The sequence below is a fragment of the Micromonospora sp. NPDC127501 genome, assembly GCF_040302185.1.
In the GTDB taxonomy this organism is placed as follows: domain Bacteria; phylum Actinomycetota; class Actinomycetes; order Mycobacteriales; family Micromonosporaceae; genus Micromonospora.
On record NZ_JBEORJ010000006.1, the window covers coordinates 1 to 56433 of the forward strand.

The 56433-nt window shown below is 69.3% G+C and carries 56 protein-coding genes; 29 read left to right on the forward strand and 27 right to left on the reverse strand.

The features are described from left to right. Both ABTW72_RS15185 and ABTW72_RS15190 read right to left on the reverse strand, forming a co-directional pair. The coding region (locus tag ABTW72_RS15185) for an endo-1,4-beta-xylanase (RefSeq protein ID WP_502892209.1) at nt 1-536 on the reverse strand (536 nt) is incomplete at its 3' end. A gap of 445 nt (nt 537-981) precedes the next feature. After that, a complete protein-coding gene (locus tag ABTW72_RS15190; RefSeq protein WP_350858976.1) occupies nt 982-1989 on the reverse strand; it encodes a PaaX family transcriptional regulator in 1008 nt (335 codons plus the stop codon). 252 nt (nt 1990-2241) lie between these two features. Here ABTW72_RS15190 and ABTW72_RS15195 point away from each other — a divergent pair, with 252 nt between their 5' ends. Beyond that, nucleotides 2242-3576: an extracellular catalytic domain type 1 short-chain-length polyhydroxyalkanoate depolymerase gene (locus tag ABTW72_RS15195; RefSeq protein WP_350858978.1), complete on the forward strand. Its 1335-nt coding sequence runs from the start codon at nt 2242-2244 to the stop codon at nt 3574-3576. A gap of 83 nt (nt 3577-3659) precedes the next feature. Here ABTW72_RS15195 and ABTW72_RS15200 read toward each other — a convergent pair whose 3' ends face one another. Further along, nucleotides 3660-5159, reverse strand: a complete 1500-nt coding sequence (locus ABTW72_RS15200) for an arabinofuranosidase catalytic domain-containing protein (RefSeq protein WP_350858981.1) — start codon at nt 5157-5159, stop codon at nt 3660-3662. 259 nt (nt 5160-5418) lie between these two features. Further along, nucleotides 5419-7254 (reverse strand): RICIN domain-containing protein, encoded by a 1836-nt coding sequence (locus ABTW72_RS15205; RefSeq protein WP_350858983.1) that lies wholly within the window; start codon nt 7252-7254, stop codon nt 5419-5421. Nucleotides 7255-7554: 300 nt separating this feature from the next. Between ABTW72_RS15205 and ABTW72_RS15210 the strand changes: the two genes are divergently transcribed. From ABTW72_RS15210 to ABTW72_RS15225, 4 genes are all read left to right on the forward strand, one after another. After that, the gene (locus tag ABTW72_RS15210) at nt 7555-8793 is read left to right on the forward strand and encodes a sugar ABC transporter substrate-binding protein (protein WP_350858985.1); all 1239 of its coding nucleotides are present in this window, start codon (nt 7555-7557) and stop codon (nt 8791-8793) included. Nucleotides 8794-8943: 150 nt separating this feature from the next. Then, on the forward strand, nt 8944-9783 hold the full coding sequence (locus ABTW72_RS15215; protein WP_350858988.1) for a carbohydrate ABC transporter permease: 840 nt from the start codon (nt 8944-8946) through the stop codon (nt 9781-9783). Next, nucleotides 9780-10604, forward strand: a complete 825-nt coding sequence (locus tag ABTW72_RS15220; protein ID WP_350858991.1) for a carbohydrate ABC transporter permease — start codon at nt 9780-9782, stop codon at nt 10602-10604. Before ABTW72_RS15215 ends, ABTW72_RS15220 begins: the two co-directional genes overlap by 4 nt. A 56-nt stretch (nt 10605-10660) precedes the next feature. Next, nucleotides 10661-12373, forward strand: a complete 1713-nt coding sequence (locus tag ABTW72_RS15225; RefSeq protein WP_350858994.1) for an amylo-alpha-1,6-glucosidase — start codon at nt 10661-10663, stop codon at nt 12371-12373. Between the two features lie 10 nt (nt 12374-12383). On the opposite strand, the gene ABTW72_RS15230 is transcribed toward ABTW72_RS15225, so the two are convergent. Further along, complete coding sequence (locus tag ABTW72_RS15230; RefSeq protein ID WP_350858997.1) at nt 12384-13397, reverse strand: LacI family DNA-binding transcriptional regulator; 1014 nt, start codon at nt 13395-13397, stop codon at nt 12384-12386. Nucleotides 13398-13602: 205 nt separating this feature from the next. On the opposite strand from ABTW72_RS15230, the gene ABTW72_RS15235 reads away from it, so the two are divergent. Next, nucleotides 13603-15078 carry an arabinofuranosidase catalytic domain-containing protein gene (locus tag ABTW72_RS15235; protein WP_350859000.1) on the forward strand — a complete coding sequence of 492 codons (1476 nt, stop codon included), beginning with the start codon at nt 13603-13605 and terminating at the stop codon, nt 15076-15078. 274 nt (nt 15079-15352) lie between these two features. After that, nucleotides 15353-15949 (forward strand): VanZ family protein, encoded by a 597-nt coding sequence (locus ABTW72_RS15240; RefSeq protein WP_350859002.1) that lies wholly within the window; start codon nt 15353-15355, stop codon nt 15947-15949. A 36-nt stretch (nt 15950-15985) separates the two neighbouring features. Here ABTW72_RS15240 and ABTW72_RS15245 read toward each other — a convergent pair whose 3' ends face one another. The 3 genes from ABTW72_RS15245 to ABTW72_RS15255 are packed head-to-tail and all read right to left on the reverse strand — an operon-like array spanning nt 15986 to nt 18367. Continuing rightward, nucleotides 15986-16765 carry a MerR family transcriptional regulator gene (locus tag ABTW72_RS15245; RefSeq protein ID WP_350859005.1) on the reverse strand — a complete coding sequence of 260 codons (780 nt, stop codon included), beginning with the start codon at nt 16763-16765 and terminating at the stop codon, nt 15986-15988. Between the two features lie 46 nt (nt 16766-16811). Further along, nucleotides 16812-17573, reverse strand: a complete 762-nt coding sequence (locus tag ABTW72_RS15250) for an ABC transporter permease (RefSeq protein WP_350859007.1) — start codon at nt 17571-17573, stop codon at nt 16812-16814. Further along, nucleotides 17570-18367, reverse strand: coding sequence for an ABC transporter ATP-binding protein (locus tag ABTW72_RS15255; RefSeq protein WP_350859010.1), 798 nt, complete (start codon nt 18365-18367; stop codon nt 17570-17572). The genes ABTW72_RS15250 and ABTW72_RS15255 overlap by 4 nt, the downstream gene beginning before the upstream one ends. Before the next feature lie 257 nt (nt 18368-18624). On the opposite strand from ABTW72_RS15255, the gene ABTW72_RS15260 reads away from it, so the two are divergent. Further along, nucleotides 18625-20079, forward strand: a complete 1455-nt coding sequence (locus ABTW72_RS15260) for an alkaline phosphatase PhoX (protein ID WP_350859013.1) — start codon at nt 18625-18627, stop codon at nt 20077-20079. A 59-nt stretch (nt 20080-20138) separates the two neighbouring features. Here the strand turns inward: ABTW72_RS15260 and ABTW72_RS15265 are convergent, their stop codons facing one another. From ABTW72_RS15265 to ABTW72_RS15280, 4 genes are all read right to left on the reverse strand, one after another. Further along, nucleotides 20139-20276, reverse strand: a complete 138-nt coding sequence (locus tag ABTW72_RS15265; protein ID WP_350859016.1) for a hypothetical protein — start codon at nt 20274-20276, stop codon at nt 20139-20141. 29 nt (nt 20277-20305) lie between these two features. Next, the gene (locus tag ABTW72_RS15270; RefSeq protein ID WP_350859019.1) at nt 20306-20722 is read right to left on the reverse strand and encodes a VOC family protein; all 417 of its coding nucleotides are present in this window, start codon (nt 20720-20722) and stop codon (nt 20306-20308) included. Nucleotides 20723-20782: 60 nt separating this feature from the next. Beyond that, a complete protein-coding gene (locus ABTW72_RS15275) occupies nt 20783-20995 on the reverse strand; it encodes a hypothetical protein (protein WP_350859021.1) in 213 nt (70 codons plus the stop codon). A gap of 86 nt (nt 20996-21081) precedes the next feature. Continuing rightward, on the reverse strand, nt 21082-21456 hold the full coding sequence (locus ABTW72_RS15280; RefSeq protein WP_203119234.1) for a cupin domain-containing protein: 375 nt from the start codon (nt 21454-21456) through the stop codon (nt 21082-21084). A 187-nt stretch (nt 21457-21643) separates the two neighbouring features. On the opposite strand from ABTW72_RS15280, the gene ABTW72_RS15285 reads away from it, so the two are divergent. Next, nucleotides 21644-22159 (forward strand): GNAT family N-acetyltransferase, encoded by a 516-nt coding sequence (locus tag ABTW72_RS15285; RefSeq protein WP_350859024.1) that lies wholly within the window; start codon nt 21644-21646, stop codon nt 22157-22159. A 32-nt stretch (nt 22160-22191) separates the two neighbouring features. On the opposite strand, the gene ABTW72_RS15290 is transcribed toward ABTW72_RS15285, so the two are convergent. After that, nucleotides 22192-22689 carry a YcxB family protein gene (locus tag ABTW72_RS15290; RefSeq protein WP_350859027.1) on the reverse strand — a complete coding sequence of 166 codons (498 nt, stop codon included), beginning with the start codon at nt 22687-22689 and terminating at the stop codon, nt 22192-22194. A gap of 93 nt (nt 22690-22782) precedes the next feature. On the opposite strand from ABTW72_RS15290, the gene ABTW72_RS15295 reads away from it, so the two are divergent. The 4 genes from ABTW72_RS15295 (at nt 22783) to ABTW72_RS15310 (ending at nt 26776) form a co-directional block, all read left to right on the forward strand. Then, a complete protein-coding gene (locus tag ABTW72_RS15295; RefSeq protein ID WP_350859029.1) occupies nt 22783-23742 on the forward strand; it encodes a PaaX family transcriptional regulator in 960 nt (319 codons plus the stop codon). Nucleotides 23743-24023: 281 nt separating this feature from the next. Beyond that, nucleotides 24024-25229: a cellulose binding domain-containing protein gene (locus ABTW72_RS15300; protein ID WP_350859032.1), complete on the forward strand. Its 1206-nt coding sequence runs from the start codon at nt 24024-24026 to the stop codon at nt 25227-25229. A gap of 87 nt (nt 25230-25316) precedes the next feature. Further along, a complete protein-coding gene (locus ABTW72_RS15305; RefSeq protein WP_350859035.1) occupies nt 25317-25907 on the forward strand; it encodes a DinB family protein in 591 nt (196 codons plus the stop codon). A 17-nt stretch (nt 25908-25924) separates the two neighbouring features. After that, a complete protein-coding gene (locus tag ABTW72_RS15310) occupies nt 25925-26776 on the forward strand; it encodes a DUF4253 domain-containing protein (RefSeq protein ID WP_350859037.1) in 852 nt (283 codons plus the stop codon). Nucleotides 26777-26801: 25 nt separating this feature from the next. Here the strand turns inward: ABTW72_RS15310 and ABTW72_RS15315 are convergent, their stop codons facing one another. Together ABTW72_RS15315 and ABTW72_RS15320 are read right to left on the reverse strand one after the other, a co-directional pair. Beyond that, nucleotides 26802-28163 (reverse strand): serine hydrolase domain-containing protein, encoded by a 1362-nt coding sequence (locus ABTW72_RS15315; RefSeq protein ID WP_350859040.1) that lies wholly within the window; start codon nt 28161-28163, stop codon nt 26802-26804. 42 nt (nt 28164-28205) lie between these two features. Further along, the gene (locus ABTW72_RS15320) at nt 28206-29243 is read right to left on the reverse strand and encodes a serine hydrolase domain-containing protein (protein ID WP_350859043.1); all 1038 of its coding nucleotides are present in this window, start codon (nt 29241-29243) and stop codon (nt 28206-28208) included. 97 nt (nt 29244-29340) lie between these two features. On the opposite strand from ABTW72_RS15320, the gene ABTW72_RS15325 reads away from it, so the two are divergent. Continuing rightward, entirely contained in the window at nt 29341-30210 is an 870-nt protein-coding gene (locus tag ABTW72_RS15325; RefSeq protein WP_350859046.1) for a fructosamine kinase family protein, read from the forward strand. 128 nt (nt 30211-30338) lie between these two features. After that, nucleotides 30339-31589, forward strand: coding sequence for an MFS transporter (locus tag ABTW72_RS15330; protein ID WP_350859048.1), 1251 nt, complete (start codon nt 30339-30341; stop codon nt 31587-31589). On the opposite strand, the gene ABTW72_RS15335 is transcribed toward ABTW72_RS15330, so the two are convergent. Continuing rightward, complete coding sequence (locus ABTW72_RS15335) at nt 31531-32508, reverse strand: GlxA family transcriptional regulator (RefSeq protein WP_350859051.1); 978 nt, start codon at nt 32506-32508, stop codon at nt 31531-31533. The genes ABTW72_RS15330 and ABTW72_RS15335 overlap by 59 nt on opposite strands. A 104-nt stretch (nt 32509-32612) precedes the next feature. Here ABTW72_RS15335 and ABTW72_RS15340 point away from each other — a divergent pair, with 104 nt between their 5' ends. After that, nucleotides 32613-33290 (forward strand): DJ-1/PfpI family protein, encoded by a 678-nt coding sequence (locus ABTW72_RS15340; RefSeq protein WP_350859053.1) that lies wholly within the window; start codon nt 32613-32615, stop codon nt 33288-33290. A 22-nt stretch (nt 33291-33312) separates the two neighbouring features. Here the strand turns inward: ABTW72_RS15340 and ABTW72_RS15345 are convergent, their stop codons facing one another. After that, the gene (locus ABTW72_RS15345; protein ID WP_350859056.1) at nt 33313-34506 is read right to left on the reverse strand and encodes an MFS transporter; all 1194 of its coding nucleotides are present in this window, start codon (nt 34504-34506) and stop codon (nt 33313-33315) included. A gap of 72 nt (nt 34507-34578) precedes the next feature. Between ABTW72_RS15345 and ABTW72_RS15350 the strand changes: the two genes are divergently transcribed. Next, nucleotides 34579-35421: a LysR family transcriptional regulator gene (locus tag ABTW72_RS15350; RefSeq protein ID WP_350859059.1), complete on the forward strand. Its 843-nt coding sequence runs from the start codon at nt 34579-34581 to the stop codon at nt 35419-35421. Nucleotides 35422-35449: 28 nt separating this feature from the next. Here the strand turns inward: ABTW72_RS15350 and ABTW72_RS15355 are convergent, their stop codons facing one another. Beyond that, nucleotides 35450-35905, reverse strand: a complete 456-nt coding sequence (locus ABTW72_RS15355) for a hypothetical protein (RefSeq protein ID WP_350859062.1) — start codon at nt 35903-35905, stop codon at nt 35450-35452. Further along, complete coding sequence (locus tag ABTW72_RS15360; protein WP_350859064.1) at nt 35902-36303, reverse strand: DUF6069 family protein; 402 nt, start codon at nt 36301-36303, stop codon at nt 35902-35904. Before ABTW72_RS15360 ends, ABTW72_RS15355 begins: the two co-directional genes overlap by 4 nt. Before the next feature lie 131 nt (nt 36304-36434). On the opposite strand from ABTW72_RS15360, the gene ABTW72_RS15365 reads away from it, so the two are divergent. After that, on the forward strand, nt 36435-37595 hold the full coding sequence (locus ABTW72_RS15365) for a sensor histidine kinase (RefSeq protein WP_350859067.1): 1161 nt from the start codon (nt 36435-36437) through the stop codon (nt 37593-37595). Then, on the forward strand, nt 37583-38245 hold the full coding sequence (locus ABTW72_RS15370) for a response regulator (RefSeq protein ID WP_350859069.1): 663 nt from the start codon (nt 37583-37585) through the stop codon (nt 38243-38245). The genes ABTW72_RS15365 and ABTW72_RS15370 overlap by 13 nt, the downstream gene beginning before the upstream one ends. Before the next feature lie 10 nt (nt 38246-38255). Here ABTW72_RS15370 and ABTW72_RS15375 read toward each other — a convergent pair whose 3' ends face one another. Beyond that, nucleotides 38256-38729 (reverse strand): VTT domain-containing protein, encoded by a 474-nt coding sequence (locus tag ABTW72_RS15375; RefSeq protein WP_350859072.1) that lies wholly within the window; start codon nt 38727-38729, stop codon nt 38256-38258. Next, nucleotides 38726-39319, reverse strand: coding sequence for a CDP-alcohol phosphatidyltransferase family protein (locus ABTW72_RS15380; RefSeq protein ID WP_350859075.1), 594 nt, complete (start codon nt 39317-39319; stop codon nt 38726-38728). The genes ABTW72_RS15375 and ABTW72_RS15380 overlap by 4 nt, the downstream gene beginning before the upstream one ends. Nucleotides 39320-39457: 138 nt before the next feature. On the opposite strand from ABTW72_RS15380, the gene ABTW72_RS15385 reads away from it, so the two are divergent. From ABTW72_RS15385 to ABTW72_RS15420, 8 genes are all read left to right on the forward strand, one after another. Next, the gene (locus ABTW72_RS15385; protein ID WP_350859078.1) at nt 39458-40564 is read left to right on the forward strand and encodes a sensor histidine kinase; all 1107 of its coding nucleotides are present in this window, start codon (nt 39458-39460) and stop codon (nt 40562-40564) included. Beyond that, a complete protein-coding gene (locus ABTW72_RS15390) occupies nt 40561-41208 on the forward strand; it encodes a response regulator (RefSeq protein WP_350859081.1) in 648 nt (215 codons plus the stop codon). Before ABTW72_RS15385 ends, ABTW72_RS15390 begins: the two co-directional genes overlap by 4 nt. Before the next feature lie 70 nt (nt 41209-41278). After that, on the forward strand, nt 41279-41857 hold the full coding sequence (locus ABTW72_RS15395; RefSeq protein WP_350859083.1) for a DUF6000 family protein: 579 nt from the start codon (nt 41279-41281) through the stop codon (nt 41855-41857). Then, complete coding sequence (locus tag ABTW72_RS15400) at nt 41854-42192, forward strand: DUF2568 domain-containing protein (protein WP_350859085.1); 339 nt, start codon at nt 41854-41856, stop codon at nt 42190-42192. The genes ABTW72_RS15395 and ABTW72_RS15400 overlap by 4 nt, the downstream gene beginning before the upstream one ends. Before the next feature lie 24 nt (nt 42193-42216). Beyond that, nucleotides 42217-43080, forward strand: coding sequence for an LLM class F420-dependent oxidoreductase (locus ABTW72_RS15405; RefSeq protein WP_350859087.1), 864 nt, complete (start codon nt 42217-42219; stop codon nt 43078-43080). A 1252-nt stretch (nt 43081-44332) separates the two neighbouring features. Beyond that, nucleotides 44333-44932 carry a hypothetical protein gene (locus tag ABTW72_RS15410; RefSeq protein ID WP_350859090.1) on the forward strand — a complete coding sequence of 200 codons (600 nt, stop codon included), beginning with the start codon at nt 44333-44335 and terminating at the stop codon, nt 44930-44932. A 445-nt stretch (nt 44933-45377) separates the two neighbouring features. Then, nucleotides 45378-46712 (forward strand): hypothetical protein, encoded by a 1335-nt coding sequence (locus tag ABTW72_RS15415; RefSeq protein ID WP_350859093.1) that lies wholly within the window; start codon nt 45378-45380, stop codon nt 46710-46712. Between the two features lie 471 nt (nt 46713-47183). Then, on the forward strand, nt 47184-48479 hold the full coding sequence (locus ABTW72_RS15420) for a GAF domain-containing protein (protein ID WP_350859095.1): 1296 nt from the start codon (nt 47184-47186) through the stop codon (nt 48477-48479). 176 nt (nt 48480-48655) lie between these two features. On the opposite strand, the gene ABTW72_RS15425 is transcribed toward ABTW72_RS15420, so the two are convergent. The 5 genes from ABTW72_RS15425 to ABTW72_RS15445 form a co-directional block, all read right to left on the reverse strand. Beyond that, nucleotides 48656-49498, reverse strand: coding sequence for a helix-turn-helix domain-containing protein (locus ABTW72_RS15425; RefSeq protein ID WP_350859098.1), 843 nt, complete (start codon nt 49496-49498; stop codon nt 48656-48658). A 73-nt stretch (nt 49499-49571) separates the two neighbouring features. Further along, nucleotides 49572-50573, reverse strand: coding sequence for an aldo/keto reductase (locus tag ABTW72_RS15430; protein ID WP_350859100.1), 1002 nt, complete (start codon nt 50571-50573; stop codon nt 49572-49574). Nucleotides 50574-50973: 400 nt separating this feature from the next. Continuing rightward, a complete protein-coding gene (locus ABTW72_RS15435; RefSeq protein WP_350859103.1) occupies nt 50974-51576 on the reverse strand; it encodes a hypothetical protein in 603 nt (200 codons plus the stop codon). Nucleotides 51577-51647: 71 nt separating this feature from the next. Next, on the reverse strand, nt 51648-52790 hold the full coding sequence (locus ABTW72_RS15440) for a glycoside hydrolase family 53 protein (protein WP_350859106.1): 1143 nt from the start codon (nt 52788-52790) through the stop codon (nt 51648-51650). 9 nt (nt 52791-52799) lie between these two features. After that, entirely contained in the window at nt 52800-53984 is a 1185-nt protein-coding gene (locus ABTW72_RS15445) for a cellulose binding domain-containing protein (RefSeq protein ID WP_350859109.1), read from the reverse strand. A 243-nt stretch (nt 53985-54227) separates the two neighbouring features. Here ABTW72_RS15445 and ABTW72_RS15450 point away from each other — a divergent pair, with 243 nt between their 5' ends. Then, nucleotides 54228-55055: an SAM-dependent methyltransferase gene (locus tag ABTW72_RS15450; RefSeq protein WP_350859112.1), complete on the forward strand. Its 828-nt coding sequence runs from the start codon at nt 54228-54230 to the stop codon at nt 55053-55055. Between the two features lie 144 nt (nt 55056-55199). Then, nucleotides 55200-55577: a hypothetical protein gene (locus tag ABTW72_RS15455; RefSeq protein WP_350859115.1), complete on the forward strand. Its 378-nt coding sequence runs from the start codon at nt 55200-55202 to the stop codon at nt 55575-55577. Nucleotides 55578-55621: 44 nt separating this feature from the next. Here the strand turns inward: ABTW72_RS15455 and ABTW72_RS15460 are convergent, their stop codons facing one another. Then, nucleotides 55622-56029 (reverse strand): nitroreductase family deazaflavin-dependent oxidoreductase, encoded by a 408-nt coding sequence (locus ABTW72_RS15460; protein ID WP_350859118.1) that lies wholly within the window; start codon nt 56027-56029, stop codon nt 55622-55624. Between the last annotated feature and the right edge of the window lie 404 nt (nt 56030-56433).

Below are 56433 nucleotides of genomic sequence, written 5' to 3' on the forward strand. Positions count from 1 at the left end.
TCGTTGCCGGTGCGCTGCAGGTTCGAGTCACGACGCCCACCGCTACCACCGTCGGCGAACGCCTCGTTCACCACGTCCCACGAGTGGATCTTCCCTCGGTAATGCGTCGCCACCTGGGTGACGTGGTTGATCGCCGCGTTGCGCAACGCGCTGCCCGACATGCCCTGCGCCCAGCCCGGCTGCTGTGCGTGCCACAACAACGTGTGGCCCCGCACGCTCATGCCGTTGGCCTGCGCGTGACTGACCAGGCGATCACCACCGGAGTAGGTGAACACTCCCTGTTGCGGCTCGGTGGAGCTCCACTTCATCTCGTTCTCGGCCACGACACTGTTGAACTCGCGGTTCAGGATGGTCGTGTAGGCGCTGGTGGAGAGCTTGCCGGTGGCGACGGCGGCGCCGAAGTAGCGGCCCTTCTCGGCGGCGGCCGCCTTCAGGGTCGTGCCGGCACCGGATGCGGGAGTCAGCGCCACCGTCATACCGGTGGTGAGGGCGACGGCGATGGTCGCCGCCGCCAGCATCGTTCTCATGGGTTTCATGGCGTTCCTTTTCAGTGGTTGCATCGGTGGTGGTGATGTGCCACTTCGCTCGGGGCGACCGATCGGGACGGTCTTCCTGGCCGCCCGGCATCAGCACGCACGGTCCGAGAAGGCTGCCGCCGGCAACTGCCGGGTCCCGAGGTGACGGCCGCATGCCCTTGCGGACGTCGTGATCGGAGGTACGACCCGTGCGGCTCGCCCGGTGAGCCACGGGAACGATCGTCCTCTATATCGAGAGTGAGCGATAACATGCCGTTCGTCAAGACGTAACGGGCCGTTCACGCCGATCTCCCGGAACACCGCGTTTCGCCCGGTGCCAAGCGTCCAGAGCAACAGTGCTCAGCCGCCGCGCGACCGGCGGACGAGTCGTAGCACCGCACCGACCAGGCCACGCCGGACGGCAACCCTGTTATCGCTCACAGTCGTGGCCACGACTGCTGGCCGTTCACGAGCGCGCGGCAGCCGAGCCACTCGCAGACGGCTGCGCCGGGTCCACGTCGGCACGGACTCCGGCGACCAGGTCGGCGGTGGTGTGCGCCGCGATGCCGGGCTGCGCGGCGTCGGCGAACCGCTCGACGACCGCCCGGACGTGTCGCTCGGCGGGTGCGGCGAGGCCGTCGTAGACGGCCGCGAACAACTCCCGCGCCGGGCCCCTGAGCCAGTCCCGTGGAAGCAGCTCCACGGGCAACTGCGGGTCGAGGACGGGAAAACGCCGGAAGGTGTCCATCACCTCGGTACGGGCCCGCACCGCAGCCGCACCGTCGATCTGCCCGGACCGCACCCCGGGCAGCAGCGGCGTCCACCGCCGGAGGAACGCGTCGTAGCTCCGACCGATCGCCTCGATGTCCCAGGCCTCGATCGGCGCGCGGTGAATGGTCGAGGCGAGCGCGCTCTGCCGCCCACGAAACACCGTCACGGCACCGAGGGTGAGCCGGTCGAGCTCGGCCCGAGCCGCGGAAGTCAACTCCTGCGGCGAGATCCACAAGCCGTCGTACAGCGGCGCGTAACCGAGCCACCGGAGTTGCGCCCGCAGGGCCCGGCGCTGCGTACTGCGATCCTGCGGCAGCGAGAAGGCGACGATCGTCCAACACCCGTCCCACCGCGCCGTCGAGGTGGTGGAGGCGAGAATCCACTGCCCGCCGGCGGAGAGGTTGGCGGCGGCGGCGCGGCTGAGCCGGTAGGAGCTGCGCCGCCCCAGTCGACTGCCCTCCAACACGCCACGGCGGGCCAACCGACTGATCGCGGTCCGCGCTCCGGCCGTCGTCACGCCGGTCTCCCCGAGCAGCGCGACGATGGCCGCCGACGGGAGGGCGACCCGGGTCCGCAGTGTGTAGTCCGCCAACAGGGTCACCGCGACACCCTGGGGCGAGTTGCCGACCTGCCGACGGGGCAGCCGGAGTGGCTGGTCTCCGTCGTCCGGATAGATCTCGTCGATGTCGAAGAGGCTTGCCACAGACGCTCCGTGCTCCTCGGGGGGACGGTAAGACGACTCTAGACGGACCTCCGCGACTCGTCATAAATAGAGAAGCCTCGATTGACACTTGTTGGCCCGAGGGGAACACTAATTGCCACGCGATGCCATCCGAAGCCGGGCTGGGCGAGCCACAGGTAGCGGGCAGCGTGCGATCACCGCGGGAGTCGGGCAGACCCGCGACCGGATCGCACGGCCAATCCAGCCTGCACAGGCAATCGAAGGAGTCGTCCGTTGAGAATCAGAAGGAAACTGCTACTCGCCCTGGCCGCGTCACTGGTGGCAGCCGGCCTGGTGGCCCCCACGGTCGGGCCCGCGTACGCGGCGTCACTGACCGAGGTGACCAGCTTCGGTGACAACCCGGGCCGGATGCGCATGCACGTCTACGTGCCGGACAACCGCCCGACTCGGCCGGCGGTCGTGGTGGCGATGCACGGCTGCGGCGGGTCCGGCCCCGGCTTCTACTCCGGGAGCGAGTTCGCCAGCCTCGCCGACCGCTACGGGTACATCGTGATCTACCCGTCCGCCACCCAGCAGGCCGGGTTCGGCAACTGCTTCGACGTCTGGTCGGACGCCGCGAAGCGACGTGGCGGCGGCAGCGACCCGGTGTCGATCGTCTCGATGATCCGGTACGTGCAGCAGCAGTACGCGGCCGATCCCGAGCGGGTCTACGCCACCGGCAGCTCGTCCGGCGGCATGATGACCAACCACATGCTCGCCCTCTATCCCGACCTGTTCAAGGCCGGCGCCGCGTTCATGGGCGTGCCGTTCAACTGCTTTGCCAACGCGGCGGACTTCCCGCCCACCAGCAGCCAGTGCACCGGCGGAAACATGAACCGGACCCCGCAGCAGTGGGGCGACGCGGTCCGCCAGGCGTACCCCGGCTACTCCGGGCCCCGCCCGCGCGTGCAGCTGTGGCACGGCACCAACGACACGCTCGTGCCGTACTCGCTGTTGCAGGAGACGATCGAGCAGTGGACCAACGTGTTCGGGCTGAGCCAGACACCCACCTCCACCGACACACCCCAGGCCAACTGGAACCGGCGCCGGTACGCCGACAGCGGCGGCACCGTCCAGGTCGAGGCCTACAGCATCCAGGGGGCCGGACACAGCCTGCCCTCCGGCGGCATGGCCGCGTCCGCCATCGCGTTCTTCGGACTGACCGACCCCACGACGCCACCCCCGACCACGCCACCCCCCACCACACCGCCCCCCACCACACCGCCGCCGACCACCCCGCCGCCGGCGTCCGGCGCCTGCCGGGTGACGGTCGACGTCAACGCCTGGAACACCGGGCTGACCGAGAACATCACCGTCACGAACACCGGCACCAGCGCCGTCAACGGCTGGTCCCTGGTCTTCACCCTGCCGGGTGGGCAGACCATCACCTCGGGCTGGAACGCCACCTACTCGCCCAACTCGGGGCAGGTGACGGCCCGCAACGTCGCCTACAACGGCGGCATCCCCGCCAACGGCTCGGTGAGCTTCGGCTTCCAGGCCACCCACACGGGTAACAACACCCGACCGTCCTCGTTCACCCTCAACGGCGCGTCCTGCACCGTCGCCTGAACCCCGGCTCGACGCCGCCCGCGAGCGTGCGCCGGTCACCACTTCGGGGTGACCGGCGCACGACTCGTTCGGCGTCGCCAGGATCAGCGGTAACCGGCGGTCACCACGCTGGCCTGCACGGCGTTCTCGGTCGCGTCGGACGGATAGCCCGCGACCATCGCCCCCTCGTAGAAGGTGCCGGCGCTCAGGTTCGCGCCGCCGTCGGGCTTGCAGCAGTCGCCGCCACTGCCCAGGATGATCGCGCCCTGCTTCTTCATCGGGCTGTATCCCGGCGGGAGCGAGCCGTCGTACAGCGTGTAGAGGCTGCCGGCCTGCGCGTCGCTGCCCTTGATGGCGAACCGGGTCGTGCCGTTGTTCTTCAGCGTCGCGGTGACGAACTTGCTGGGGAACGCGCGCTGGTTCGGGTTCCAGGAGCTGCTGCCGCCCGGGAAGAGACCCCACTCGAGGTCGGCCTGCACCCAGGGCCCACTGCCGGAGCAGCCGCCGAACCAGCACTGCCTGCTGAAGTTGATGGCGTCCATCGCCCCGGCGGCGTCGGCCTTCCTGGTCGTCTCGCTGTTGCCGTAGTCGAAGCAGCAACCGCTGTTGACGTGGGTCCCGCTGGTCACCATGTACATGCCCTCGGGTGCCGCGCCGGTCGGCACGCCGGTGAGGTGCCCGTCGCGCCAGTAGCTGTTACCGGGGTTGATGTAGAGCGAGTACGCCTTCGCGCCGCCCACGGTTAGCGTCTCCGAGGTCGCGATCGCCGGCTTGCTCTGCGGGGAGCCCGGAACGACGCTCGACCCCTGGTACCAGAGGTCGTTGCCGCGCCCGGACTGGTCGAAGACGACAGTGATCACGCAGGTCGTGCCGGAGCAGAACGAGTCCTGCGTCGCCGCGTTGGCGGTGCCGCCGGTTCCCGTCAGCCCGATGTTGCGGGTCGTGTTGTCCGACGAGCGTCGGACCTGGTAGAGGTTGCCGGCGTACGCCTCGTAGAGCGCTCGTGTGGTGCTGTGCGCCGCGATGCACGGGGTGCCGCCGGAGGCGTAGATGTCGCACGGACGCGCGCCGGTCGGCGGGTTGGTCGGCGGCGGGGTGGTGGTCGGCGAGGCCCACTGCTGGTTGGCGCCACCGTTGCAGGCCCAGAGGATGATCTTGGTGCCGTTCGCGGTGGCGGCGGCGTTGGCGTCGAGGCACAGCCCGGACTGGACGCCGGTGATGGTGCCGTTGCTGTTGACGTTCCACTGTTGGTTGTTCTGGCCGTTGCAGTCCCAGATGATCACCTGGGTGCCGTTGGCGGTGCCACGGCCGGAGGCGTCCAGGCACTTGTTGCCGTACGCCTGGAGTTGCCTGGCCGACGTCCACGTCCAGGTCTGGCCGGCGCTGCCGTTGCAGTCCCAGAGTTGCGTCTGGGTGCCGTTGGTGGTGCTGGAGTTGGGCACTTCGAGGCAGCGGCCGGACGGCGTACCGACGATCGGGGTGCTCTGCCCCGGCTGGATGGCGGCCGCCAACGGGGCGGCGGCCTCGGCGATCGGCGACGGGGCACCGGGGGTGGCGCCGATGCCGACGAGAACGCCGACCAGCGCACCCGCCAGGGCGGTCATCCGTCGGGCACGACGACGTCTCGGGATGAGTTCACGGGCTTTTCCTGGCCCGGTGGGGGACGGGGTTCGCACGAGGTGGCTCCTCGGAGTCGTGGAAGCGCGGTGGGGGTGTCGACGCGCACGGGGGTGGTGGCGGCGATGCGAATCGATTCGCAGCGAATCGTATGACCTTTGTTGAATTCATGTCAATGAATGTGATGGCGGGGTGGCGCGCTGACCCGTGGGGCGGACGGCCAGCGCACCACCTCCCCCGGGGCGCCTACCGCCCCAGGAGCCGCCACGTCTGGTTCAACGGGCTGCCCTGGTTGACCGCCCTACAGGTCCACTGGTGCACCAGCGCGCCGGCCGCCGTGGAGACCGCGTTGACATCGACGCACTTGCCACTGTGCCGGGCGACGAGTTGGTAGTCGTGCGAGTCGTTGCCCGAGTAGGTCACCTTGCGCAGCGTGAACTGCTGGTTGAGGCTGTTCAGGCAGGTCCACTGGTGCACGGCCGCGCCATCGGCGGTGGAGACGCCGCTGACGTCGAGGCACTTGCCGCTCTGCTGGTTGACCACCGTGTAGGCGTTGGCCACACCGGCGACCGGGCGGAAGTTCCAGAGCTGCTGGTCACCGCCGTCGCAGTAGTTCTGCTGTTGGACGTTGCCGTCGGCGGGGCTCAGGCCGGCATTGTTCAGGCACTGCTGGGAATGTTGGGCCACCGCCACCGACTGGAAGCCACCGTCCGAGGGGGGCAGCAGCGTGACGGTGTACGTGTCGTTCTGGTTGGTGTACGGCAGGGTCACGGTGGCGTTGTTGTTGGACACCCCGACCACGCTGTTCGAGACCGTGACCGGCCCCGCCACCGCACCGCCACCGTTGTGCGGGATGCGTTGGGTGAGGACCCGGACCTGGTTGTTCTGCACGATGCCGCTGGTGGTGTCCAGGCGTTGCAGGTTGACTGTCAGGTTCCCGGTGGTACGACCACCGCCGACCAGCACCTTCGCCACCCCGGCGGCCTTCGTGGCGTACGCGTCGTACGACTGGCTGGGGGTCACCGCGACGATCTCCCCGACCTGGGAGGCGTAGTAGCGGTAGTTCCACCACTCCCCCTTGGGCTGGTGCTGGCCGGCCGAGTTACGGATCAACAGGTTGCCGAGGTCGTTGTGCAGGCTGCCGCCGCTGGCCCAGTTCGCCCGCAGGCCGTCGGCCCGGGCCCGCTCCAGCCGCGCGATGTACCAGGCGCCGTCGGCCGGGTTCTGCTCGTCGGGCGCGCCGTACTCGTTGATCTGGTACGGACGCGGGTGGGCGATGCCGCGCGGGTCGAGGGTGGCGTTGGCGGCGGCGACGTTCGCGACCGGGTCACCGGGCAACGAGTGCCAGCTGATGATGTCCGGAACCGTGTTGGTCGAGCGGACGAAGTCCAGGTACTGGTTCCAGAAGGTGTGCGTGGTCGACGGTACGCAGGCGCAGCTCGGCCCGACGATGAGCTGGCTGGGGAACTCCGCCCGGATGCGCTGGTAGGTCCGCCGCCACAGTTCGAGGTACTGGGAGATCGGCCGGTTCCAGAAGATGGTGATGTTGGGTTCGTTCCAGATGTCCCACTGCACCGACAGGCCGGACGCCCGGACGTCGTTGATCAGGCGCGTCAGGAAGTTGTCGTAGTCGGTCCAGTTGCCGTTGTCACCGGGGAAGCGGGAGATTCCGGCGCCGTCGGCACCCCAGAGGTCGTGCGGCAGGATGATGAACTTCCCGCCGAGGGCGGTGGTCCGACGCGCCTGGGCGACTGTGGAGTTCCAGCGACGGTCGTAGGTGCCGCCGACCCAGCCACTGCCGGGGAGCTGCGCGCCGCCGCCGCGCATGTACTGGAACTTGACGTCCCGGTAGAAGTGGTCGGCCGGACCGCTGGCGTTCTCGGTCATGCCGTAGATCCAGCCGGAGGCGCGGTAGGTCGGCGCCCCGTTGGTGGTGGCGAAGTTGACGCTGAACGACTCGTCGGCGGCCTGGGCGGCGGCCGGTACGACGGTGACGGCGGCAGCGGCGGCGAGCAGGCCGACGACGAGTCGGGCCACGAACGTGCGGGCTCGTCCTGACCTGCTGCGGGACGGGGTTGTCACGGGCGGCTCCTTGGTGGGGCGCGGGGGACGCTCTCCGGAGGGCAGCACTTGCGAATCGATTCGCACGGATCGTAGGACCGGGAACTGAACCATGTCAATGAAGTGACGACGCGGTAACGCCCATGTTGCCCAGCGATCCCCTCGACTCGACCAACCAACCCTTGACCCCCGGCTACAGCCAGACCTATCTTCGGGCGAACCGATTCGTCGAATCGGTTCGCCTCATGGTTGGACTGGTCCAACCCGCGACGATCAACCCGACACACCCCACCTGACGAACGATTTGAAGTGAGGCACCACATGACCGGACTCAGTCGTCGGCGGCGCCTGGCCGCCGTCGCCGTGATAGCTCTCGCCGCAGTGACGGGCAGCGCCTGCTCGTCGTCCGCCGACGGCCCCGCCGACGGTGGTGCCTACCTCGTCTGGGACCCGTATCCGCAGTTCGCCGACGACTCCGAGTGGGTCGCGCTGCTCAAGAAGTGCGGCAGCGCCGCCGGGGTGACGGTCGAGCGGACCGGCTACGACACCACCGACCTGACCAACAAGGCGCTGCTCGCCGCCCAGCAGGGAAACTCACCGGACGTGCTGATCGTGGACAACCCGGTCATCTCAACTCTGGCCGAGGCCGGGGCGCTCACCACCACCGACGACAACAAGCTGGACGTCTCGGCCATGGAGAAGAACCTGCTCGGCGCCGGCCAGAGCGACGGCAAGACCTACGGGGTGCCGATCGGGGCGAACACCCTCGCCCTCTACTACAACAAGGATCTGCTCACCGCCGCCGGCGTCGATCCCGCCGCCGTCAAGGACTGGACCTCACTGACTGCGGCACTGACCAAGGTCAAGGCCAAGGGGAAGAAGGGCATCACCTTCTCCGCGATCGGCACCGAGGAGGGCAGCTTCCAGTTCCTACCCTGGTTCTGGGGATCGGGTGCCCAACTGACCAGTCTGGACTCGCCGCAGGCAGTGTCCGCGCTGACGCTCTGGACCGACTGGCTCAAGCAGGGCCACGCGCCGAACTCCGTCATCAACAACACCCAGACCACGAGCTGGCAGGAGTTCGCCACCGGCGACTACGCGTTCGCCGAGAACGGCACCTGGCAACTGGCCAACGCGGAGAAGCTCGGCTTCTCGTACGGCACGATCGCGATCCCGGCCAGCGCGGGAGGCCCGGCCCCGGCGCCCACCGGCGGCGAGTTCGTCTCCATTCCGGTGCAGAAGAAGACCGGCCGGTACGAGACGTCGCAGAAGCTCGTCACCTGCCTGACCAACGCCGACAACCTCCTCACCACGGACACCACGCTCTCCTACGTCGCGCCCGTCGCCGCCGTACAGGAGCGGCAGGCCACCGCGGACCCCAAGCTCAAGGTCTGGGTGGAGGCGGTGCGGGCAGCCAAGGGCCGCACCGGTGACGACCTCGGCACGAAGTACCCGAAGATCTCCGAGGCGCTGTGGACCGCGGTGCAGTCGGCCCTCAGCGGCGGAAAGTCGCCACAGGAGGCACTGGCCGCCGCGCAGACCGCCGCCGCGACCAGGTAAGCGATCCGAACCGACACCATGCCCTCCACGTCAGAGACCTCCACCGCCGTACGGGACCAGGGTGGGGCGGCGACCGCCGCCCCACCCGGGCCTCCCCCGTCCCGTGCCCGCCGGCCCAGCCGATGGTGGGCGTGGGGCTTCCTGGCACCCGTGACCATCTACCTGGCTGCCTTCTACGCCTACCCGCTCTACCGCAACGTCGAGTTGAGCCTGCGCGAGTACACAGTCCGCTCGTTCGTGCAGGGCGGGGCGCCCTTCGCCGGCCTCGACAACTACCGAACGGTCCTGACCGACCCGGCATTCGGGCCGACGCTGACGCACACACTGGTCTTCACAGCGGCCTCGCTCGCTTTCCAGTTCACCATCGGCATGGCCCTGGCCCTCTTCTTCCACCAGCACTTCCCGCTGTCGCGCACGCTACGGGCGCTGATCCTCGTACCGTGGCTGCTGCCGCTGATCGTCTCGGCGTCGACCTGGTCGTGGCTGCTCAACAGCGACTCGGGGCTGGTCAACGCGGCGCTCGGCGTCGTCGGGATCGACCCGGTCAACTGGCTCACCTCGCCGGGCTGGTCACTCACCTCGGTGATCATCGCGAACGTCTGGATCGGCATCCCGTTCAACCTGGTGGTGCTCTACAGCGGCCTACAGGCGATCCCGACCGAGATGTACGAGGCGTCCGCGCTCGACGGCGCGACGGGGTGGCAGCGGTTCTGGGGGATCACCTTCCCGTTGCTGCGCCCCGTCTCCCTGATCACGCTGCTGCTGGGGCTGATCTACACGCTGAAGGTCTTCGACATTATCTGGATCATGACGAAGGGGGGCCCGACCGGCTCCTCGGCAACGCTCGCCACCTGGTCGTACCGGCTCGGCTTCGGCAACCTGCTGCCCGAGTTCGGCCCGGGCGCGGCCATCGGGAACCTGCTCATCGTGCTGGCTCTGATCGCCGGCCTCGTCTACATCCGGTTCGAGCGGAGGCAGCAGCTGCGATGACCACCTCGACCCCTCGGGCCTGGTGGAAGACCGGCGTCGGCCTGGTGCTGACCGGGCTGATGCTCTTCCCCGTCTACTGGATGATCAATGTGTCCTTCACCCGGGACCAGGACATGCGGGCCAGTCCCCCACACCTGTTCCCCACCGACGGCACCCTGGACGGCTACCGGGCGGTGCTCGACCAGCAACTGCCGTACCTCGGCACCAGCTTCCTGGTCGGTCTCGGCACGGTGGCGCTGACCGTGGCGCTGGCCGCGCCCGCCGGTTACGCGCTGGCGAAGCTCCGGCCACCGGGCGGCCCGGCGCTGAGCTTCCTGCTGCTGATCGCGCAGATGATCCCGGGGATCATCATGGCGATGGGCTTCTACGCCATCTATCTCACCCTCGGCGTCCTCAACACGCTGCCCGGCCTGATCCTGGCCGACACGACGCTCGCGGTGCCGTTCGCTGTCCTGATCTTCACGGCCTTCATGTCCGGCATCCCCGACGAGCTGCTCCAGGCCGCCGTGGTCGACGGCGCCGGTCGGCTGCGGACCTTCTGGTCCGTCGTGCTGCCGGTCAGCCGCAACTCGATCGTCACGGTGTCGCTCTTCGCGTTCCTGTGGTCCTGGTCGGACTTCATCTTCGCCTCGACCCTGGCCGGCGGCGGCGACCACCAGCCGATCACCCTCGGCATCTACCACTACATCGGCAACAACAACCAGCAGTGGAACGCCATCATGGCCACCGCCGTCGTCGCCTCGATCCCCGCCGCCGTGCTGCTGATCCTGGCGCAGCGGTACGTCTCAATGGGCGTCACCGCCGGCGCCGTCAAGGACTGACCATCCGCGGCGGTCGAGGACTGACCACCCGCACCACAGAAAGGCACCCGCCACCCATGACCGCCGCCCCGTCCGGTCCGGAGTTCGGAATTCAGGACATCCCCTTCAGCTACCGCGGATCCTGGTTCAACATCTCCCCGGTGGTAGCCGAGAAGACGTTCGCCGACGATCTGCACCTGGTCTCCCACCAGACCGGGCTGCACCCCGTACTGCGGCTCACCCCCACGATCGCCGGCACCACCGTCGTCGCCACACCCGCGCTGCTGACCTGGTGCAACGGGGCCGACCGGATCGAGGCCGTCTACGACGGGCCGGACACCCTGCGGATCCGGGGCCACCGGCTCGGCCTGCGGGTGGCCGCGGCCGCGCACACCCTCACCCCGTTCAGCGGGACCTACCTGTACGCCGATCCGGTCGACGGATCACATGTGTTCACCTCGTACGAGACCGGTCGCCGCTACCGGATCACGGTGCTCTCCGGCGCACTGCTGCGGACCGACGGCGCGCAGGCGCTCGGCACCGCCGACCGCTCCCTGGACCTTCCCGGCGACCAGCCCTGGGAGATCGCGATCGAGGAGTACGCCACCGCCCGCCGCCCGTACGCCGCCGCAGTCACCTTCGAGCGGTTGTGCCGCGACCGGTTCGCGGAGTTCACCGCGTTCGTCGACGCGATCGCGCCCTGGCGCGGCCCGGAGACCCCGGCCGCCGAGCTGGCCGCGTACGTCCTGTGGTCGGCCACTGTCGCCCCGGCGGGCTTCGTCACCCGGCCGGCCGTCCTGATGTCCAAGCACTGGATGGACAAGGTGTGGAGCTGGGACCACTGCTTCAACGCGATCGCCCTGGCGGCCGGAGAGCCGGAGCTGGCCTGGCACCAGTTCCAGTTGCCCTTCGACCACCAGGACGAGGCCGGCGCCCTCCCCGACTCGGTCACCCACTCCGAGGTCCTGCACAACTACGTCAAACCGCCCATCCACGGCTGGGCCCTCCGGCACCTGCGCCGACGCCTTCCCCAGCAGCCGGACCGGGCGGCGCTGGCGCAGACGTACGACCGGCTCGCCCGCTGGACCGGGTTCTGGCTCGACGCGCGGCGCGCCCCCGGCCACGACCTGCCGCACTACCAGCACGGCAACGACAGCGGCTGGGACAACGCCACCACCTTCGACGAGAACCGGGTCCTCGAGACGGCTGACCTCGCCGCGTTCCTAGTCTCGCAGCTTCGCTGCCTCGTCGACCTCGCCAGCGAGCTGGGTGAGTCCACCACCCGCTGGTCCCGGGAGGCCGACCGGATCCATCGGGCCATGCTGCGCGACCTGTGGGACGGCGAACGGTTCTGCGCCCGGAACCCCCACACCGGGCAGCGGCGGCCCAGCCGCAGCCTGCTCGACCTGATGCCCGTCGCACTCGGGGCCGACCTGCCGGCCCCGGTCGCCGCCGCGCTGGCGCGCGGCGTCGAAACCCACCTGACCACCCACGGGCTGGCCACCGAGCCGACGGACTCGGCCCACTACCTCGCCGACGGATACTGGCGTGGCCCGATCTGGGCGCCCTCCACCGTCCTGGTCGAGGACGGCCTGCGCCGGGCCGGGCAGACCAGGATCGCCGACGACATCAGTCGGCGGTTCCTCGCGCTGTGCGAGAAGTCGGGCTTCGCGGAGAACTTCGACGCCGAGACCGGCACCGGGCTGCGGGACCGCGCCTACACCTGGACCGCCAGCAGCTATCTCATCCTCGCCGCCGCCCAGGAGGAACGGCGGGTCAGAGGCGGGTAGCCGGATCGGATCAGCGGCCCCGGACCGGCCCGGTGCTGGAACGCAACGAAATGGGCGGGCTGTACAGGCGGTGTCGTGGCACGGCGCCGGGAGCCGCGATGATCTCCAGAAGCAGCGACACCGCCTCGGCGCCCATCTCGACCATCGGCACGTCGGCGGCGGTCAGCGGCGGGCGGAAATCCTCCGCCCAGTGCTGGGCGGCGACTCCGGTGACGGAGAAGTCGCGTGGCACGGACAGCCCGGCGCCGGTCAACGCGCGCTGAATTCCGGGCAGTGCGGCCTCGTTGATGGTGGCCACCGCGGTGACCTCCGGGTGCGTCGCGAGCAGTTGCTCCATACACGCCTCGCCGGAGGCGGTGTCGTCGCCGCTGCACACCTCCACGCCGGTCAACCCCCGCTCCACCGCCGCCGCACGAAAGCCGGTCAGCGCGCGATGGCTGGGGCCGTAGCCGGCGGCCACCAACTCGGCGGACCGGTTCACGAGTGCCACGTGCCGGTGCCCCAGGTCGGCCAGGTGCTGCACGCACCGGGCGATCAGCCCGGCGTAGTCGATGTCGATCCAGCTCATCCCGTGCGGCTCGGCGGTCCGGCCGATGGTGACGAACGGCAGACCGGCCTTGGTCAGCCGGGTCACCCGGTCGTCCGCCAACCGGATCTCCATGAGGACCACGCCGTCCACCCGACGCCCGGTGACGATCCGCTCGAACGACCGGTCATGGTCGCCACCGGAGGGGGACAGCAGCACGTCGAGGTCGTGGCGGGCGGCGGCCTCGACGACGCTGGCGACGAAGCCCAGCTGCATGTCGGTCAACCGCTGGCTCGCGGGCGGGATGACCAGCCCGAGGGTGCGGGTGCGCCCCTCCTTGAGAGCACGGGCGCTGGCGTTCGGCCGGTAGTCCAGCTCGTCGATGACCGACTGGATCCGTTGCCGGGTCGCCTCCGACACGCTGCGTTTTCCGCTGAGCACGTAGGAGACGGTGCTGCGGGACACCCCCGCCCGGCGAGCGATCTCCCCGATGTTCATCAATCGCCCTCGAATCGATTTTTGCCCCGACACGGGGACGCACCTTGCTCCGCCGACCAGCATATCCGTCCTCAGGCTCATCGATCGATGACCAACGCGTGCCAACTAGCGCTAACAGATGGACGACCATTAATGTCACAGGTATGACGTGTTACGTCAATTCCACCGCCGCACCCCACCCTCACCGCGCACCCGGAAGGATCCGATGAAAGTGAACAGAAAACTGGGTCGCCTGATGGCCGCCGCCGGGACCCTGTTCGTCCTCGTCGTCGGCGCCGGCGCCTATGTGGTCTCGGACGCGCCGGGCGTCGCCCACGCCGCCGGCACGGGTCCGTGTGACATCTACGCCTCCGGCGGCACGCCGTGCGTGGCCGCCCACAGCACCACCCGCGCGCTGTACGGCGCGTACAACGGCCCGCTCTACCAGGTCCGACGGTCGTCGGACAACACCACCCGCGACGTCGGTGTGCTCAGCGAGGGTGGTTACGCCAACGCCGCCACCCAGGACACGTTCTGCGCCAACAGCAACTGCGTCATCACGATTATCTACGACCAGTCCGGCCGCAACAACCGCCTCACCCAGGCGCCCCCCGGCTACTTCGTCGGCCCCGCTCCCGGCGGATTCGACAACCTCGCCGACGCGAAGGCGGCACCGGTCACCGTCGGCGGCCAGAAGGCGTACGGCGTCTACATCGCCCCCGGCACCGGCTACCGCAACAACAACACCAACGGTGTCGCGACCGGCGACCAGCCCGAGGGCATCTACGCGGTCGTCGACGGCACGCACTACAACCAGTGGTGCTGCTTCGACTACGGCAACGCGCAGACCAACAACCTCGCCGACGAGCGCGCCATCATGGAGACCGTCTACTTCGGCGCCAACAAGCAGTGGGGCTACGGGGCGGGAGCCGGCCCCTGGATCATGGCCGACCTGGAGTGGGGGCTGTTCTCCGGCGTCAACGCGGGCTACAACAACATCGCGTCGATCAACCACCGCTTCGTCACCGCCATGGTCAAGGGCGAGCCGAACCACTGGGCGATCCGGGGCGGCAACGCCCAGTCGGGCAGCCTGACGACCTACTTCGACGGGCCACGCCCCAACGGCTACCACCCGATGAAGAAGGAAGGTGCGATCCTGCTCGGCATCGGCGGCGACAACAGCATCACCGGTCGCGGCACGTTCTTCGAGGGTGTGTTGACCTCCGGCTACCCGACGGCGGCCACCGAGAACGCCGTCCAGGCCAACATCAACGCCGCCGCCTACGCGCCGGCCGGCGGCGGCAACCCGCAACAGAACGTCCAGGTCGTGGGCGCCCAGTCCAGCCGCTGCATCGACGTACCGAACGGCAGCACCACCAACGGCACCCAGGTGCAACTCTGGGACTGCACCGGCAACACCGCGCAGCGCTGGACCTACACCGCCGGCAGACAACTCCAGGTGTACGGCAACAAGTGCCTCGACGCCTTCGGCCAGGGCACCACCAACGGCACCCAGGCCATCATCTGGGACTGCCACGGCGGCACCAACCAGCAGTGGAACCTCAACTCCAACGGCACCATCACCGGCGTCCAGTCGGGGCTGTGCCTCGACGCCAACGGCGCTGCCACCGCCAACGGCACCAAGCTCATCCTCTGGGCCTGCAACGGCGGTACCAACCAGCGGTGGTCCACCCGCAGCTGACCCCACCGCACGATCGGTCGGTCGTGCCGCCCCCACGAGCTTCACGAGGGCGGCACGGCCGTCGACCTCCCGCAACGACGACAGCCCTGGCACTCCATCGCGCGACGCCCTTGCTTCGTATATGACGCACCGAACAACCAGCTCTGGTCAGACGAGCGGCGACCGCAGCAGAGCATTCGCTGCGGTCGCCAGGCCGCGCGGGTGTCACGAACGGGCGTCCGCCCGCCACCCGGGCCGGGTAGGTTTCGGGGCTGGGCGAGCAGCGGGGGGTCGCATGGTCAGGGGTTGGCACGGCTGGTTCGGTACGTTCAACGGCGTCGTCCTCGTCACGGTGGTCGTTCTGCCGTTGGCCGCGCTGGCGGTGTGGGCCCTGGCAAGCCGCCGACGTGCCGCCGGCGCCACGTCGGCGTGGCGGACGTCGCTGGCCGACGTCGGCATCGTCTACGGCACCGTGCCGTGGGTCTGGATGATCATGTTGCCGGGTGAGCAGGCAGGCGCCATCTCCGGCCGGGTGACAGTGGTGCCGCTGCGCGACCTGCTCACGATCTTCTCCGACGGAGGGCCGCTGACGGCGACGGTCCAGGTCGTCGGCAACCTGCTGGTCTTCGCGGCCCTGGGGTTCTTAGCCCCGCTGCGGTTCCCGGCGCTGGCATCGGTGCCGCGGATCCTGGTCCTCGCGGCCGGCTGCTCGGTCCTGGTGGAGACCGCCCAGTACGTCCTGCGGCTGGACCGGGTGTCGTCGGTGGACGACGTCCTGCTCAACGCCACCGGCGCCGGGCTGGCGGCACTGGCGTCCCGCCGCTGGTGGCGCGACTCACCCGACACGTCCACGGATCGCCGACCTCAGCCGGCCCCGGCAGCGGGAGGCTGAGCGCCGCGGTCAACCACCACCAGAGCTGACAGTCGATCAGGTGGGCGGCTCTGCCAGCCGCTCCAGCCGCGCCAGACCATCCCAGCCACGCTCGCGCATCAGATCCAGCAGTCGCTGCACCCGCGGGTCGGCCTCGACGGCCAGGGCGTCCAGCAGGTCGAACGGTAGATCGTCCTGCGCCACCGCACCGAGGTCGATCTCGCCGGAGCTGTATGCCTGCTCGGCGAGGCTGGCCAAGATGTCGGCAGCCTCCACCAGACGCGCGTCGTCGCCGGTGTCGCTCTCGAAGATCTCCGACAGGATCCGGTAGAGCCGTATGAGTTGCGGGTCGTCGAGCTGCGCGATCTTGCTGGGCATCCATTCGCGGACGCGGTCGGGCCAGCGAGCCGACATCAGGATCCAGCTGTCCCGCTCACCCGCCACCACCCGCTCGGAGACGCCGATGTCCCGGAGCCGGTCGAGGTAGGCGATCACCTCTGGTGCGAGCGCCAGCCGATCCCCGGCGGCGAGTTGCGCGATCTGCTTCCGGCTGGCCTCCAGCCGTGCGATCTCGTCAACCAGCTGCCTGTCGATCTCCTCGATCGCGGCCGCGAAGGTCGACGCGTCGGCCTCCAGCATCTGGCCGATCTGGGACAGCGGCACGCCGGCGTTGGCGAGAATCCGGATCCTGATGAGCGACACCACCGCCGCCGGGCTGTACCGCCGGTATCCCGAGGCGTCCCGCTCGGGCTCCGGCAGCAGGCCGATCTGGTGGTAGTGCCGTACCGCCCGCACCGTGACGCCGGCGTACGCCGCGAGTTGACTGATCGTCAGCATGCCCTGATCCTGCCCCCCACGTCGCGCGGCCCCACTCGAATCCAGCTCAGGAGATCTTGCGGCGGTAGGTCAGGTTGGCGAAGAGGTAGGCCACCACGAGGATGCCGACGCACCAGGCAAGGGCGGTCCAGATGGCCGATCCGACCGGCTCCTGCGCGAAGAGGTCCCGGATCGCGTTGACGATGGCGGTGACCGGCTGGTGTTCGGCGAAGGCGCGCACTGGACCGGGCATCGACGCGGTGGGCACGAAGGCCGAGCTGACGAACGGCAGGAAGACCAGGGGGTACGAGAAGGCGCTCGCGCCGTCCACGGACTGAGCGGTGAGGCCGGGGATGATGGCGATCCAGGTCAGCGCCAGGGTGAACAGCACCAGGATGCCAGCGACGGCGAGCCACCCCAGCACGCTCGTGCCGGTGCGGAAGCCCATGAGCAGGGCGACGAGGACGACGACGACCAACGAGACCAGGTTGGCGACCAGCGAGGTCAGCACGTGCGCCCAGAGCACCGAGGATCGTGCGATCGGCATGGACTGGAACCGTTCGAAGATGCCGCCCTGCATGTCCAGGAAGAGCCGGAAGGCGGTGTACGAGATGCCCGAGGCGATCGTGATGAGCAGGATGCCGGGGAGCAGATAGTTCACGTACGAGTCGGAGCCGGTCTCGATCGCGCCGCCGAAGACGTAGACGAACAGCAGCATGAAGGCGATCGGCATGACGGCGGTCGTGATGATGGTGTCCGGGCTGCGGGCGATGTGGCGAAGTGAACGTCCCAGCAGAACTGTGGTGTCGCCGACAAAGTGCTTGTTCATCGCTGTTCCTTCTCGGTCTTGGCGCCAACGAGGGTGAGGAAGACGTCCTCGAGGGTCGGCCGCTTCTCGACGTACTCGATCTCGGCGGGTGGCAGGAGCTGCTTGAGCTCGTCGAGGGTGCCGTTCACGATGATTCGCCCCTCGTGGAGGATCGCGATCCGGTCGGCGAGTTGTTCGGCCTCGTCGAGGTACTGGGTGGTGAGCAGCACCGTCGTGCCGCCATGGGCGAGTTCCCTGATCGCGTGCCACACCTCGATGCGCGCCTCCGGGTCCAGCCCGGTCGTCGGCTCGTCGAGGAAGATGACCGGCGGGTCCCCGATCAGGCTCATCGCGATGTCGAGACGGCGACGCATGCCGCCGGAGTACGTCCGCACCCTCCGGGTGCCCGCCTCGGTCAGCGAGAAGCGCCTCAGCAGGTCGTCCGCGATCGCACCGGGCTCCCTGAGGTGCCGCAGCCGGGCGACCAGGACGAGGTTCTCCCGCCCGGTGAGGATCTCGTCGACCGCCGCGAACTGCCCGGTGAGACTGATCGACCGCCGTACGTCGGCGGCCTGGGTCGCCACGTCGAAGCCGGCGACCCGGGCCGTCCCGCCGTCGGCCCTGAGGAGCGTGGCCAGGATCCTCACCACTGTGGTCTTGCCGGCACCGTTGGAGCCGAGCAGGGCGAAGATGCTGCCCCGCGCGACGTCGATGTCGACGCCGCGCAGCACCTTCAGCTGCTTGAACGACTTCTCCAGGCCGTGCACGTGGATCGCGGGTTGCTCGGCCTGAGCTGTTGTGTGCGAATTGCTCATGGCGGCAGCATGGAGGGTTGACGCAGCGTCAAGGTCAAGCGCCGATGCCGCCGGCCTCAGTCGGGCTTTGGTGGGGACCGCAGGTGACGCATCTGGGCGTGGCTGAGGTCGTCCCAGAGCGCGGCCCGGCGACGCGTGCGCGACCCTGACTCTTAACTCCGATGTCACCGTCCGATCCCACGGGTGACGTGTCGCTGTCCGCCCGGAGGAGTTGGCTGCCAGTCGTCGCACTACGTCTTGACCAGGAGTTGATCCACGTGCCTTCCTCTCGTCGTACCTTCCTCGCCAGTGGCGCCGCCGCCGGCGTCGGCCTTGCCGTCACCGGCGGCCTGCCGTCCCTGGCCCAGGCCAGCCCGGCCCGGCCGCACCCGCCGGTGAAGCCCGGTAACGTGCCCTTCCCGCCGCTCGTGGACGACCCCAAGGGGATCCTGGCCCTGCCCAAGGGCTTCAGCTACACCGTGATCACCCGGACCGGTGTCACCCGGCTCGACCGCGGCCAGGGCACCACCCCGTCGGACCACGACGGCATGGCCGTCTACGACGCCGGCCACGGCCGGTACACCCTGATCCAGAACCACGAGATCGACCCGGGCGCCGAGTTCGGCGTGCCGCACGTCAAGGGGACGGTCTACGACGCGGGCGCCGTCGACGCCGGCGGTTGCACCGTGATCAAGACCGACCTCGCGGGCCGCAACCTGGGTGAGTTCGTGGCGCTCTCCGGCACCATCTCCAACTGCGCCGGCGGACCGACCCCCTGGGGCACCTGGCTCACCTGCGAGGAGACCGAGGACCGGGCCGGCGACAAGTGGGAAGAGGGCGGCCGGTCCGGCGTCTACCAGAAGGACCACGGCTACGTCTTCGAGGTGTGGGCCGACGGCAGCGCCGACCCGAAGCCGATCAAGTGCCTGGGTCGCTACTCCCACGAGGCCCTGGCCGTCGACAAGGACCGCACCCGGATCTACCTCTCCGAGGACGCCGACGAGCCCAACGGCCTCTTCTACCGCTGGACGGCGCCGCACGGCGTCAAGCTGGGCCCTGGCGTGCTCACCCGCCTCGCACCGAACGCCGGCGTCCTCGCCGCGATGCAGATCATCATGGATGACGGTTCGGTGCTGCCGGACGTCGCCTACCTGACCTCCGCCCAGCTGGGCCGCCCCTTCCCGGTCCGCTGGATCGAGGTGCCGGACCGCGACGCGCGCACCAAGTCGGTACGCGAGCAGTTCGCCGACGGGCAGGTCACCCGAGGCCGAAAGTTCGAGGGCGTGTGGGCCACCGACGAGGGCGTGTACGTGGTCAACTCCTACGCCTGGGACGAGGGTGACCTGCCGGCGGACGCGGCGCCGCACGACGGGATGGTCTGGTTCTACAACTACAAGAACCAGACCATCCAGCTGGTGACGTACTTCCCGCACCAGACCGCCTCCGAGGAGGGCGCGCCGGTCAAGTACACCGACCTCACCTTCGACGGTCCGGACAACGTGACCGTCACCCCGTGGGGAAGCCTCGTGCTCGCCGAGGACGGCACGGGCGCCTCGCACGTGCTCAGCACGATCCCCGGCGGGCCCACCTACGCGATCGCCCGCAACCAGCTCAACGACTCGGAGTTCTGCGGGCCGACCTTCAGCGCGGACGGCAAGGTGCTCTTCGTCAACATGCAGGACCCGGGCCTCACCCTGGCCATCACCGGCCCGTGGGAGAAGTACCTGGGCTGAGCGAGCCCGAATGTGGGTGCCGGGCGACCTCGCCCGGCCCCCATCCGGCTCGGCCGCACTCAGGGGACGCGCGGCAACGCCAGCCAGTCCCGCCAGGTGATGTCGCGGCCCAGACAGCGGGGCTGGCGGAACGGCCGGTCCGCGGCGATCCGCTGCGGCACCAGCGCGTCGACCGCGGCCTCCACCTCGCTGCCCACCCGGTCGTCCAGCGGCCGGAGCCGGCCGTTCAGGCGAGGCAGAACTCGTTGCCCTCGACGTCCTGCATGTTGAGGCACGACTCGTTCTCTTCGTCGGCGAGCAGCAACTGCCCGCGTACCGCGCCGAGCGGGATCAGCCGCGCGCATTCGGCCTCAAGGGCGGCCAGGCGCTCTTCACCCACGAGCCCGGTGCCGACCCGCACGTCGAGGTGCACCCGATTCTTGACGACCTTGCCCTCGGGCACCCGCTGGAAGTACAGCCGCGGACCAACCCCCGAAGGGTCACTGCACGCGAACCACGAACCCTGCTCGGAATTCACATCGTCCCAGGTGGCGCACCCGTCCGGGGGCGGCGGCGGGACGTACCCCAACACCTCACACCAGAAACGACCGACGCGCACAGGATCGGCGCAGTCGAAAGCCACTTGGACCTGCTTGACTGACATCCGTTCACTTTAGGGTTCGTGCCTCCGCCGCTGTTCCCCGTACCCCAGACCCCGCGGACGTCAGTGCGTGCTTCGCGGCCTCGGTGTCGCCGCTGCGCCCGAGCGCTTGAGCAGGAACGCCCCGCCCACGATGAAGACGACGCCGAGGATCACCCCGACGAGGTTGCCCTGAGACAGGCTGGAGACGATCCCCAGCACGCCGACGACGACCGCCAGCACGCCGAGAATCCGTATGGTGAAGCCACCGACAGACCTGACCCGTTCATTCGTCATGGTGTGCCTTCTGCCCGAGACGCCAATCGCGTAAACAGTGCGGCGTGGCCCCGGCCGGCGGTGATCAACGGCTGGCCGTGAAGATCTCACTCCACCTTGGTGAGAAGTGGTTTCCCCTTCTCGACGACGTACGTGGCCAGTTCGACAGCGATGCCCTCGCCGACGTTGCGGGCCTGGTGGTGCACACCGTAGGGGACGGTGAGCGCGTCGCCGGGATTGCAGACCATGGGTGGCTGGCCCTCCAGCCGATATTCGAGCGTTCCCTGCAGAACGCAGATGATCTCCTCGCCGGGGTGAAAATGCTTGAACGGTGGCGAATCCGGAGTGAACTCCACCCGAGTCTGAATGACCTCTCGCCCGGGGATGCTGAGGTCGTGCCGTTGCAGATCGATCCGCCACAGCCCTGGTGCTGACTCCACCGCTGTGGGGCTGATCCCCTCAGGTCGATCCTTGGTGCTCATGACGGCCTCCTGTGAGCCGTCGGGCCGACGGCCATTACTCAAATTGGTGCATCCCCGTCGAGGATAGGTAGCCGCGGACGATTAGGGGCGGGGACGCCGACACGGAGGTTCGATTCGGCGAAGCCGGCCTGTGCCGGGCACGGAAATCCGCTTGTGCTGTTTCCTGAGTGCTGCTTCGCTCTTGCCCGTGACCGAGCTTCGTACGCCGCGACTGCGCCTGCACCCCATCGACACCGCAGAGGGTGAGCGCATCGTCGGGCGGCGCGCCGGAGCCGGCGACAACTGGGCCGAGGACTTCCCTTTCGACGGCGACATCCTCGGCGTGCGGGGTTTCCTCGCCGCCACCGCCGCCTACGGCGACCGACGTCCATTCGGGCACTACCGGATCACCCGCGCCGCCGACGGAAAGGCCATCGGAGGAATCGGTTTCAAGGGTCAGTCGGAGAACGGACGCATCGAGGTCGGTTACGGCCTCGCCCCATCAGCCCGGGGAAACGGCTACGCGGCGGAGGCGCTCGCCGCCCTGCTCGACCTCGCGACCGCACACGGACTGTCCCGCGTCGTCGCCGAGACCACCCGCGACAACGTCGCCTCCCGGCGGACCCTCGAACGTGCCGGCTTCCAGCACACCGGCACCAACGATGCTCTCTACCAGTACGAGGTACTCCTCAGCACCCCCTCGCGACCGGCTGGGACGCGGTAGTCCGATCCCCCGGCGGCCTGCGACAGCCGAGTTCAGCGACGGGGCAGCAGCCCTCGTTCGGTCATGTAGGCGCGCAACGTCTCGGCATCCTCGGGGGACATCAGCCAGCGGGGGATCACGGTCGCCGGCATTCGGCCGACGTACACGACCCAGAAATCGCCGGCGTCCCGCACCTGGGCAACCCCGTCCCAGGCGATGCCGCCGGACTCCGAGCCGCTGCGCATCATGATGTTGTCTTCGGTGATGTCGTAGGCGCCCTCGACGGCGTAGCTACCGGAACGGCGTCGGGCGCGCGCCAGCACCCACGGCCGGTACAGCATCGACAGCACGCCGGCCACGACCAGCGCGGTCCACAGCGGCGAACTCCGCTCGCCCCACCCGAACCCCCGCGAGACGACGAGACCGATGACCCCGACCGCCGTCAGGACCGCTCCGATGTAGCCGAATCTGCGTAGCCGGACATTGCCGAGCGCTGCGGCCACCCGGCTCGGGTAGGCGGGATCGGCGGGGACGTCGAAACGGATGTGCACGCCAGAACGATAGTGCCTTCAGCCGCCCCTGACGTCGCCTTGCCCCGCCCCACCGGACAAGCTGCGGGCATCCGGGTGCGGCAGTCTGATGAGGTGAACGCCGACGACGTCCGAGTGCCCCGGGCCCAGGCGGGGTCGAGCCCGCAGCATCTGCTGACGACCCTGCTCGGCGAGTACCTCGAATCCTCCGACGCCGACCTGCCGTCGGCAGCGGTCATCGCGATTCTGCGGGAGTTCGCTGTCAGCGAGTCCAGCGCCCGTGCCGCGCTGTCCCGGCTGGTCAAGCGTGGTCTCATCGCGACGCGGAGGAAGGGCGGGTCGCCGGTCTACCACCTCACGCCGCAGGCGATCGCCAAGCACCGCTCCCGGATGCGGCACTTCCTGAACTTCGGCTCCCACCCGGCGCCCTGGACGGGCGAATGGGTGCTGGCCTCCTTCTCCGTGCCGAACGCCGGCCAGGCGTCCCGTCATGCGCTCCGCAGGTCGTTGACCGCGCTGGGGTTTGTTGGCCTGTACGACAGCGTGTGGATCCGGCCGGGATCCGACGCCGCGCCGGCGCGGGAGGCGCTGGGCGCGCTGCTGCGCCACGTCGAGGGTGCCCGGTGGTCGGTTCTGCACGCCCGGTTCGACGAGGAGGCAGGGCCACACGGGCCGGCCTCCGCGTACGACCTGACCAGTCTCGCGTCCGCGTACTCGAGCTTCATCGAGCAGTACGCGGAGCTGCGGGCAGCCGCGCGCAGCGGGGCGGTGGACCCGGCTCGGGCGTTGGTGGCTCGGACCTCCGCGATGGATTCCTGGCGGAAGTTCGCCGACGTCGACCCGGACCTGCCCCCGCACCTGCTGCCCGAGCCCTGGCCTCGCCGGGAGGCCAGGGAGACCTTCCTGGACATCCACACCGCGCTCGGCTCGCTCGCTCAGGCGCGTCTGGTCGAGGTGGCAACTCCGCACTGGCCGGATGCCGCCTCGTGGATCACCCACTTCCAGGCGTCGAGGGATCCCTCGCGGCCGGAGCCGACCGGCGGAAAGCACGGCAGCGGCCCCCTCGCCGGCTGACGACGTCGCGGCCGGCCAGGGCCAACCGGACATTGACACTTTTCGTTGCGACAGTGATAGTAACTGCATACAGCTCCCATCGGAGCGCCTGTAGGGACCGCGGCCGGGCGGTCGCCGGCGCTGAATGAGCGGGCAGTGGCGACCGAGGGCACGGCCGCCACCAGGCCGCGACGCGCCCACGTCGACCAGATCCGTGGCCAGCGCTGACCACTCTCGTCGGGGCGCGAGTGACACAACCGCCACCGCAGGGAGCGCCACCGTGACTGTTCCTGGAGGATCCAATGAGAAGGCGAGCACAGATCTACGCGGGGCTGGCGGCCGCCATTGTCCCGATCACCTCCGTGATCATGGCGCTCGGCGGGACACCGGCGTCCGCCGCCATCGGCGGTTCCGGCCCCTATCCCGCCGACTACGAGACCTCGGCCACCCTGGCCAACCACACCATCTTCCGGCCGCAGACCCTCCCGTCCGAACGCCTGCCGATCGTCGTGTGGGGCAACGGCGGCTGTTCGGCCAACGGCCTCTCCCAGGGCAACTTCCTCCGCGAGATCGCCTCCCACGGCTTCCTCGCCATCGCCAACGGCGCCCCGAACGGATCCGGTTCCACCACCTCCCAGATGCTCACCCAGTCCATCGACTGGGCGGTCGCGGAGAACTCCCGGCAGGGCAGCAAGTACTACAACAAGATCGACACGAGCAAGGTCGCCGTCGCGGGTTTCTCCTGCGGAGGCCTGGAGGCGTACGCCGTCTCGAACGACCCGCGCGTCACCACGACCGGCATCTTCAGCAGCGGTCTGCTCAACGACGCCGACGACTACCAGCTCAGGAGACTGACCAAGCCGATCGCCTACTTCGTCGGCGGGCCCAGTGACATCGCCTACCCGAACGCCATGGACGACTGGGGCAAGCTGCCCGCAGGCCTGCCCGCCTTCATGGGCAACCTGAACGTCGGGCATGGCGGCACCTACGACCAGGCCAACGGCGGCGAGTTCGGCCGGGTGGCGACTCTCTACTTCAAGTGGCGCCTGAAGGGCGACACCACCGCCGGGCGCACCTTCGTCGGCGCCGACTGCGGTCTGTGCCGCAGCCAGTGGAGCGTCCAGCAGAAGAACCTGACGCTCGACGACGGCACGCCGCCCACCACGCCGCCTCCCACCACGCCGCCTCCCACCACGCCGCCTCCGACCGGTACCCCCGGCTGCACCGCGGTCTACTCCGTCCAGGACCAGTGGAACGGCGGATTCGTCGCAAACGTCAGCGTCACCGCGGGAACGACCGCGCTGACCGGCTGGCGGGTCACCCTCACCCTGCCGAGCGGCGCGTCGGTCAGCTCGCTCTGGAACGGGGTCAGCAGCGGCACCAGCGGGACCATCACGGTCGCCAACCAGAGCTACAACGGGCGACTGGCCGCAGGTCAGGCCACCAGTTTCGGCTTCCAGGGCACCGGCAGCGGCAGCGGCGCCACAGCGAGTTGCACCGGAAGCTGACGCCCCGGGCAGATCGAGTCGTTCGGCGGGGCCGGTGCCCCGGCACCGGCCCCGCCGAGACACAACGGATAGGGGAGACTGGCGCGCATGGCTGATCTGAGCGATGCGAAGGCCGCGCTGCACGACTACCTCCGGGGGAACCGCGAAGACCTCATCTGGAAGCTCGACGGGCTCAGCGAACGGGAGGTCAGGCTGCCCCGCACGGCGACCGGCAACAACCTGCTGGGTGTGGTCAAGCATTGCCTCAACGTCGAAGCCGGCTACTTCGGGCCCACCTTCGGTCGCGAATTCCCGACGCCCGACGAGCTGGTCCCCCTGACAGCGTTCGACGAGGACCCGCAGGCAGACTGGTACGCCCGTGCGGACGAGACGAAGGACGGGCTGATCGACCTGTATCGCCGGGTCGGCGCGTTCGCCGACCAGACGATCGACCAGCTACCGCTCGACGCGCCGGGGCAGGTGCCGTGGTGGCGGCCAGGTCGGCAGGACGTGACGCTACAGCGGATCATCATCCACGTGACCTGCGATCTCGCCCGGCACGCCGGGCACGCCGACATCATGCGCGAACAGCACGACACGGCGATCGGCCTCCGGCGGAACAACAGCGTCATCCCCGACGACTACGACTGGCCGGCGTACGTCAGCAAGCTGACGAAGCTGGCCGACCACTTCGGGTGACCGGGAAAGCTGCGGACGTGCGAGACGACCTCAACGAGATCGAAGCGGCTTTCCTGGGCACACCACTGGCCGGCCTGCCGATCGGGCACGGCCCGTCGGGCACCATCTTCGTCGCCGACGTCGACCCCGACCGTCTGCACGAGGTCTGGCAGGCCGCCGAGGCGCTGGTGCCGGTCATCGGACGCCGGCCCGTCATGGTCACCGACGACTTCGACGAACTGACGATCCGGTCCGAGCCCGAGCAGGGTCCGTCGGAGTCGGAGCTGCGCGCGTTCGTCGAGGCGGCGGCATCCTCCGAACCCTGGCTTGCCTACCGCCACTACAGCGAGGACCAACAGGTCGACGAGGACGAGATCGGGTTCTACGCGCGTGGCACGACCGGCGCCGATCTGACCGACCTGGTGCCGGATGTGGTGCTGCCGACACCGCTCCCGGTGCTGGAGCGGGCGCTGTACGACCGGCTGCTCGCCGACGCCGACCTGCACGCCCAGGTGCTTGGCAACGTGCGGCTCGTGACGCAGACCGACTACTGGTACACGCCGGACAGCGTCCTGCTCATGCTGCTGCCCACCAGCGACGTCCGCGGCTCGGCGTACTGGGTGGACTTCTACGGTGCGCTCACCGAGGAGGATCGGCAGCAGCTCGCCGAGGTGCTGGCGCAGTGGCGGCACCGGTGGGACGCCCGCCTGGTCGCATCGTGGGGCACCATGCTCCAGTTCGAGGTGGGTCGTCGCCCGATGCCGGGCGACGAGGCGTGGGCCGCCGCCGGTCAGCTCAAGGCGCTCGCTCCGAACCTCGAACTGAGCCGATGGGAGGTCGCCGTCGCCCTACCGGCCGGTGACGCGTGGTTCGTCCACAACCGGCCCTGACCACCCGACGACGTGGCCCATCTGGCTACTCCGGTTGCTGGGTTGCTGGCCTCGCGGTCTGCGTGACCCCTTCCTGGCGCAGTTCGAGGACGTAGGGCTGGTCGTCGGTCCGGACGAAGCGGACCTCCAGATCGAGGTCCGGGTGTCGGTAGCGACCGTCCGGGTCCGCCAGGAGCACGACCGGTTGTCCGTTCACGGCGGCGAAGGTCAGCTGGTCGTCGGTGAGTGCGATGTCGATCGGGTAGTCGTCGCGCAGCACGTAGCGGCCCGTGACGTCGGCAGGCGGCGCGGCGGTGATCCTGGTGGCGGCATAGCGACGGTCCGCAGCGGCGCGGATGCTGACCAGCAGCTCCCAGCCATCCTCGGAATTGGTCATCGCCGCCACCGCCGTGCCACTGTCGGGCCACACGTAGGAGAAGCAGGTGTAGCCGACGTTCAACCCGGTGTGTCCGAACCGCCGACGCTCGGTGCGGTCGTCGAGTTCGGTACCGAGGCCGTAGGTGCCGCCAGGAATCTGCGGCGTCCACATCTGGGTGGCCAGGTCGCTGTCGAGCAGCTCCGAACCTCCCGAGAGGGCTCGGGCGATTTCGAGGTCGAGCCGGAGCAGGTCCGTCGGGGTGCTCCACAGTCCGGCCGCGGCCAGCTCCGGTTGCGTTCGCCAGCCGCCCGGAATCCTGGTGCCGCCTCCGTGGTGACCATGCGCCACCTGGTCCGGTCGCTGGTGCGGAAACTGCTGGTCGAAGCTGCTGTCGGCCATGGCCAGCGGTTCCAGCACCAGAGTTCGCAGGAGGTCCTCGAACGGGGTTCCGGTCGCGTCCACCATCAGCTGCTGGAGCACCGAGTAGTGGCTGCCCGAATACCGGAAGCGGCTACCCGGCAGAAGGGTCGGCCGAACCGGTGCGGTAGTCGTCGCGCCGCCGCCTTCCAGGACCTGCAACAGCGACGGGGTGCGATCTGCGGCGTAGCCGCGGTACCAGGTGTCGGACAGCCCGGCAGTGTGCGCCAGCAGCTGTCGTACCGTGATTCCCTGCTGGTCTTCGCGGCCCGGTAGGTGCCACGTGGTGAGGTACTCGCCGATGTCGGCGTCGAGGTCCAGGACACCGGCCTGGGCCAGTCGCAGCGCTCCGAACGCCGCGACATGCTTACTGATCGAACAGGCCGCGAAGGGGGTGCTCCCGGTCACCGGGGTCGACGTCCCGACCGCCAGGACGCCAAACCCTGCCGCCCACACCTGCCCGCTCACGTGGCCGACGGCGATGCTGACGCCCGGCACGTCATAGCTGCTCATCAGCTCGGGCAACGCCGCCGTGTCCGGTGAGAGCAGCCCGGACGACACCTGCCGGTCAAGCTCGCCCAGCAGCGAGACCCAGTCCTGAGGCAAATCCACGACGTCGATTCTCGACCGCGCCCACCGGTGGATCAACTCCCGTCAACCGGCGGGGCTCACGACGGTACGAGAGACCTCCCGGATCAGATCGAGCGGTTCTTCGGTCCAGTGGGAGGCGAGGACGAGTTCCCGGGCCGGGTCGACCCACAGCAGGTGTCGTCCGCCGTTGCCCCGGGCGCTGCGGCCGGTCGCCGGTGCTCCGGGCCACGGCACCTGCTCATCGTTGAGCCACCACAGATAGCCGTACTCCCGTTTGACCGGGCACGGGGCCCAGGACTGGTCGATCCACTCGGCGCTGAGCAGCCGGGTTCCGGCATGGGTCCCCCGGTCCAGGAAGAGCTGCCCGATCAGGGCCAGGTCCCGGGCCGGGACGATCAGTCCTCCGCCCCAGTGCGCGCCGCCGGAGACCACCTCGACCCGGCGTCCGTCGACGTCGACGACGCTCGTCCGGTACCCGTGCCACGACCACCGGTCGGAGGCACCCAGCGGGTCCATGACCCGCTCCCGCAGCACATCCGGCAGCGACCGGCGAAAGAGCAGCGTCAGCGCGTACGCGAGCAGGTTCATCCGTACGTCGTTGTACGCCCACCCCTGGCCCGGCGGTGTGCCGTGCACCTCGGTCCCCTCGCGGAAGCTCTGCGCGTCGACGCTCGTCGGCTTGCCCCACAGCTCGCCCTCCCACTGGCTCGACTGCTGCAGCAGATGACGCCAGGTGATCTGCTCGTTGTGCGGCCCCCGGAACTCGGGGACGTCGACGACCTGGTGCACCGGTTGGTCCGGTGTCAACAGCCCGTCGTCGAAGGCCAGGCCGGCCACCACCGACACGACCGACTTGGTGACGCTGAACGCCATCTCCGGGACGTCCGGGTCGCCCCAGGCCGCGGCCTCCCGACCGCCCACCCGGACGACACCACTGGCTCCACTGGCGGCACGCAGCGGGCCGACGACCTCACGATGGCTGGCGTCGGAGACCTGTGCGGCCAGGTAGGTCTCGATGTCGGCGGCGTCTCTGGTCCACCGAGCGCCGAACTCCTGGACGGTCCGCTCCAGCCGCTGCTGATCCACCGACACGTGACCCATGCCCCGCAGTGTCCAACACCCCCGCTACCGCCACCGCGCATCGTGACCAGCCACATAGGATCGGGCGACCTCGTACGCCGGACCTGAGGAGCGTCCCGTGACCCTGCTGGAGCGTCTGCACCTGGCCGGTATGCGCGAGGTCGTCGCGGTGCAGCCGGTGACCGGCGGGCTCGCGGCTCTCGCGGGCATCGCCACCCGCCGGGATGCCCCGCCGGTGTTCGTCAAGGCATTCGCCGACCCGCCGGCCGACGACGTCTTCGCTGCCGAGGCCGAAGGTCTGGCCGCCCTGCGCGAGCTGGGCGGTGTGGCGACACCCGACGTGATCCTGGCGGATCGGGACGTCCTGGTGTTGTCGGTGTTGAGCGAGAGGCCGCGTAGCGAGGCCTTCTGGGAGCAGTTCGCCCACCTGCTCGCCCACCTGCACCTGAGTACGACCCATCCCCGTTTCGGCTGGCACCACGACAACTGGCTGGGCCGTCGCCGTCAGGTCAACACGTGGAACGACGACGGCTTCGCCTTCTTCGCCGAGCACCGGCTGCTACGTTGGCTCGACGAGCCCCGCGTCGAGGCGGCGCTCGACGCGGAGGACCGTTCCGCGCTGGAACGGCTCTGCGACCGGCTGCCCGACCTGCTGCCGGAGCGTCCCGCGTGTCTGACGCACGGCGACCTGTGGGCTCAGAACGTCCTGGCCACCGCGGACGGAGAGCCGGCGCTGATCGATCCGGCCGTGTCGTACCTGTGGGCCGAGGTCGACCTCGCGCACGTGTGGTCCACCTCGCCCCCGCCCGAGGCGCGACGGATGTTCGAGGTCTACGCGGAGCTGACCTCGCTCGACGCCGACTGGGAGGCCCGGATGCCGGTCATCCAGCTGCGACAGCACCTCGCCGTGCTGGCGCAGTTCGACGACGACTGGGGTGCGGCCGATCAGATCCGCGCCGTCCTGGCCCCGTTCCGGACGCGATCCTGACCGGAGGGCCGGACGCCGACCGCGACGACCGGCCTGGCCAGCCGATCCGTGCGACGGCCGCCGAGACCCGCGCGCGGAGCGAGGGCCGGGCCCTCGATTACGGTGACCCACTGGAATGGGGGTGGGCCATGGCACCGGAGGTGTCGCCGCGAAGGGCCAGGGCGATGCTGGTCACGCTCTCCCTCGCCGCGTTCGCGTTCATCACGACCGAGCTGCTGCCCGTCGGTCTGCTGACCCGCATGGCACCCGATCTGGACCGGTCCCGTTCCCAGGTGGGTCTGCTGGTCAGTGGGTACGCGGTGGTGGTGGTGCTGGCGTCCGTGCCGCTGACCCGACTGACTCAGCGGGTCCCCCGGCGGCACCTGCTCGGCGTCACGATGCTCCTGTTCGCCGTCGCGAACGCCGCCGCCGCGCTCGCGCCGACGTACGCCGTGCTCGCCGGCTCCCGCCTGGTGACCGCCCTCGCCCAGGCGCTGTTCTGGTCCGTCGCCACGGCGACCGTGATCGGGCCGTTCCCGGTCGCGGTGCGCGGTCGGGCGGTGGCGCTGTTCGCGACCGGGGCGACGCTCGCCCCGGTGCTCGGCGTACCCCTCGGCACCTGGCTCGGGCAGCAGGCCGGCTGGCGCGCGGCGTTCGCGGTGCTGGCCGGGATCGGTGTGGCGATCGCCGCAGCGGTGCTGCTCCTTCTCCCCTCCTATCCCCCGGCCGCCGGCGGCGCCGCCCGGGGCAGCGCACCGGACGGCCGGCGCTTTGCCGTCCTGCTGATCGCCACCGCCCTCGGCATCGGCGGCTTCATGACCCTGCAGACCTACGTGACACCGTTCCTGCTCGACGTCAGCGGCTTCGCCGACGCGGTGCTGGCGCCGCTGCTGTTCGTCTCCGGGGCGGCAGGCGTCGTCGGCACCCTGGTCGCGGCCCGGACCCTGGACACCCGGCCGATCGCTTCGCTGTTGACGCCGCTCGCCATCGGCACGGCCTCGCTGCTCGGGCTCTACGCGCTCGGCGCGCTCAAGCCGGGCGTGGTCGCGCTGCTCGCCGGGATCGGCCTCGCCTACGCGGCGTTCGGCTCCGCCGTGCAGAACCGGATGCTGCAACTGGCCCCGGGCAGCACCGACATCGCGTCGGCCGGCGTCAGCACCGCCTTCAACGCCGGCATCGCCGGCGGATCACTGCTCGGCGGTGCCCTCCTGCCCACCTCGGGGGCACGCCCGCTGGCGCTCGCCGGCGGACTGCTGACGCTGGCCGCCCTCACACTGCTCGCCGTGGACGCGCGTCGCGGCCGCGTCGTCGCGCCGGAGCCGACCGCCGCCCCTCCCCCAGCTACGGGCCCGTCCGACTCGCCTGCGGTCGGAAAACCTTCCGGTACGCGCCGGGCGTGACGCCGAGGAGTTGTGTGAACTGAGATCGGAAGTTGCTCGTGGTCGGGAACCCGGTCTGGGCAGCGATCCGGTCGACGGTGTGGTCGGTCGTTTCGAGCAGGTCCTGCGCGTGACGGATCCGTACGCCCGACACCCACTGCATGGGGCTCTGCCCCGTCTCGTCGTTGAACCGACGCGTCAGCGTACGCACGCTCATGTCGGCTGCGGCGGCGATGTCCGCGAGGGTGAGGTCACGGTACGCGTTCGCCTCGATCCACGAGAGCGCCCGTTGCAGGGTCGACATCCGGTAGGTCGCACGGTTCCGAACGATGTACTGCGCCTGCCCTCCCGGACGGTGCAGCGGCGCGACGGCGAGGCGGGCGGCGTCCGCCGCGACGGCCATCCCGTAGTCGCGCTGAACGAGGTGCAGGCACAGGTCGAGGCCCGAGGCCGCTCCGGCGGACGTCAGGATGCTCCCGTTGTCGGTGTAGAGCACGTCGGGGTTCATTCGGACAGCGGGATGCCGTCGGGCGAGCTCGTCCGCGGCGAGCCAGTGTGTCGTCGCGTCCCGCCCATCGAGCAGGCCCGCCTCGGCCAGTGTGAACGCGCCGACGCAGATGGACGCGATCCGCGTTCCGTTCTCCGCTGCGGCCCGCAGGGCTGCGAGGACAACGGACGGCGAGGGCTGCAACGGGTCGTTCCTGCCCGGCACCACGACGAGGTCGGCCCGCTCGATCGCGTCCAGGTCCTCGTCGACGGCCAGGCGCAGCGGACCGGCCTGGACGGACGGTTCGTGGCCGGCGACGACGAGACGGTATCCCGGGCGGCCGTCGGGTAGACGAACGCGACCGAAGGTTTCGATGGCGGTGGCCATATCGAAGGCAATCGCATCCGGGAGCGCGAGCACCACGACCGTGTACATCCCAGCAGAATAAGGCATTTAGGAACTGGCCAGATACAGGCGAAAGATGTCCTGATTGCCATCGCGATCTCATTGGGTGTAGCGCGAGCATGGGTGGACACCTCCACCGGAAGGGACCACTCATGCCTCGACTCCACGCCCAGTTCGTACTCTTCGACGGGTTCGACCCCCTCGACGTCATCGCCCCGTTCGAGGTGCTGACCGCCGGAAGCCAGCTCCTCGGCGGCACGCTCGCCGTGGAACTCGTCTGCGCGGGCGATCCCCGCGTCGTGCGATCCGGCAACCCTCAGATCGCCCTCACCGCAACCGCAAGGCTCGACCCGGACGCACCCGGTTACGTGGTTGTCCCGGGGGCGGTCGGCCCCGTCGAAGGAACCGAGGACGCCGGAGACGACACCATCCCCGTACTCCTGGGCCGTTTCGCATCGAGCGACGCGATGCCCCTCCTCCGTCGCGCGCTCGACAACCCGGACATAACCGTCGCGGCGTTCTGCGGCGGATCACTCGCCCTCGCGATGGCTGGGCTCCTGGACGGCCGCACCGCCACCACGCACGGGCTCGGCATCGACCTGCTCAAGGCCACGGGGGTGAACGCCATCCGCGCTCGCGTGGTGGACGACGGCGACCTGATCAGTGGCGGCGGCGTTACGTCAGGTCTCGACGTAGCCCTCTACCTGCTCGAACGCGATTTCGACCCGCAGACGGCGCACGCGGTGGAGCAACTGTTCGAGTACGAGCGACGCGGGACCACCTGGCGGCTGCCGCGGACGCGCGTGACCGGCGAACGGACCAACCCGTGAGCGCACACCAGATCACCAGTGTCTACGCGGTGATCGGCGTACTCGTTCCCGCCGTCCGCGCGGGTGAGAGGCGGGACAGCAGGTATCCGGTGCCGGCGGCGGCGAGGCCGGCAAGGCCGGCCGCCGCGAAGCCGCCCGCCGGCACGGAGAGGTCGATCGCCACACCGACGAGCGGGGATCCGAGCGCGAACCCGGCGCTCTGCGCCGACGATTGCAGACCCGTCACCTCGCCGCGCACGCCGGGCGGCGCCAGTCGGCTCACCGCGTCGGCGACCGTGCCGAGGGTCGGCGCGGTGAGCAGTCCGCTGCCGACGACGGCCACGCACAACCACTGCCAGTCGTGGGCCAGCCCGGCGGGAATCGTCACGAGCCCGAGCAGGGCGAGCAGCAGCCAGGTGGGCAGTGGCCGGGTCAATGCGCCGTAGATCAGTCCACCGATGACCGACGACACACCGAACACCACGACGACCACGGCGGCCCAGGACACCTGACCCGCCTCCCGCAGGGTGGCGACGATGGCGAGGTCGACGCCGCTGAGAAGCGTCGTCGTCCCGAACGCCATCGTCAGCGCGGCGATCATCCTGGCGCCCAGCCACTGCCGGCGTGGGGGGCGTTCCGCAGCAGCGGCGTCCGCCTCGTTCCGGGCGTGCATCGGTGGGTTGAGCAGGGCGATGCCGACGCCGCCGGCCAGGATCGCGGCGCCGACCGCCCACGCCACCACGTCGGGGGACATCGTCGAGGCACCCAGGATCACCACCGCCGGCCCCACGATGTACGACAGTTCGCCCTGCACCGATTCCAGCGCGAACGCGGCCCGGCGCTGCTGCGCCGTCGTCATCGCGGCGATCGCCTGTCTGCTCACCGCCTGGGCCGGCACCATCAACAGGCCCGCCACGAAGCTGGCGACCAGCAGGAACCCGTACGGCAGGACCGGCACGCCCAGCCAGAACACGACCTGCGCGGTGACTGTCACCAGCAGGACGAGGCGCAGGCCCCGTGAGTCGATCATGCGGCCGAGCAGCGGACCACCCAGCGCCACTCCGGCGGTCAGGGCCGCCGCGACCCCACCGGCTGCCGCGTAGCTCAGCTCCAGGCCGAGGACGACGAAGAGGGTCAGCGCCATCACATCGGCCGTTATCGCGGTGCGGGCGAGCAACGAGACGCCCAGCAGCGGCGCCATCCCTGGCACCGCGAGCACCTGCCGGTAGCTGGTCACCCGATTGACGCTAGTTCCGCCCGCGCGCCATAAGAAGACGCTATTTCGTTGAGGCTGGCATAATGATTGCTTATGGCAAGGGACCTGGAGACCGCCCTGCTGCGGTCGTTCGTCGCCGCCGTGCGGGAGGGCAGCATCAGCCGTGCCGCTACCGCTCTCGGGCAGACCCAGCCCGGTCTCAGCCAGCAACTGCGCAAGCTCGAAACCGTCGTCGGGCGTCCGCTGCTGCACCGGTCGCCGTCCGGTGTCTCGCCGACAGGGGCGGGAGAGGAACTCCTGCCGTACGCCGAACGCATCCTCTCGCTCTCCGCACAGGCACTCGCCGAAACCGGACGCGCGCTCACCGGCCACTGTGGCGTCGGGTTGCTCGAAGACCTCGCCGCGGCCCACCTTCCGCAGGCCCTCGCCGACCTCGCCCGGCTGCATCCCGGGGCGACACTGGAGGTGCTCAGCTGCTCCAACGCCGCCATGCGGGAGGCCTACGACACGGGTCGCGTCCAACTCGTGCTCGACGCGGTACCGGACATTCCCGGGCCGCCGCGCTGGACGGTGCGCGCCCCGCTGGTCTGGGCGACCGGGCAGGGTGTGGACGTGAGCGCCGATCCGCTGCCGGTCGTGCTCTTCTCCAACCCGTGCTCCTGGCGTACGTCGGTGCTGGACGCGCTGGAGCGTGCCGATCGGCGTTGGCGGGTGGCCTTCGAGAGCAACAGCCTGGTCGGGGTGCTCGCCGCGATACGGGCCGGGCTCGGCGTGGCGGCGCTCATGCCCGCGAACCTCGAACCGGTCATGATCTGCCGTGACACGGATGCCCTGCCCGTCCTGCCGGACGTCGAGTTCGGTCTCGCCCGGCATCCACGAACCGAGGGTGATCCTCTGATCGATGCCGTGGAGACGGTGCTCCGTCGCATCGTCTGAGCACTCGCCCTCGCCGTCGGGCCGGCGGTCACCCACTGCCCGCGCTGACGACCGCCATCACGATCAGGGTGCGTCGCCGCCGCTGACTCATCAGCGCGAAACAGGCGGTGAGCACCACCAGCTCCAGCTCGGCCCACTCGCCGGTGACGTCGACGCGGATCGGCCCGCCGCGTCGGCCGGGGAGGCGTACCGCGAGGCGGTGTCCGTCGCGTACCAGCTCACCGCCGCAGCGACCGGGCGCCCAGCGGGCCACCCCGCCGGGCCCCGGCACGTGCGACCCGCCCGGGTCGAGCCGTACCGGCACGCCGTGCTCCCCCCGGGCGGTGAACCCGATGCGTCGGCGGTCGGTCGGTGTGACAGTCCAGCGGTCGGCGCCGGTGCGGATCTCGCCGCACCGCCAGGTCCAGCCGGTACGCAGCAAGGCGCGCGCCGCGGAGTCGAGGACGAAGACCCCGTCCTGTCTGCGGACGGTCAGCGTCGTCATCGGTTCGTCCCTTCCGGGCGCGACCGGGGCAGGCCGAGGATGAGGATGACGCCGACGCTCAGGTGCAGCAGCGCGAGTGCCGCCTTCGCTCCCCCACCGACGCCACTCGGCGGCCCGACCACGAGCGACAGCAGCAGAACGGCGCCCGCGATCGAGGTCCACCAGACGCGGGAGCGGTTGGTGCGGCGTTCCAGCACGGCGAGCAGCGCCCAGCCGGCCAGTGCCGCGACCGCGGCGGCCACGATGACCGCGGCCACCGTGATCTGGCGGGTCGAGTTCGCGGACCTGACCGCCAGGTCGACACCGGCCGCCGAGTGCAGGAGCGCGAACTCGACCACCGCCACCACGATCGCGCCGGCCGCCACCGCGGCCCGTCCCAGGAGAAGGTTGTTCGTCATGGTCTGAGTCTGTGGACCGGGCCGGGTCGGACGCGTCGGTCCAGAAGCCGCGGCGGGTACGTCCGCCGGCGGCTCGGCGTACTACCAAAGGAGGTGGTCCGGCCGGCCGCGAGCCCAGTAGCGTGCGCGGTGTGGATGCGGCGACGTGCGAGGTCAAGCCGCCGCGGACGTGGCGTTCCGTCCCGGTTGCCGCTACGACCGTGGCGGTCGGCGTCCTCGTCGCGACCATGCTGTGGTCCGCCACCCGGTCCAGCTTCGCCGGCCTGATCGGCGCCGACGTCGCGCTGGCGGTGGCCGCCCTGGCCCTCGTTCCGGTGGTCCTCCGCCGACCGTGGATCGGTGGCGTGCTGGCCGGCCTGCTCGTCGCGCTGTCTCCGGTGGCCACGCCGGTGGCCAGCTTCGCAGTACTGTTCATCGCCCGCAGCCGGCCGTTTCGGGAAGCGGCGGCGGTGGCGGCGGTCGGCGTGGCGGGCGAGGCGGTGCAGGCGCTCTGGCGGCCGGTGCCCAGCCTGCCGTACGGGTGGCGGCTGGTGCTGATGACGATCGCCTACGCGGCCCTGCTCGGCTGGGGCACCTGGGCGCAGGCCCGCAACGCCCTGCTGGCGGCGTTGCGGGACCGGGCCCGGCGGGCCGAGCAGGAGCAGGAACGACGGGTCGACGAGGCGCGGGCGGCGGAGCGCAACCGGATCGCGCGGGAGATGCACGACGTGCTGGCCCACCGGCTGTCCCTGCTGGCGGCGGCCGCCGGCGCGATGGAGTACCGGCCGGACGCGCCGCCCGAGCGGCTCAGCGCCGCCGCCGGGGTGATCCGGGCCAGCGCACACCACGCCCTCGACGAGCTGCGCGAGGTCATCACCCTGCTGCGCAGCGACGACACCGAGTCGCCGACCGACGCACCACCCGGGCAGACCCTCGCCGACCTGCCGCGCCTGGTCGACGAGGCGCGGGCCGCCGGCCAGCAGATCGAGGTCGACGACCCGCTCGGCCCGCCGGTCGAGATCCCCGCGACGGTTGGCCGCACCGCGTACCGGATCGCGCAGGAGGCCCTGACCAACGCCCGCAAGCACGCCGCTGGTCAGCCGGTCCGGCTGGTGCTCGGCGGCGCGCCCGGCTCCGGCCTGAGCATCGCGGTGAGCAACCCGACCACGCCCGACAGCGGTGCCACCGGCAGGGCCGGTACCGGCCTGATCGGCCTCGCCGAACGCGCCGCGCTCACCGGCGGTCGGGTCGCCCACCACGTCGACGCCACAGGCCGGTTCCACCTCACCGCGTGGCTGCCGTGGCCGACGTGACGGGTCCGATCCGGGTCGTCATCGTCGACGACGATGCCCTCGTACGGGGAATGCTCACGCTGATGCTCGACGGCGCCGACGGGATCGTCGTGGTGGGCGAGGCCGCCGACGGCGCCACGGCCATCACGGCGGTGGACCGGCACCTGCCGGACGTGGTGCTGATGGACATCAGGATGCCCGGCGTCAACGGCATCACCGCCACCGAGCGCCTGCGCCGCCGCCACCGACCACCCGAGATCATCGTGCTCACCACGTTCGACACCGACGAGCACGTGGTGCGGGCCCTCCGAGCCGGCGCGAGCGGCTTTCTGCTCAAGGACACCCCGCCCGAGCAGATCAGTCAGGCGGTCCGCTCGGTGGCGGCCGGCAACCCGATGCTGTCGCCGGGCGTGACGCGCCGCCTCATGCAGCGGGTCGCGTCGGGGGCCGAGTCCTACGAGCAGGCGCACGAGCGGCTGGCCCTGCTCACACCCCGGGAACGCGACGTGGTGCTGGCCATCGCGCAGGGTCGCTCGAACGCCGAGATCGCCGGCGAACTGCTGATGAGCGTGACGACGGTGAAGGCCCACGTCTCACACATCCTGACCAAGCTGGATCTCGACAACCGCACCCAGATCGCCCTGCTCGCCCACGACGGTCGGCTCCTCTGACGGGGAGGGGTCAGGCCAGCACCGCTGGCAGGACGAGCAGGGCGAAACGGATCACCCGCCCGGAGAGGCAGGCGACGGCGAACTCCCAGCGTCGAAGGCCCGCGGTGCCGGCGGCGAGGCTGACGACGGCCAGCGGTGGAACCCCGACCGCGGCGGAGGCCAGCACTGTCGGTAGGGCGGTGCGGCGGCGGGAGAGCCAGCGTCGGATCGGCTCCGTCCACCGCGCGGCCCGAGCCGCCGCGCGACCTGACCTTCCCCGTTTCGCGACCTTCTGGGCCAGTCGCCCCGACCCGCGACGCGCCGACTCGAACAGCAGCAGTTTGCCGACGGTCTGCCCGAGCGCCAGGGCGACCACCACGGCGACGAGAGCGTGGCCGCCGCGTTGCCCGGCGACCACGGCGTAGGCCTCGGCGTTGACGATCGGGACGAGCGCCGAAGCGACACCGTAGCCGAGCGCCACCACGGCCTCGGCGAGGCTGCTCATGCCCGGCCGTCCCGTTCGAGCAGCCGGACCACCGCTGCGACCGACCACAGCTTCACCGCGACGACGGCGACGGCGACGGCCAGCGCGAGGAGGTACTGCCCGAACGCGATGGCACCGATGACCCCGGCGGTGTTGGCGACCTTGGCCACCGGCGACCAGTTCAACGCCCACACCCGCCGGTCGACCAGGTGGAAGTGGTTGGGGCTCAGCAGCGGCCAGCACAGGAACGCCAGCGACAGCATGGTGTCCAGCACCAGGAACGAGAGCAGGAAGACCACTGCCACGACCGCGACGTCCGGCACGAGGGAGACCAGGCCCACGCAGAGTACGGCGGTGCACGCGCGGTCGCTCACGATGTCGAAGACGGCCCCGGCCCGGGTCTCCTGTCCGAGCCGGCGGGCGGCCCAGCCGTCGAGCACGTCGCCGATCCAGTAGATACCGTACGATACCGCCATCAATGCCACCGACCCGGCGACGAGGGCCACGATACCGACGGTGACAGCGGCGACCGTGCGAACGGCGGTGATGTAGTTGGGAACCGTACGAAGCGGGCCGACGGTGATGGCGGCGCGGGAGTCGACGAGAGTCACCTCCGCAGAGTCGTCCGGCGGGAGTCTTCGCGGAACGTGCCGCGGTGCCGATCTGGTTCCGAGGGCGGTACCGGGGTGCCGGCCGATCCGGTACCTGGGTACTGGCCGGCCTTCCGGCTGGTCACGGAGACTGTGCGGGTGACGACTGGAATCCGCGAACGGTTGCGCGACCCCGAGCGGGTGCGCCGGCTCGCGTACGCCGCCGTGGTTTTGATCATCGCCGCGGTGGTCACCACCGTCGAGGACGGCGTGTCCGTGCCGTCGGGCTGGGCGTGGCTGGTGCTGCCGGTCGGCCTGGGGGCTACGGCGCTGCGCCCCCGCTACCGAACCCTCGTCTTCGCGGTCTGCGCGGGGTTCGTGGCGATCGTGAGCACCGGCGAGTCGGTGCAGTTGGGCCTCGCGGCCGCCGGCCTGGTGTTCGTCTCGGTCTGCGAGGACCCGGCCCGCCACCCGTGGCTGGGGTGGGTGGGCGGCTTGGTCGGCGCGGCGGGTGCCCTGACCACCGCGCTGCTCAACGGACGAGGGCTGTACGAGCAGCCGTTCTTCTTCGTGACGGCCGGCTATCTCCTGGCGATCCTGTTGCGATCGTGGTCACGCGGTCGCGCCCTGACCCGGGAGACGGACGACCTGCGCGGCCAGGCCGCCTGGCTCGAACAGCGCACCAACCTGGCCCGCGAACTGCATGACGTGGTCGGCCACCACGTCACCGCGATGGTGGTGCAGGCCGAGGCGGGCCAGCTCAGTGACGACCCGGGGGCGGCGCTGCGGGCGATCGCGGGCAGTGGCCGCACCGCACTGAGCGAGTTGGACACGCTCGTCGTGCACCTGCGCGATCCGGACGCGTCGATCGCGGTGAGTGCGCCACCGCGCCTGTCCGACATCGACGAGCTGCTCGCCCAGCCGCTGCGCCAGCAGGGCGTGACGGTGCGGGTCCAGCTGGACCCGGAGCCGGGCCTGGACGAGATCGGCGTGTTGACCGCCTACCGCATCGCCCAGGAGGCCCTCACCAACATCGCCCGCCACGCCAAAGCCACGGCGGCCTGGGTCGAACTGGTCCGCGTCGGCGACCACGCCCGCCTGCGGATCAGCGACGACGGCATCGGGCCGCCCCGCGCACCCACCAGCGGCTCGGGCCTGCTCGGCATCGGGGAACGCGTTTCCGCGCGCGGCGGGAGCTGGGAGCTGAGCCAGCGCCCCGGCGGCGGCACCGTGGTGCAGGCCAACCTGCCGGTGGCGAACAGATGATCCGCGTCGCGATCGCCGACGACCAGGAACTGGTCCGGGACGGCTTCAGCCTGATCCTGCGGTCCCAACCCGACATCCAGGTCGCGGCCGAGGCGGCGGACGGCCGGCAGTTCCTCGACGCCGTACGTCGGGACTCCCGCATCGACGTCGCCCTCGTCGACATCCGCATGCCGGTGCTCGACGGCCTGCAAGCCACCCGCGAGCTGGCCACGCTCCCGCACGCCCCGGCCGTCATCGTCGTCACCACCTTCGACGACGACGCCTACGTCCTGGACGCCATCGCCGCTGGCGCACGAGGGTTCCTGCTCAAACGCTCCAGCGCCCGTGACCTGATCGCCGCGGTGCGCACCGTCGCGGCCGGCGAGGCGGTCCTCTCCGCCGAGGTCACCGGCGCCGTACTCGACCGGGTCCGTACGACCGGCCCGGCCTCCCGCGTGGAGTTGGCGGCCTACCAGCTGACCGCTCGGGAGACCGACGTGCTCGCCCTGATCGGCGCCGGACTCAACAACAACGAGATCGCCGAACGCCTCTACCTGTCCATGAGCACCGTCAAGACCCACGTGACCAACGTGCTTGCCAAGACCGGCAGCCGCGACCGCGTACGGGCCGCCATCCTGGCGATCCAGGCCGGCCTCGCACCATGACCGGAACCAGCCGGCGGGCTCGACCTGGGCGCCTTTGTCGCCGAGCAGGCTCGCCGGCTAGGTTGCGGACGTGGATCAAGGGGATATCGACGACGTGATCGACCGCTGCGTCGTGCCGTTCTACCTCGACATGATGGGAACCAACGCCGTCAGGTACGGGCAACCGTTGACAACGGCACTCGCCGAAGCGAGCCGAGGTGTCACCCCAGCCCAGGTGACGGCGCTCCTGCGGGACGGCTGGCGTCCACAGGTCATGGGTGCCTGGTATTCGGTGGCGGTCGCCGGACCCGAGGTGACCATCGCCGTCCTGCACGCCCTCGCCACATCGCAGGGTGCCCTCGACGCGCCGTCACTCGCGACAGCAGCAGTTGTTCTGGCCGGCCCCGAGGCCATCGAAGCCCTCGAGAGGTACTTCGCCGCAGACCAGGCAAGGGGTTGGGGAGCGAGTGGGATCATCGCCGCCGCAGCGCACCACGTCCGTCGTCACCACCACGTCGCCACCTCGCTCCCAGCGCCGAACAAGACGGACCAGGACACTTTCGCGGCTCTGCTCGACATCGCACGTCGGCTGCAAACCGCCTGCCGCGATGACGCTGGGCTACCCGGTGAACCCCCGAACACCAACCAGCCGCGGAGCAGTGAGCGATGACCAACCTGGTACGAGGGCTCAGCCTGCTGCTGATCTTCCTACTGGAACTCGCCGTGCTCGCGGTCGGCGCACGCTGGGGCTGGGCCCTGGACGCACCCGTCGTCGTCCGAGTGGTAGCTGCCATCGTCGTGCCGCTGCTGCTTGCCGGGCTCTGGGGTGCGCTCGGTTCGCCACGGGCCCGGGTGCCGCTACGCCCACCGGCCAAGCGCGCGTTCCAGGCCGGCTGGTTCGTGCTCGGCGGCGGGATGCTCGCCCTGCTCGGGCAGCCGTGGCTCGGCCTCGCCCTGGTCGTCGTCTGGGTGGCCGTCACCATCCTGGTACGCCGCGACGCCTGACTCCGGGGGTCGTAGGGTTGCGGTATGGCACAACGACTCGTCAGCGTATGGCAACCGTTCTTCCTTGCTAGCGAGAGCCAGGGCGCGGCCATCGACGCCGCGACCGAGTTGGAGGACCTCGGCTACTCACGAATCTGGTTCTCCGGTGGTTTCGGCGAGAACGTCGCACCCCGCTTCCGGGAGATCCTGGACGGGACCACCCGCATCGGGGTCGCGACCGGGATCGTGAGCATCTGGCACTCGTCGCCAGACGAGGCGGCGGCGTTCGCCAAGGACGCGGAGCAGGCGCATCCCGGCCGGTTCCTGCTCGGTCTCGGCGCCAGCCACGCGGTGGTGGTGGAAAGCGGCGGCACCGACTATCGCAAGCCGTACTCACGGATGGTGCAGTACCTCGACGGCCTCGACGCGGCCGGGCTTCCGCCCGAGCGGCGCATCCTGGCCGCCCTGGGCCCGCGGATGCTCGAACTCTCCCGCGACCGCTCGACCGGGGCGCACCCCTACTTCGTCCCTGCCGAGCACACCGCCGAAGCGCGGGCGGCAATCGGACCCGACCGGCTGCTCGCCCCCGAGGTCGCGGTGGTCCTCGACGGGGACGCCACCACCGCGCGCGCCACCGCCCGCCAGTACACGAGCGGGTACCTCGCACTGCCGAACTACACCAACAACCTGCGGCGATTCGGCTGGACCGACGAGGACTTCGCCGACGGCGGCAGTGACCGCCTCGTCGACGCCCTGATCCCGTGGGGCAGCGTCGAGAAGGTGGTGGCCGGGTTGGAGAAGCACTACCAGGCCGGCGCGGACGAGGTGGCGATCCAGGTGCTCAACGGCGGCGACGACACGGCGTTCCCCTCCGACGCGTTCCGCGCCCTCGCCGCAGCCCTGATCTGACTGTCGAAAACCAGTCTCTTCCCGGCGCCGACACCCCGGATGTCTTGGTCGATGGTGTCTCCGGCTGCCCACCACATCGGTGAAGTTCGAGGATGACACGGCGGGTAGACACGGGCCAGCCTGCCTGCTGAAGATCCTCGTTGTGGGTCAGCACCTGGTCGTCTTCCCCAACTGGGTGACGACACGACCAGCGATCGCTTTCTTGGCCGCTGACCTTGCGTGACGGCTACGAGCCATGTCAATGTTCTTGTCACACGGGGGTGTGGTTGCGGCGCGGGAACGCCGCAACCACGTGCGCCCCCACCTCCCCTCGATCAAGGAGGTTTCCATGCGGGGCAGAAAAATCTTAGCTGGTCCAGAGAGGCACTTCTCCATCGCCCCATCCGGACCAGGTTCCCTGATCGGCGCCTCAGCGTCGGCGACGACCGCAAGTAGTCGGCTACCCACCAGGTCCAACAGGTGGCTTGACCTCGGTCCAGTTGTTGCACCATCGCCGACCTGATCTCCCCAGCGGTTCGACGATCCCTTGCGGGCGGAAACGGGTCAATCCGCACACAGCGGCTCCGGCATGCGCTTCGAATCTCAACGTTCCTATCTCCGTTCCGGCCACGTAACTTGTGCCGATGAGGGCTCGTGTAACGACCCACCGTCGATGTGCAGCTGGCGCCCCTCCTGACGCAGAGGCAAATCCGGCTGGGCTCATTGACGCCTTGATGCTGGGCGCCAGCACCGTCCAGGGAAGCGCCCGATCGCCGACCATTGAGGCACGTCGAAATATAGCCACCTCGCGATAACGACATGGCTCGCAGTCGGGGGATGCCCGATCGACTGCCCGGATTTGAGCGCGAGGTCATTGCGCACGACCTGCGCAATGACGAGATAGGCCGAACAAACCATCCGGAGTCGTCGCACCGGCACGCACTGCGCGTCCCGCGGCGGACTCCAGCATTGGCATGCCTACCAACCGCCCCTCTCCGGAGGAGACGCAGGAGTCGCGTATTGGTGACGCCAAAAGCCGACGAGTGACTTACGTCACATTGGTCGGGTCAACAGCAGTTGTCGGGCGGTGCTAGCGTCAAATCAATCCACGGGGGTGAATAAAAATCGTCGATGTCGTGACTCAGAACCAGGGCCGATTGAAGTGGCGAGCCATGTGCCATCACCGGCAGGGTGTTGGCGCAATAACCCCCACAAAGAAGGGGATACATTTATGCGATCAACAACGCGACTAGCATGGAGCGCCTTCGCGGCCGTGCTCTTCGTCGGCACGATCCAAGCCCCAGCCTCGGCCGATCCGGCGCCGGTGGGATCCGATTCGGGCTACGTGGTTGTCGAGCAGGATGGCGCCGGCGTGGTCTCCGTGCCGGACACATCGCTCGAAACGGCAAAGGAGAAGGAGGCGTGGCTCGCCGAGCGCGACCAAGGTTTCCAGACCTCGGCCACGACCCTCAAGAGCAATGGCAGCAAGTCTGTCTCCGGCGGATACTTGAACGTCGTCGGATCCTCCTCTCTCACCAGTGGGTGTGGCGTGTTCAGCTGCTGGCGGAAGTTCGGCAGCAACTGGGGAGACTTCAGCTGGATCGGATCCGGGAACGTCAGCACCATTCAGGGCTCCCTGAAGTGGTGGCTCTCCGGCGTCAACGTCACCTTCAGCCTGCCGGCTGGTGCTGGCTTCTCGGCCGCGGGAAGTGGCATCGTCTGGGAGCCGGCCGGCCTCAACAACGCCTGGCACGAGCACCTCGACTACCCCGCCAATGTTCAACTGAACGCCACCATCGTCAACAATGCCTACTTCACCGCCCAAGCGGACTTCCTCAAGGGCGGCACCTGGTATCACGTACAAGGGAACTAATTAACCTAGTCCCATTCACGGCAATGACGTAGAGAGGTTGCAGGAAGTGGCTGCGCGCAAGACTATCTTCGGACGGCGGAGTGTGCTCGCTTGGGCTAGTCTTGCCGCAGTCCTTCTCGCTGGGTTCATCTGGATCGACGGAAAGATCGAGCAGAGAACGGCTGCGGACCAAAGCGTCGATGTAGCTAGCGGCAATCCGATGGCGCAACATCCGCAGGAGCTGCTTCACTCGGCGTGGGCAACTAACGGAAGCGTAGGTTTCTTCGTCGATGTGAGCAGCTCCCGCGGTAACGCGATCTCGCTGTATGAGACAGCATGGTGGTCCAGGAGCCTCACGAAGAGCTCTAATCGCCGATCCCACACTTTGGATCGGTCGAACGTCCAGAAGTGGCTGCTCCCAATTCTCTACGGAAGCTCAGAAGGTGAGCTAGCAGACACTGCCGGCATGCCCGAGTTGGCAGTGATCGAGTCAGCTGTCGAACTAGCCAACAACACTGACGTCGCGATTGACAGCGAAAAGATCGCGCGGCGCATCGAATCTCTCCGCACCGGATCCATGTACAGGTCCGACATGAAAGACAACGCTCCGAGTTGGGGTAACACTGCTGTTGCAATAAAGGTGTTGCGGAGCATTCGCGTCGAACCTCCGGCCGCCGTGGTCAGCGCCGCAGAAAAGGCTCTCATGACCTCGCTCGACGTTCGGAAGCCCGACAATCTCGTGGATCAAGTCATTCCGTTGATGGCAGTCATGGACGAAGACGCGAGGCGCCGCCATTCGACAAAGGTCGCCGAGCAGCTTTCTCACATAAAATCTGAGTTGCCCTCGATGTCGGCACTCGACAGGGTCACATCGGTCGCCATGATTCGTAATTCGCCGCTAGGACCCGAGACTACCGACTGGCCTTCCTTGCTCGTCTGCAAAGATTTGCCAGTCACCGCGCACGGTGCGGCATTCACCCAGGACAGAGCTGCCGATTCTCGCCTAACTGCGAACGCGGTCGACGCGGGCTGCTTGTCGGAGTTCGAGCCGCCACCCTGGATGCAGTCTGGTTGGCCGAGCCTTCAGGCGGTCACCAGTTCCCCCCAGGCCTCGGTCGCGGGCTTGCGTATTGCGAAGGCGCTTTCCATGACCGAGGAATACAGGAAACCGCTGACCGCGCAGCTTACGCAGACCTGGTTACCCGCCCTTCAGTCTGCGAAGCCCGACGGAGCCGGTAACCTCGTCAGCGTAAACGCGTTGATTGGACTCCTCAATGCAGACTCAAAGGCGTTGCCCTCTCGCAAGTTGGGTGACGTGCGTGCGGCGATTCAGGACGATAAAGGGCTTCAAGGGATCCCCCTTCTGCTGAGCGCCTGGGCCGAGGGAGCGCGGCTATCGCCCCCCGCAGCGGTTGACTCTGACGCCGAGCTTGGCACCAATATATTCGTTGCGGCGCGCGAGGAACTGAAGTTCCGACTGACCGGCGGCGAAGGTTATCGAACACGGGCGACGTCAGTCCTACAGAGGCTTGCAATCGGGGACGGGACGTTCAGGTTCGAGGTCAAGCCGGGCAACGCCGAGACGAACCAAGCTTCTCCTATTGCGACTGCTATCGCAGCCTGGATAACTCAAAGCAAGGTGGACGTCGAATCGCTGCGCGGCTCGGGCGCCTGCACACAGGAGCTTTTATGCGGCGCCCCTCCGCAAAACACAATGACCGTGGACACCCCGTTGCTTGCGACCTCGGCCGTGCTGACCTCAGCGACGGGAGACACGAAGTCTTTCCCGCTCGCCCTGTAGAAGCGGTACGTGCTGTCAGCAGCTGACACGACCCACCGCCGCCGCCTCGACGGCGCCAGGAAACCCCTCTCAGATGGCAGAAGGATGAGTGGGCCGCGGGAGTGCGGCGTCGGTAGTAGGCGGGGCGCAGTTGCGGCAGCGACCCGGGGACGTAAGCGTCGGTACCGGCCGGGCGCGCGGTGGGCACGATCTGCTGCCACTGCGGAGCGCTCAGTTCCACGAGGGACTTGGCACCGGCCGCCCCTCCGCTGATCCTCGTCAACGTCGTGCGCCGCGATCGGCAGAGCCTCTCCGGTTGTTCGGATGACGGTTGCGGTGACCTGGTTGGTGGGTACGACCTGAATGTCGGACACGTGGGTACGCTGCACCGGCGGTGGCCCCAACCAACTCCGCCGCACCGCGGCCACCCGCACCGACGGGTGGCACCGTCGGTCGTTGCCCGTATCCGCAGACGAGAGGCGAACCCACACCATGACCGCAGTACCAGGCCAACGGTCTACTGCTGTTGCGGGTTCGGCGGATGCCGAGCAGGCAGCGGAGGAGGACCTGCGGGCGTTGTTCGGGCAGTCCATCGCCGTCTTCGCGTCTCTGGCCGGGCCATCGCACCTGGTGGAGACGGCGAACCCGGCTTTCTTCGCCACCATCGGCGAAGAGCGGGCCCGGGTCGGGGTGGCGATCGCCGAGCTGATGCCCGAGCTGGCCGGTCAGGGATTCATCGCGCTCCTGGACCAGGTCTTCCGCACGGGTCAGCCACACACCGGCCGTGACGTCCGGGTCGTGCTGGGCAGTGGCCCGCAGGCGCGGGAGGCGTTCTTCGACTTCACCTACGAGCCACGTCGGGACGCCGACGGCAACGTGACCGGGATCCGTGTGCTCGGCGTGGAGACCACGCAGGTCAAGCATGCCCAACGGCTGATGGCCGAACACCGTGCCCTGCTGGAGCAGATCGCCCGTCAGGCGCCCCTGGCCGAGGTGCTCGACGGGATGGCCCGCTGTATCGAGAACCTCGCACCGCAGGAGGTGCTCGTCTCCGTCCTGCTCGCCGATCCCGACGCCCGGCACCTGCGCCACGGCGCCGCGCCGAGCCTGCCCGACTTCTACAACCAGGCCATCGACGGCATCGCGACCGGCGAAGGTGTCGGCTCGTGCGGCACCGCCGCCCACCGGCGGGAACCAGTCATCGTCACCGACATCGCCACCGACCCGTTCTGGGACGACTTCCGGGACCTGGCCGACCAGGCTGGATTGGCGGCCTGCTGGTCCACGCCGATCCTGGCCCGCGACGGCGGCCTGTTGGGCACCTTCGCGATGTACCACCGCACCCCGCGCGTCCCGCAGGACACCGACCTCGCCCTCACCCGCCTCTTCGCCGGCACCGCAGCCCTGGCCATCGAACGCCACCACATCGAGCAGGCGAAGCTCGCCGCCGAGGCACGCGCCAAGTCGGCCAATGACGAACTGGCCAGGGTGCTGCGCCTGGAGCGGGAACTGCGCGCCGAGGCCGAGCAGCGCGCCACCGCCGCCGCGGAACTCGCCACCCAGATGCGTGCCGCCGCGGCCGCGCAGGCCGCCACGCCGCACCCCGAGCACTGCCAGCTCGGCGGCGCCGCCGGGTGCACCGCGCCGGCCGAGGTCAAGATCGCCGATTCGTGGGGTGACGCGGCGTGGGGCTGCCCCGCCCACGTCGAGGAGGCCATCCTCAACGTACGGTCGGTGTTCATCGCCAGCGAGGAACTCGGCGGCCTGGCCGCCTACCTCAACCGGTGATGACTGCCGACACCGCGCTCGGCTTCGGCTACAAGCTTGAGTGGCTCGCCATACGTGACCGGGACGCCGATGCGGTCGCGGCCGCAGCCGCGCTGAACCTCAGCGGTTCCACGCATTCGGTTAGTCCGCCTCACACCAATGAAAAGGGAATCTCAGGAGATCTTTGGCGTAGCGGCTCAGGGGCGGTCGAAGGATTGTTCGCCGAGGGCCCGCAGAAAGTCGAAGTTGTCGGCGGTGGCCGTGCCGGGTTGAGGCCGGAAGATGACCAGGCGCTGACCAGTGGTGGTGCTGAGAACGAAGTCGCACTGTACGTCCAGCCGTCCGGCTTGCGGGTGGACGAGGATTTTGCGGGTGGTCTGTAGCGGGGCGACCTGCATGTCGGACCAGTACCGGGCGAATTCCGGGCTGACGGTGGTGAGATCGGCGATCAGTTGTTCGGACACGGGGTCGTGGCCGCTGCGGGCGACGGCTGCGCGTAGGTCGGCGACGTATCCGCGGCCGATCGCCTCGTGCTCCTCCGGCACATTGAGCGCACGGGATTCGGGGTGGGTGAACCAGCGCCAGGTCACGTTCGAGTGCCGGTCGCCGCCGTCGGTCCAGGAGCCCAGCAGCGCGCGACTGAGGGTGTTCTGGGCGAGGATGGTGGTGCGGTCGTCGATGACGTGTGCGGGCACCGTGGTGAGTGCGTCGAGGAGAAACATCATCGCGGGGTCGACGTACCCGCTGACGGTGGAGGTCGTCGGCGCGGGATGTCCGGCCAGGCGGTAGAGGTAGTCCCGTTCGTCGACGGAGAGTCGCAGCGCCCGGGCCAGGCTGCCGAGTAGAGCCTGCGAGGGGTTGGTGTTGCGCGACTGCTCAAGTCGTTCGTAGTAGTCGACGGACACGTTTGCCAGGAGTGCGACCTCCTCACGGCGTAGGCCGGGGGTGCGGCGGCGTCCGCGTGGAGGGAGCCCGACGTCAGCCGGGCGGAGTACCTGTCGGCGAGCCCGTAGGAAGTCGCCGAGTTCGGTTCGTGCCATTGACTGCCCTTCCCGGATCGCGGTGCCACCAGCGCTGCTGGTGGCACCGCGAAGATCCCGTCGATGTCGGAAGCTACTCCTGGATCGCGGCCATGGCCGGTCCGGCGTAGCGCTCCCCGACGGCGGCACCGACCGGAGCGGCGGCGCTCAGTTCATCGAGCAAGCCGGCGTCGATCTTGAGCTGCGCGGCGGCGACGTTCTCCTCCAGGTAGGTACGACGCTTGGTGCCGGGAATTGCGGTGACGTGGTCACCTTGCGCCAGCACCCAGGCCAACGCGAGCTGGCCGGGCGTGACACCCGCCTGTTCCGCGATGGCGCGGATCCGGTCCACCAGGAGCAGGTTCTGCCGCAGGTTCTCCTCGGCGAACCGGGGCCAGGTACGACGCCAGTCGTTCTCGGGCAGGTCTTCCAGACCACGAACTGAGCCGGTGAGGAAACCACGGCCCAACGGTGCGTACGCCACGAACCCGATGCCCAGGTCACGCACCGTGTCGAGCACACCATTGGTTTCCACGTTGCGGGTGAACAACGAGTACTCGGTCTGCACCGCTGACAGCGGCGCCGTGGCGTGCGCGGTGCGGATGCTCTCCGGCGACGCCTCGCTGATCCCGAGGTACCGGATCTTGCCTTCGGTGACGAGTTCGCCGAGCGCGCCGAAGGTCTCCTCGACCGGTACGTTCGGGTCGACGCGGTGCTGGAAGTACAGGTCGATGTAGTCGGTGCCGAGCCGGCGCAACGATCCGTCGAGCGACTTGCGCACGTAGTCGGGTTGCCCGTTGGCGCCACCGATGATGCGGCCGGCATCGTCGAACGTCACGCCACCGAACTTGGTCGCGATGACGGCCTGGTCGCGACGCCCTCTCAGTGCCCGGCCGAGCAGTTCCTCCCCGGTGAGCGGGCCGTACATGTCGGCGGTGTCGAACAACGTCACGCCGAGTTCGAGTGCGCGGTGAACGGTTGCGGCGGACTCGGCGTCGTCCGGGGTGCCGTACATCGCGGTCATGCCCATGGTGCCGAGTCCCTCGACCGAGGCCACCAGCCCCTGACCACCGATCGCATGCTTCTGCAAGATCATGTCGTTGTCTCTTCCTAGATGCCACGAGCGCCTTCCGACCGCTCATCACCAGCCTGCGGCAGATCGTCGCCGTTATCGGCGTTCTGCCTATCCCCGGCCCGACAGGGCGACGATCCGACGCAGGCCAGGGGTGATCGGCCCGCAATGCGGTGTCGACCGAGTGATCGGACGATTGCACAGGCCGTCACCCTATTGCTTGACCCTGCAAATTTCCGCCGGTAGCCTTTCGCCATCCATCCATGGATGTCTATTCAGGTAGGTGGACGTGCTGTTGAAATCCATCGCCCTCGCCGCGTCCGTCGTCGGCGTACTGGCCACCGCCCTGAACCTTCGAAACGCTTCTCGCCGTCCTCGACGTCCAGCCGAGTGTCCTTGAACAACGGCCCTCCTGGAACGTGGTTCAGCTTCCGCGGTTCGGGTCGGTGAGAGCGTTCCAGTCCTCGGCGCTCGTCGGAAACGGACCCCAGTGCGGCAGATAGAAGGGTCGCCGCGGCGGGTCGGCCACCGTGAAGGGCTTGAACGCCGGATCCGCGATCACCCGGTAGACGAACTCGGCCGTCGACATGTCGAGTTGGTGCCACGGCTCGATGCCGTCCCACCGGGCGACCACAGGCCACCTATCGGGCTCCACTGCGCGGTCCGCCAGCCAGTAGTACTCCCCTTCGGTCTGATCGCTGCCCCACTGGATCAGCCCCGGCCCCTTGTCGGGCTCGTACACGTCGTAGGGGGCCCACAACTGCGCGGACTCCTGCCGGGCCGCCCACTGCCGACAAGAAGCCCAGGTCCGAAGCAACGGCTGCGCGTGGTCGTCGGTCGGCCGGAGAAGGTCCAGGTACGCGTAGAACGCACCCGGCACGAACCGCCGGCACAGCTCTTTGAAGTCCGACGGCAGCACGACCCCCAACTCGGCCTCGACCTGCTCCCAGCCGGCATCACCCTCAGGATCGTGGCACCATCCGGTCACCTCGATGATGCGGTCGATCCACGTCTGCTGATCACTCACGGCCGGTAAAGTAACAGTCACCCGCTTGCTGGCCGTGGCTGCACTCGGCTGCCGTGCGCACGCAGAAGGGGTCAGGGCGTCCACCGTACGCCCGGATTCACCCGCCCGGACCAGTCGAAGACGGCCATGTTGTCCCACTGGTTTCCGGTGCCGTTGATGTTGGCCGGGTCCCAGCCGTTGCCGCGGACGGCGTACCAGGTCGGTTCCCAGTAGAAGACACCGATGGCCCCCGCGTTGCGGGCGGTGTTCTGCACCCAGTCGAACTCCTGGGCCTGCCCGGCCCAGGTCGCGCTGATCCCGTCACAGGTCGCGTCGCCGATGGCGTTCGGCTCGCTGTCCGCGTTGTTCCGGGTGAAGGGGTACGCGGTCTCCACGATCACCACCGGTTTGCCGTAGCGCCCGCGCAGGTCGACGATGTTGTTGTAGAGGTTCGCCAGGGTGCCGTGCCACATGCAGTAGTACGACTGGGCGGTGATGTCCCACTGCACACCCTGGGCACGGATGCCGTCGTAGAACCATCGGGCGTTGGCGTTGCTGTCGGCGTTGGCGGTATGGATCATCACCGGGATGCCGCTGCCGCACGCCTTGGTCGCGTTGTAGCCCTGCTTCAGGAGACCGGCCAGCGGCGCGAAGTCGTTGTTGACGGCCTTGCCCTCGTTCCACAGCATTCCGACGTTGATCTCGTTGCCGATCTGCACACTGTCCGGTGGGGTGCCCTGCCCTCGGAGGCTGGAGCAGACGTCGTAGGTGAAGGTGTAGACGTCGGTACGCAGTTGGCTCAGGCTGTGGCCGGCCCAGGCGGCCGGCTTGTACTGCTTTCCAGGGTCGGCCCAGGTGTCGGAGTAGTGGAAGTCGACGAGCACCTTGAGGCCCTTCGCCCTGGCCGCCCTCGCCTGACCCAACACCGCGCTCTTGTTGTTGTAGCCGCTGATCGGGTTGTTCCAGACGCGTAGCCGGACGTAGTTGACGCCGACGGACTTCAGGATGTCCAGCGGGTTGCGGGCGACCCCGCCGGCGTCGTAGTAGCTGGCGCCGAGATCCAGGCTGCGCTGCAACGAGGAGACGTCGGCCCCCCGCATGGTGAGCGTGTTCGCGGCGGAGACGGGCGCGGGCGCGCCGGCGAGCGTGGTGGCGACGGCGAGGAGGCCGGCCGCGACAGCCCCGATCAGGGCCCTGCTGCGGCGGTGGTGGGGTGTGGCCGGATGTGTGTTCACGAGGCTCCTTCAGCCCACGGTGCAGGGGGCGCCGTTCAGCGAGAAGCCGGTCGGCGGCGCGTCGCTGACACTCCACCGCCCCTGGACGCCGAAGGTCGCAGAGCCGTTTGGCGCGAGGATGCGGTTCCAGTCGACGTTACGAGCGGTCACGGTGGTCCCGGTCTGGCCGATCGTGGCGTTCCACCCCGAGGTGACCTGCTGGTCTCCGGGGAAGCTGAAGGTGACGGCCCAGCCGTCGATCGCTGCCGCCCCGGCGTTGTGGACCGTCGCGGTGGCCACGAAACCGCCCTGCCACTCGGCCTGGTTCCGGTAGGTCACCCGGCAGGTCGAGGGCGGCGGGGGCGTCGGAGTGGTCGTGGTCGTGGGCAGGGTGACCGTGTTGGACGCGATCGACACGTTGCCCACCGCGTCCCGGGCCCGCACGTAGTACAGGTTCCGCAGCGGCGTCGACGCAGGTAGCGGTGTCGTGTACGTCGTACCCGGCACGGTGGCGACCAGTTGCGAGGTGAACCAGCCGTCGAACCGGTAGACGTTGTACCCGAGCACGCCGACGTCGTCCGTCGACGGCGACCAGGACAACGTGCCGGTCGAGGCGGTCACCTCGCCGACGGTCAGGTTCTGCGGCGCGCTCGGCGGGGTGGTGTCCGGGCCGGTGTCCGTCACCGGTGTGACCACGGTCAGCATGTCCGACCAGTTCGAGCGTTGCCCGAGGCTGTCCCGGGCGATCATTCGGAACGACAACTGCATGCCAGGCCCGACGTGGGCGGTGATCGTGGTGGTGGTGACCGCGCCGGCGTTGGCGCTGAGGACGACATCGCCAAACTCCTGGTAGTACGTGATGTCGTAGCCGGTGATGGCGCAGCAGCCAGACGTGGCGGCCGTCCAGGTGAGGGTGACCGACGTGCTCGTGACCTCGCTGGCGGTCAGGTTCGTGGGCGGGCTCGGCGGGACGGGCGAGGTGCTCGGCGTACTGGTCGGCGTCGGCGGGGCGGTGCCGGTCGGCGCTGCGACGGACACCGCGGCCCCACCGGGCGCCGGAGCGACCCCCGGGTACGCGGCGGGCGCAGCGGTGCCGGCGTCGGCTGCCGGCGCGGTGCTCAGAGCGGTGCCGAGCACCGCCGTCGACAGCACGACGGCGGTCAGCAGACCCGGCCGCAGACGGCGGAACAGCGAGGACGAGCGAACGCCGGTCATACGTCGACCATGCAGCAGGAGATCGATGATCGCCAACGTGTCTCACGCCTCGGCCGATGGCCGGCCCGGCTGCTGGTGGGTCGTCGCCACCCTTCGCCTTGAGGAGCGTCCTGGTGAGGCGGCGATTCGCTGGGAGCGATACCAGTGGGGCAAAATACAACCCTCCCGATCGTTACACTCGGCGGAACGCCGGCATCGCCGCAGACCTCGACCTGCGCCAATCCCCATCGAATGGAGACGCCTGTGACCCGCGACAAGGCGGCACCCCCCGGTATCGACCCGAACATTCCCAGCGTGGCCCGGGTCTACGACTTCTTCCTGGGCGGCAAGGACAACTTCGAGGTCGACCGAAAGGTCGCCGAGCACGCCCTGCGGATCACACCGGACGGGCCGGCAGCCGGCCAGGCGAACCGGGCCTTCCTGCGTCGAGTGATTCGCTTCCTCGTCAGCGAGGCGGGCATCGACCAGTTCCTCGACATCGGATCGGGGCTGCCCACCCAGGGCAACGTGCACGAGGTCGCCACCGAGCAGAACCCGAAGGCTCAGGTGGTCTACGTGGACAATGACCCGATAGTCCTGACGCACGGGCGGGCCCTGCTCGCCGCGGAGGGCACCGCGACGGTGATCCAGGCGGACATCCGTGAGCCGCAGGTGATCCTCAACCACCCGGACGTACGCCGGTTCCTCGACTTCGACCGGCCGATCGGGTTGCTGCTCTTCGCGATCCTGCACCACCTCGGCGACGACGAGGACCCGAAGGCGGTGGCGGCCGCGTTGATCGACGCCCTACCCTCCGGCAGCTATGTCGCGATCTCGCACTTCCGCGACCCGGGCGAACGAGACCCGGAAGGCTCCCGCAAGGCCCGCGAGGTCGAGCGGATCTTCAACGAATCGTTGGGCACCGGCCGCTGGCGTACGGACGAGGAGATCCTCTCGTTCGCCGACGGGCTGACGGTGCTGGAGCCGGGACTGGTGCCGCTCGCCGAGTGGCGTCCGGAGCAGGACGCGCCGGCTGCGGTGCAGACCGACACCTATCACACCTTCGTCGGGCTCCTCGCCCGCAAACCGTAGGCGCCGTCACCCGTTGAGGTCCGTCGGCGGGAGCGCGCGCCCCGCCGACGGATCCACGCAACATCTGGCCCGGCAAAACATGCCCCCATGCCTCCGTACGCCGTGCTGGCAGGTGCATCCCGGCGGCCGACATGACCGGCTGGCTTGGATACGGTCATCCATGTGGACCGCCATCAACTGACCGCCCTGCTGGTGGGCGGGAGCAGCGCCGACGCGATGTGTCGACACGCGCTTCACCACGGCGCGGACTTCACCATCGCCGACGGTGCGATCCCAGCGAGTCACCTTGCCCAGGTCTACGACCGCCGAGAGCGGCACTGCCGAGAGCGTGAGATCGTGACGCTTGGCTTCCGTGAGGCCGTCGAACGCCTGCAAGACGCGAGGGACCAGGTGGTGCGTCTGGGCTGGGTCAGTGCCGCAGAACCGCGCTACCACTTCCAGCTCTTCCTCACCGAGGACTTGTCTGCGGTCATCGCGTGCGTCGGCGTTGACCAGGCACGCCGAAACGACGGGCAGGACTGACCGCTTCGGGGTGAGCCCAACCACCACGGGAACCTGATGACCCCCTACTGCCCAGGTTCCAGTACGACGACTGGGATCTGACGGCTGGTCTTCCGCTCGTAGTCGGCGAAGCCTGGATACGCGGCCTTCTGCGCGCTCCAGATCCGTTCCCGTTCGTCCCCGGCGGCAACTCTGGCGACCAACTCGACCTTGTCCGTACCGATCTCCGCTTGGGCCTTCGGGTTAGCGAGCAGGTTGTGGTACCAGTCGGGATTGGTGGGCGCACCGCCCTTGGAGGCGAACACGGCATAGCCGCCGTCCACCTTCTGGTACATCATCGGGTTCACGCGAGGCTGGCCGCTCTTGGCACCGACCGTGTGCAACAGCAGCAGCGGAGCGCCGGCGAACTGACCGCCGACCTGCCCACCATTGGCGCGAAACTCTGCGATGATCTTGTCGTTCCAGTCGCTCATGCCTTCTCCTCGCCCCGCGCACCGGCTCCGTCAGCACGATTCTGACAGCCCCAGGCGCCCACTGCCTGCTTGCGCAGGCGGCAGTCGCCAGGTGCGCCGACGCGTCCACGCCAGGCTGCCCGAATATCTCCGAACGGAACCGATTACTCCGGCAGCACAAGCGCCACGACGTGACCGTCCAAGTCCTCGCCCGACGCCGCCGGACGGCTGGTCGTGGTCCGGCTGTCCTCGTCTCGGTCGGGCGCCGTACCTGTTGCTGTCGAGGGCGGTAATGGCAGGGCGAAGCTCGCCCTTTGGTCCTAGAGTGCGATCCATGTCGGGCCGACGGGAACGCATACGTCGAGAGCTGGGCGGCTTCCTCAAGCAGTACGGCCGCAGTTCTCGATCTCGTAACGGGATGGATC

Excerpts from the sequence above, each read along its gene's own strand:
- ABTW72_RS15405 (WP_350859087.1), top strand. The coding sequence starts at position 42,217 with ATGGCACAACGACTCGTCAGCGTATGGCAACCGTTCTTCCTTGCTAGC.
- ABTW72_RS15415 (WP_350859093.1), top strand. The coding sequence starts at position 45,378 with ATGCCCGAGTTGGCAGTGATCGAGTCAGCTGTCGAACTAGCCAACAAC.
- ABTW72_RS15280 (WP_203119234.1), bottom strand. The coding sequence starts at position 21,456 with ATGAGCACCAAGGATCGACCTGAGGGGATCAGCCCCACAGCGGTGGAG.
- ABTW72_RS15420 (WP_350859095.1), top strand. The coding sequence starts at position 47,184 with ATGACCGCAGTACCAGGCCAACGGTCTACTGCTGTTGCGGGTTCGGCG.
- ABTW72_RS15340 (WP_350859053.1), top strand. The coding sequence starts at position 32,613 with ATGCCTCGACTCCACGCCCAGTTCGTACTCTTCGACGGGTTCGACCCC.
- ABTW72_RS15250 (WP_350859007.1), bottom strand. The coding sequence starts at position 17,573 with ATGAACAAGCACTTTGTCGGCGACACCACAGTTCTGCTGGGACGTTCA.
- ABTW72_RS15225 (WP_350858994.1), top strand. The coding sequence starts at position 10,661 with ATGACCGCCGCCCCGTCCGGTCCGGAGTTCGGAATTCAGGACATCCCC.
- ABTW72_RS15255 (WP_350859010.1), bottom strand. The coding sequence starts at position 18,367 with ATGAGCAATTCGCACACAACAGCTCAGGCCGAGCAACCCGCGATCCAC.
- ABTW72_RS15210 (WP_350858985.1), top strand. The coding sequence starts at position 7,555 with ATGACCGGACTCAGTCGTCGGCGGCGCCTGGCCGCCGTCGCCGTGATA.
- ABTW72_RS15355 (WP_350859062.1), bottom strand. The coding sequence starts at position 35,905 with ATGACGACGCTGACCGTCCGCAGACAGGACGGGGTCTTCGTCCTCGAC.
- ABTW72_RS15430 (WP_350859100.1), bottom strand. The coding sequence starts at position 50,573 with ATGATCTTGCAGAAGCATGCGATCGGTGGTCAGGGGCTGGTGGCCTCG.
- ABTW72_RS15275 (WP_350859021.1), bottom strand. The coding sequence starts at position 20,995 with ATGACGAATGAACGGGTCAGGTCTGTCGGTGGCTTCACCATACGGATT.
- ABTW72_RS15460 (WP_350859118.1), bottom strand. The coding sequence starts at position 56,029 with ATGAGCGACTGGAACGACAAGATCATCGCAGAGTTTCGCGCCAATGGT.
- ABTW72_RS15390 (WP_350859081.1), top strand. The coding sequence starts at position 40,561 with ATGATCCGCGTCGCGATCGCCGACGACCAGGAACTGGTCCGGGACGGC.
- ABTW72_RS15235 (WP_350859000.1), top strand. The coding sequence starts at position 13,603 with ATGAAAGTGAACAGAAAACTGGGTCGCCTGATGGCCGCCGCCGGGACC.
- ABTW72_RS15305 (WP_350859035.1), top strand. The coding sequence starts at position 25,317 with ATGGCTGATCTGAGCGATGCGAAGGCCGCGCTGCACGACTACCTCCGG.
- ABTW72_RS15270 (WP_350859019.1), bottom strand. The coding sequence starts at position 20,722 with ATGTCAGTCAAGCAGGTCCAAGTGGCTTTCGACTGCGCCGATCCTGTG.
- ABTW72_RS15350 (WP_350859059.1), top strand. The coding sequence starts at position 34,579 with ATGGCAAGGGACCTGGAGACCGCCCTGCTGCGGTCGTTCGTCGCCGCC.
- ABTW72_RS15245 (WP_350859005.1), bottom strand. The coding sequence starts at position 16,765 with ATGCTGACGATCAGTCAACTCGCGGCGTACGCCGGCGTCACGGTGCGG.
- ABTW72_RS15400 (WP_350859085.1), top strand. The coding sequence starts at position 41,854 with ATGACCAACCTGGTACGAGGGCTCAGCCTGCTGCTGATCTTCCTACTG.
- ABTW72_RS15375 (WP_350859072.1), bottom strand. The coding sequence starts at position 38,729 with ATGAGCAGCCTCGCCGAGGCCGTGGTGGCGCTCGGCTACGGTGTCGCT.
- ABTW72_RS15240 (WP_350859002.1), top strand. The coding sequence starts at position 15,353 with ATGGTCAGGGGTTGGCACGGCTGGTTCGGTACGTTCAACGGCGTCGTC.
- ABTW72_RS15200 (WP_350858981.1), bottom strand. The coding sequence starts at position 5,159 with ATGACCGCCCTGGCGGGTGCGCTGGTCGGCGTTCTCGTCGGCATCGGC.
- ABTW72_RS15300 (WP_350859032.1), top strand. The coding sequence starts at position 24,024 with ATGAGAAGGCGAGCACAGATCTACGCGGGGCTGGCGGCCGCCATTGTC.
- ABTW72_RS15320 (WP_350859043.1), bottom strand. The coding sequence starts at position 29,243 with ATGGGTCACGTGTCGGTGGATCAGCAGCGGCTGGAGCGGACCGTCCAG.
- ABTW72_RS15335 (WP_350859051.1), bottom strand. The coding sequence starts at position 32,508 with ATGCCTTATTCTGCTGGGATGTACACGGTCGTGGTGCTCGCGCTCCCG.
- ABTW72_RS15330 (WP_350859048.1), top strand. The coding sequence starts at position 30,339 with ATGGCACCGGAGGTGTCGCCGCGAAGGGCCAGGGCGATGCTGGTCACG.
- ABTW72_RS15360 (WP_350859064.1), bottom strand. The coding sequence starts at position 36,303 with ATGACGAACAACCTTCTCCTGGGACGGGCCGCGGTGGCGGCCGGCGCG.
- ABTW72_RS15425 (WP_350859098.1), bottom strand. The coding sequence starts at position 49,498 with ATGGCACGAACCGAACTCGGCGACTTCCTACGGGCTCGCCGACAGGTA.
- ABTW72_RS15445 (WP_350859109.1), bottom strand. The coding sequence starts at position 53,984 with ATGACCGGCGTTCGCTCGTCCTCGCTGTTCCGCCGTCTGCGGCCGGGT.
- ABTW72_RS15230 (WP_350858997.1), bottom strand. The coding sequence starts at position 13,397 with ATGAACATCGGGGAGATCGCTCGCCGGGCGGGGGTGTCCCGCAGCACC.
- ABTW72_RS15220 (WP_350858991.1), top strand. The coding sequence starts at position 9,780 with ATGACCACCTCGACCCCTCGGGCCTGGTGGAAGACCGGCGTCGGCCTG.